This window comes from Pseudomonas sp. EA_65y_Pfl2_P78, assembly GCF_963970495.1.
Lineage (GTDB): Bacteria > Pseudomonadota > Gammaproteobacteria > Pseudomonadales > Pseudomonadaceae > Aquipseudomonas > Aquipseudomonas baetica_A.
Window position 1 is genome coordinate 1 of record NZ_CAXAON010000017.1, and the last position, 57,671, is coordinate 57,671.

At 59.4% G+C, this 57,671-nt stretch carries 53 protein-coding genes and 1 pseudogene (1 of these 54 running past the window's edge); 2 read left to right on the top strand and 52 right to left on the bottom strand.

From position 1 onward, the window contains the following. Window positions 1-1,953, top strand: a 1,953-nt coding sequence (locus AACY02_RS14760) for an Ig-like domain-containing protein (protein ID WP_339432594.1), incomplete at its 5' end; no start/stop codon positions are given. A gap of 617 nt (window positions 1,954-2,570) precedes the next feature. Further along, the gene (locus AACY02_RS14765) at window positions 2,571-2,930 is read left to right on the top strand and encodes a DUF6124 family protein (RefSeq protein ID WP_339432595.1); all 360 of its coding nucleotides are present in this window, start codon (window positions 2,571-2,573) and stop codon (window positions 2,928-2,930) included. Window positions 2,931-3,383: 453 nt separating this feature from the next. Here the strand turns inward: AACY02_RS14765 and AACY02_RS14770 are convergent, their stop codons facing one another. The 52 genes and pseudogenes from AACY02_RS14770 to AACY02_RS15020 form a co-directional block, all read right to left on the bottom strand. Then, window positions 3,384-4,052: a hypothetical protein gene (locus AACY02_RS14770; protein WP_339432596.1), complete on the bottom strand. Its 669-nt coding sequence runs from the start codon at window positions 4,050-4,052 to the stop codon at window positions 3,384-3,386. Window positions 4,053-4,185: 133 nt separating this feature from the next. Beyond that, complete coding sequence (locus AACY02_RS14775) at window positions 4,186-4,437, bottom strand: hypothetical protein (protein WP_339432597.1); 252 nt, start codon at window positions 4,435-4,437, stop codon at window positions 4,186-4,188. Window positions 4,438-4,572: 135 nt separating this feature from the next. Further along, window positions 4,573-5,712: a flagellar biosynthesis protein FlhB gene (gene flhB, locus AACY02_RS14780; RefSeq protein WP_339432598.1), complete on the bottom strand. Its 1,140-nt coding sequence runs from the start codon at window positions 5,710-5,712 to the stop codon at window positions 4,573-4,575. Window positions 5,713-5,715: 3 nt separating this feature from the next. Then, complete coding sequence (fliR, locus tag AACY02_RS14785; protein ID WP_122593412.1) at window positions 5,716-6,501, bottom strand: flagellar biosynthetic protein FliR; 786 nt, start codon at window positions 6,499-6,501, stop codon at window positions 5,716-5,718. Between the two features lie 3 nt (window positions 6,502-6,504). Further along, window positions 6,505-6,774 carry a flagellar biosynthesis protein FliQ gene (gene fliQ, locus AACY02_RS14790; protein WP_339432599.1) on the bottom strand — a complete coding sequence of 90 codons (270 nt, stop codon included), beginning with the start codon at window positions 6,772-6,774 and terminating at the stop codon, window positions 6,505-6,507. Then, complete coding sequence (fliP, locus tag AACY02_RS14795) at window positions 6,771-7,529, bottom strand: flagellar type III secretion system pore protein FliP (RefSeq protein ID WP_339432600.1); 759 nt, start codon at window positions 7,527-7,529, stop codon at window positions 6,771-6,773. The genes fliQ and fliP overlap by 4 nt, the downstream gene beginning before the upstream one ends. Next, entirely contained in the window at window positions 7,529-7,981 is a 453-nt protein-coding gene (gene fliO, locus AACY02_RS14800; protein ID WP_339432601.1) for a flagellar biosynthetic protein FliO, read from the bottom strand. The genes fliP and fliO overlap by 1 nt, the downstream gene beginning before the upstream one ends. After that, complete coding sequence (gene fliN / locus AACY02_RS14805; RefSeq protein WP_401138226.1) at window positions 7,982-8,437, bottom strand: flagellar motor switch protein FliN; 456 nt, start codon at window positions 8,435-8,437, stop codon at window positions 7,982-7,984. Between the two features lie 56 nt (window positions 8,438-8,493). Further along, the gene (gene fliM, locus AACY02_RS14810; RefSeq protein WP_003222890.1) at window positions 8,494-9,462 is read right to left on the bottom strand and encodes a flagellar motor switch protein FliM; all 969 of its coding nucleotides are present in this window, start codon (window positions 9,460-9,462) and stop codon (window positions 8,494-8,496) included. 9 nt (window positions 9,463-9,471) lie between these two features. Then, window positions 9,472-9,975, bottom strand: a complete 504-nt coding sequence (gene fliL, locus AACY02_RS14815; RefSeq protein WP_221731974.1) for a flagellar basal body-associated protein FliL — start codon at window positions 9,973-9,975, stop codon at window positions 9,472-9,474. Window positions 9,976-10,186: 211 nt separating this feature from the next. Next, window positions 10,187-11,545 (bottom strand): flagellar hook-length control protein FliK, encoded by a 1,359-nt coding sequence (locus AACY02_RS14820; protein WP_339432602.1) that lies wholly within the window; start codon window positions 11,543-11,545, stop codon window positions 10,187-10,189. 106 nt (window positions 11,546-11,651) lie between these two features. After that, window positions 11,652-11,999, bottom strand: coding sequence for an Hpt domain-containing protein (locus AACY02_RS14825; RefSeq protein ID WP_339432603.1), 348 nt, complete (start codon window positions 11,997-11,999; stop codon window positions 11,652-11,654). A gap of 31 nt (window positions 12,000-12,030) precedes the next feature. Then, window positions 12,031-13,734 carry an ATP-binding SpoIIE family protein phosphatase gene (locus AACY02_RS14830; protein WP_339432604.1) on the bottom strand — a complete coding sequence of 568 codons (1,704 nt, stop codon included), beginning with the start codon at window positions 13,732-13,734 and terminating at the stop codon, window positions 12,031-12,033. A 5-nt stretch (window positions 13,735-13,739) separates the two neighbouring features. Next, window positions 13,740-14,045, bottom strand: coding sequence for an STAS domain-containing protein (locus AACY02_RS14835; RefSeq protein WP_339432605.1), 306 nt, complete (start codon window positions 14,043-14,045; stop codon window positions 13,740-13,742). A 110-nt stretch (window positions 14,046-14,155) separates the two neighbouring features. Continuing rightward, window positions 14,156-14,605, bottom strand: a complete 450-nt coding sequence (gene fliJ, locus AACY02_RS14840) for a flagellar export protein FliJ (protein ID WP_339432606.1) — start codon at window positions 14,603-14,605, stop codon at window positions 14,156-14,158. A 6-nt stretch (window positions 14,606-14,611) separates the two neighbouring features. Continuing rightward, window positions 14,612-15,970 (bottom strand): flagellar protein export ATPase FliI, encoded by a 1,359-nt coding sequence (gene fliI, locus AACY02_RS14845; RefSeq protein ID WP_339432607.1) that lies wholly within the window; start codon window positions 15,968-15,970, stop codon window positions 14,612-14,614. Beyond that, the gene (gene fliH, locus AACY02_RS14850; protein WP_339432608.1) at window positions 15,960-16,763 is read right to left on the bottom strand and encodes a flagellar assembly protein FliH; all 804 of its coding nucleotides are present in this window, start codon (window positions 16,761-16,763) and stop codon (window positions 15,960-15,962) included. Before fliH ends, fliI begins: the two co-directional genes overlap by 11 nt. A gap of 4 nt (window positions 16,764-16,767) precedes the next feature. Continuing rightward, on the bottom strand, window positions 16,768-17,787 hold the full coding sequence (fliG, locus tag AACY02_RS14855; RefSeq protein ID WP_007920042.1) for a flagellar motor switch protein FliG: 1,020 nt from the start codon (window positions 17,785-17,787) through the stop codon (window positions 16,768-16,770). Then, window positions 17,780-19,567: a flagellar basal-body MS-ring/collar protein FliF gene (fliF, locus tag AACY02_RS14860; protein ID WP_339432609.1), complete on the bottom strand. Its 1,788-nt coding sequence runs from the start codon at window positions 19,565-19,567 to the stop codon at window positions 17,780-17,782. Before fliF ends, fliG begins: the two co-directional genes overlap by 8 nt. 15 nt (window positions 19,568-19,582) lie before the next feature. Continuing rightward, entirely contained in the window at window positions 19,583-19,912 is a 330-nt protein-coding gene (fliE, locus tag AACY02_RS14865; RefSeq protein ID WP_221731982.1) for a flagellar hook-basal body complex protein FliE, read from the bottom strand. A 128-nt stretch (window positions 19,913-20,040) separates the two neighbouring features. Beyond that, window positions 20,041-21,432: a sigma-54-dependent transcriptional regulator gene (locus tag AACY02_RS14870; protein WP_339432670.1), complete on the bottom strand. Its 1,392-nt coding sequence runs from the start codon at window positions 21,430-21,432 to the stop codon at window positions 20,041-20,043. 5 nt (window positions 21,433-21,437) lie between these two features. Next, a complete protein-coding gene (locus AACY02_RS14875; protein ID WP_339432671.1) occupies window positions 21,438-22,631 on the bottom strand; it encodes a sensor histidine kinase in 1,194 nt (397 codons plus the stop codon). A gap of 128 nt (window positions 22,632-22,759) precedes the next feature. Then, a complete protein-coding gene (locus AACY02_RS14880; protein ID WP_221731983.1) occupies window positions 22,760-24,235 on the bottom strand; it encodes a sigma-54 dependent transcriptional regulator in 1,476 nt (491 codons plus the stop codon). A gap of 172 nt (window positions 24,236-24,407) precedes the next feature. Next, window positions 24,408-24,704: a flagellar protein FliT gene (locus AACY02_RS14885; RefSeq protein ID WP_339432610.1), complete on the bottom strand. Its 297-nt coding sequence runs from the start codon at window positions 24,702-24,704 to the stop codon at window positions 24,408-24,410. Window positions 24,705-24,715: 11 nt separating this feature from the next. Further along, window positions 24,716-25,114, bottom strand: coding sequence for a flagellar export chaperone FliS (gene fliS, locus AACY02_RS14890; protein ID WP_141128979.1), 399 nt, complete (start codon window positions 25,112-25,114; stop codon window positions 24,716-24,718). Between the two features lie 129 nt (window positions 25,115-25,243). Continuing rightward, window positions 25,244-26,692 (bottom strand): flagellar filament capping protein FliD, encoded by a 1,449-nt coding sequence (gene fliD / locus AACY02_RS14895; protein ID WP_339432611.1) that lies wholly within the window; start codon window positions 26,690-26,692, stop codon window positions 25,244-25,246. Window positions 26,693-26,774: 82 nt separating this feature from the next. Next, the gene (locus AACY02_RS14900) at window positions 26,775-27,131 is read right to left on the bottom strand and encodes a flagellar protein FlaG (protein WP_339432612.1); all 357 of its coding nucleotides are present in this window, start codon (window positions 27,129-27,131) and stop codon (window positions 26,775-26,777) included. 73 nt (window positions 27,132-27,204) lie between these two features. Continuing rightward, window positions 27,205-28,065, bottom strand: coding sequence for a flagellin domain-containing protein (locus tag AACY02_RS14905; RefSeq protein WP_339432613.1), 861 nt, complete (start codon window positions 28,063-28,065; stop codon window positions 27,205-27,207). Window positions 28,066-28,307: 242 nt separating this feature from the next. Then, a complete protein-coding gene (locus AACY02_RS14910; RefSeq protein ID WP_339432614.1) occupies window positions 28,308-28,574 on the bottom strand; it encodes a hypothetical protein in 267 nt (88 codons plus the stop codon). Then, window positions 28,571-29,860 carry a motility associated factor glycosyltransferase family protein gene (locus AACY02_RS14915; protein WP_339432615.1) on the bottom strand — a complete coding sequence of 430 codons (1,290 nt, stop codon included), beginning with the start codon at window positions 29,858-29,860 and terminating at the stop codon, window positions 28,571-28,573. Before AACY02_RS14915 ends, AACY02_RS14910 begins: the two co-directional genes overlap by 4 nt. Before the next feature lie 87 nt (window positions 29,861-29,947). Beyond that, window positions 29,948-30,874, bottom strand: coding sequence for a ketoacyl-ACP synthase III (locus AACY02_RS14920; protein ID WP_339432616.1), 927 nt, complete (start codon window positions 30,872-30,874; stop codon window positions 29,948-29,950). 226 nt (window positions 30,875-31,100) lie between these two features. Then, on the bottom strand, window positions 31,101-32,153 hold the full coding sequence (pseI, locus tag AACY02_RS14925) for a pseudaminic acid synthase (protein WP_339432617.1): 1,053 nt from the start codon (window positions 32,151-32,153) through the stop codon (window positions 31,101-31,103). Next, the gene (gene pseG / locus AACY02_RS14930; RefSeq protein ID WP_339432618.1) at window positions 32,146-33,651 is read right to left on the bottom strand and encodes a UDP-2,4-diacetamido-2,4,6-trideoxy-beta-L-altropyranose hydrolase; all 1,506 of its coding nucleotides are present in this window, start codon (window positions 33,649-33,651) and stop codon (window positions 32,146-32,148) included. The genes pseI and pseG overlap by 8 nt, the downstream gene beginning before the upstream one ends. After that, on the bottom strand, window positions 33,648-34,343 hold the full coding sequence (gene pseF, locus AACY02_RS14935) for a pseudaminic acid cytidylyltransferase (protein WP_339432619.1): 696 nt from the start codon (window positions 34,341-34,343) through the stop codon (window positions 33,648-33,650). The genes pseG and pseF overlap by 4 nt, the downstream gene beginning before the upstream one ends. Further along, window positions 34,340-34,960, bottom strand: a complete 621-nt coding sequence (locus tag AACY02_RS14940; protein ID WP_339432620.1) for a pseudaminic acid biosynthesis-associated methylase — start codon at window positions 34,958-34,960, stop codon at window positions 34,340-34,342. The genes pseF and AACY02_RS14940 overlap by 4 nt, the downstream gene beginning before the upstream one ends. Before the next feature lie 31 nt (window positions 34,961-34,991). After that, a complete protein-coding gene (gene pseC / locus AACY02_RS14945; RefSeq protein WP_339432621.1) occupies window positions 34,992-36,149 on the bottom strand; it encodes a UDP-4-amino-4,6-dideoxy-N-acetyl-beta-L-altrosamine transaminase in 1,158 nt (385 codons plus the stop codon). Beyond that, the gene (gene pseB, locus AACY02_RS14950; protein ID WP_339432622.1) at window positions 36,146-37,147 is read right to left on the bottom strand and encodes a UDP-N-acetylglucosamine 4,6-dehydratase (inverting); all 1,002 of its coding nucleotides are present in this window, start codon (window positions 37,145-37,147) and stop codon (window positions 36,146-36,148) included. The genes pseC and pseB overlap by 4 nt, the downstream gene beginning before the upstream one ends. Window positions 37,148-37,177: 30 nt before the next feature. Beyond that, a complete protein-coding gene (locus tag AACY02_RS14955) occupies window positions 37,178-40,093 on the bottom strand; it encodes a TIGR00180 family glycosyltransferase (RefSeq protein WP_339432623.1) in 2,916 nt (971 codons plus the stop codon). Window positions 40,094-40,148: 55 nt separating this feature from the next. Then, window positions 40,149-40,886, bottom strand: coding sequence for a cephalosporin hydroxylase family protein (locus AACY02_RS14960; protein ID WP_339432624.1), 738 nt, complete (start codon window positions 40,884-40,886; stop codon window positions 40,149-40,151). 17 nt (window positions 40,887-40,903) lie between these two features. Continuing rightward, window positions 40,904-41,974, bottom strand: a complete 1,071-nt coding sequence (locus AACY02_RS14965) for a class I SAM-dependent methyltransferase (protein ID WP_339432625.1) — start codon at window positions 41,972-41,974, stop codon at window positions 40,904-40,906. Beyond that, entirely contained in the window at window positions 41,971-42,822 is an 852-nt protein-coding gene (locus AACY02_RS14970) for an NAD-dependent epimerase/dehydratase family protein (RefSeq protein ID WP_339432626.1), read from the bottom strand. Before AACY02_RS14970 ends, AACY02_RS14965 begins: the two co-directional genes overlap by 4 nt. After that, window positions 42,819-44,045 carry a class I SAM-dependent methyltransferase gene (locus tag AACY02_RS14975; protein WP_339432627.1) on the bottom strand — a complete coding sequence of 409 codons (1,227 nt, stop codon included), beginning with the start codon at window positions 44,043-44,045 and terminating at the stop codon, window positions 42,819-42,821. Before AACY02_RS14975 ends, AACY02_RS14970 begins: the two co-directional genes overlap by 4 nt. Further along, window positions 44,042-44,602, bottom strand: a complete 561-nt coding sequence (rfbC, locus tag AACY02_RS14980; protein WP_339432628.1) for a dTDP-4-dehydrorhamnose 3,5-epimerase — start codon at window positions 44,600-44,602, stop codon at window positions 44,042-44,044. Before rfbC ends, AACY02_RS14975 begins: the two co-directional genes overlap by 4 nt. Further along, entirely contained in the window at window positions 44,599-45,681 is a 1,083-nt protein-coding gene (rfbG, locus tag AACY02_RS14985) for a CDP-glucose 4,6-dehydratase (RefSeq protein WP_339432629.1), read from the bottom strand. Before rfbG ends, rfbC begins: the two co-directional genes overlap by 4 nt. Then, a complete protein-coding gene (gene rfbF / locus AACY02_RS14990) occupies window positions 45,663-46,436 on the bottom strand; it encodes a glucose-1-phosphate cytidylyltransferase (protein WP_339432630.1) in 774 nt (257 codons plus the stop codon). Before rfbF ends, rfbG begins: the two co-directional genes overlap by 19 nt. Before the next feature lie 248 nt (window positions 46,437-46,684). Beyond that, complete coding sequence (locus AACY02_RS14995) at window positions 46,685-48,673, bottom strand: calcium-binding protein (RefSeq protein WP_339432631.1); 1,989 nt, start codon at window positions 48,671-48,673, stop codon at window positions 46,685-46,687. A 236-nt stretch (window positions 48,674-48,909) separates the two neighbouring features. Beyond that, window positions 48,910-51,477: a glycosyltransferase gene (locus tag AACY02_RS15000; protein WP_445261475.1), complete on the bottom strand. Its 2,568-nt coding sequence runs from the start codon at window positions 51,475-51,477 to the stop codon at window positions 48,910-48,912. 504 nt (window positions 51,478-51,981) lie between these two features. Then, a pseudogene (locus tag AACY02_RS26035) lies at window positions 51,982-52,503 on the bottom strand (glycosyltransferase family 2 protein); the annotation flags it as partial. Between the two features lie 107 nt (window positions 52,504-52,610). Beyond that, window positions 52,611-54,179 carry a flagellar hook-associated protein 3 gene (locus AACY02_RS15005; RefSeq protein WP_339432633.1) on the bottom strand — a complete coding sequence of 523 codons (1,569 nt, stop codon included), beginning with the start codon at window positions 54,177-54,179 and terminating at the stop codon, window positions 52,611-52,613. A 13-nt stretch (window positions 54,180-54,192) separates the two neighbouring features. After that, complete coding sequence (gene flgK / locus AACY02_RS15010; RefSeq protein ID WP_339432634.1) at window positions 54,193-56,238, bottom strand: flagellar hook-associated protein FlgK; 2,046 nt, start codon at window positions 56,236-56,238, stop codon at window positions 54,193-54,195. Window positions 56,239-56,262: 24 nt separating this feature from the next. Then, entirely contained in the window at window positions 56,263-57,558 is a 1,296-nt protein-coding gene (flgJ, locus tag AACY02_RS15015; RefSeq protein ID WP_339432635.1) for a flagellar assembly peptidoglycan hydrolase FlgJ, read from the bottom strand. Between the two features lie 11 nt (window positions 57,559-57,569). Further along, a protein-coding gene (locus tag AACY02_RS15020) for a flagellar basal body P-ring protein FlgI (protein ID WP_221732045.1) crosses the window boundary here: on the bottom strand, window positions 57,570-57,671 show its 3' end. The gene runs 987 nt beyond the window's last position; 102 of the gene's 1,089 nt are visible here — the last part of the coding sequence; its start codon lies beyond the right edge, outside the window — the gene reads right to left on this strand; the stop codon is at window positions 57,570-57,572.

A 57,671-nucleotide genomic window follows, 5' to 3' on the forward strand; every position in this document is an offset into this window, starting at 1 on the left:
AAGAACGGCGTCGGCCCGGACTTCGTCAGCGCCGAAGTGTGCGTGGCCTACCCGTATTGCCGGGCGTATGACCTCATCACCCTCAAGTGCAACGGCGAACTGCTGGAACCCAAGCCCAAGGTCAATCCGAATCAGGCGCCGCAACCGCCGAACCCCGGTGACGAAACCCCCATCACCATTTGCTTCACCGTCACCCGCGCCTTTCTGGACCAGGCGAAACGGCTGGATAAAAAACTGCATTTCTCCTACACCGTCACCGACCAGCTCGGCAACGGCCCGGACACGCCGTGGTCGCCGGTGCAGAGCGTGGATGAGGATCTGGATGGCGTCCTGCTGCCGATGCCAATTCTGCTGGAGCGCAAAGAAGACTATCCCGGTGATGACGCGAGCATCATTGACCTGGAAAAACTGGCGGGCGGGCCATTGCTGCTGGTCGTGATGACCAAAGACAACCGCTTTGTGGTGGGAGACGAGATTGTGGCGACCTATACCACTACCGGGCAAACCGCCCCCGTGGTCGTCAGGGGTAAAGTCGAAGAGGATCCGTTCCTTGGGAAATTGCCCAGTTTTCTTGAAGTGTCCAATGACAAGGTCTTCGCTGGCAGCAAGGTGACTGCGATTTATGAATTGCACAGGCCCAATGTGGGGTTGGTGGGGAGTTCCAATACGGCCACCGCAACGGTGACGGGAACAATCCCGGTCGATCTGAAGCCGCCAACCTTGGTGGCACCGGCGACCAACCCGGTTGATGTGTTGGCCTACGAAGAAGGTGTCACTGTGCGCGTCGAACACCTCTTGGCCTTGCCGGGGGACCAGGCTCGGTTGCTGGAAGTTGACCCCAAGCCCGACGCAAAGCCCTTTCCGTTACTGACGCTCAACCAGAATAAACGCGCCAACTTCAAACTTGATCCCGCGTTTCTCGTCGAACGGCGCGGAACAACCATCAAATTGCGTTGGGAATTGATTCGCGGAGGAAAATCCGAAGGTGAGTCCCCGGATCTGGTGCTGACTATCCAACCTATCGCCGAGAATGACCGGCGGTTACCGACACCGAACATTGCCGGCAACACTGGTAAGGAACTGGACGTTCAAGACCTCACGGCAGACGCGCGGATTCTCGCGGTGAAATGGCCGTTGTTCAAGCTGGGGCAACCGATCTGGGTCACGTCTGCAGGCTTTGACAAGAATGGTGATCCCGTCAGCAAGGACGTCAGGTCGGGAGAGCTCAATGATTCGACGGCTGGATTGTCGGTGGAGGCGCCGGCTGAGTGGCTTAAAGGCCTCAAGGACGGGTCTGAACTGACGACTACCGTAAAAATAAATCTGGATGAAGTCGTCGATGCCGCTAGGGCAGTGGCCTTGCCGTTGCGCACTTATACTGTCAAGGCGTTGCATCCTTTCACCATAGAACCCGCCCTCATGGAGATTAATGGCCTAAACGTCAATGCGGACTTTCTTGCCCTGACCGGCACCCCTGCACCCGAAACGACACAAACACGGGTTCCAACTTCTGGAGATGGCAGCTACTCCTATTTTTCTAGTGCTACCGACGTAGCGACCGTTAATAGTAACGGGCTGGTCAGCGGCCACAAAAACGCAAGTGCGACTATTACTGTGCGAGAAAACAGCACTCAACGTGAAGTCTCATTCCCCGTAAAAGTGCAAAATGTTGTACGCCTTGTCATGACCCCTACACATACATACAGCATCAGCGCAGCTATTAACTGGATGAATTCAATTGGCGGATCACCTGTTTCAAATGCAGCTATTGAAGTACTGAAAGTCAAATACAGGCCACTGGCATCCAGCGCAGGCGGCTGGCTATGTCGTAATGATGGATGTGGCGCCGGACAATACCTTTCGGTCATAACCAATAACCCAAACGCATGGTACATCGCCTGTTTCACCGGTAATAACTCACAGGCACACGGCTGGTGCCTTCTGCCTGGCTGAGTTTGACGCACAACAGACGGCACACGTGCTCGATGCTAAGCAAAATGGTGACAGTTTGCGGGACACTTTTAGGAGCTGCCGCCGGGTGCGATCTCTTGTCTTTTAAACTCTAAGTAATTTGGTGACGGATTATTTAACCAATGATTTAAACAGCGGCGCTTGATCGAGATTTTTCTACTGACCGGTATCGCCCTTTCGCGGGCAAGCTCGCTCCCACAGGGAAACGCATTTCAAATGTGGGAGTGAGCTTGCTCGCGAACGGGCCAGTGAAGTCAGCGCAAATCGCCTTTTAAACTCAGGCGTTTAAAAGACACCTTCAGACACGCCTTTCAGGCTACAAATTCTTGCGCCATTGCCTACAGCTACGACAGAATCCGCCGGCTTGTGCGCCTTGGGGGCGGGTTCTATTGTGGTCCGGTCGCTGACGAATCAGCGATCGGGTCTCGCAGCCCGTCGATCTCTGGACGCACAACACCCGTTTTTTTTATGGCGGCTGTACGTGGGAGACCTTCGGGTCTGCCGGTTCTAGAGTCCCGGTCTGCGACCCGCGTATAGCTGCCACCCTCATTCGTCTCGCAGCGAACGCTGGCAGCTCCAATGACTCTAGGAGCTTCACCATGATCAAACCAACACCCAACCCACCCGAAATCGACCTCGCCTCCCCCTACGAATCCCTCGATTCAAAAAAACTCAACGATGCCGCCGAACGCGCCCTCGATCACTACCTCTGCCCACCCGGCTCCACGCCACCACCGCGTAAAACCCGCCGGATGTACGCCGTTACCGCTGACTTCAAAAATGAGGAACTGCTGGCCGATGCCAGCGAAACACTCGCCTCAGCCAGAACCATCGCTCATGACTTCGCCCATCTCATACCCGCATCGCAGCGCAGGACGCTGCTGGGGATCGCGCAACTGATCATGCTCGGCGAGCTGGCGGTGAATCGGGTGATGGATAATCTGGAGTTGCCGAATTAGCAGGTTGCTGACGCTTTCGGGAGCAAGCCCCCTCCCACAGGTTCAGCGTTGTGAACCCAGACTTGTGATCGACACCACCCCCTGTGGGAGCGGGTTTGCTCGCGAAGGCTGCTTCACAGCCAACACCTGTATTCAGGCATAAAAAAACCGCCGCCCGACTCAATCCGGACAGCGGTTTTTTGTTTCATGGCTCAACGGGGACAGGGCACCGTTTTGTATGAATGTGGTTCGTCCTTGCTTCACCCAGTAGTGCCCAAGCCCATAGAGTAGGGGGAGTGCGTCTGTTCACGACTTAGGTGCGTCAGGCGACAAAACCTATAGGAAGACTTTTTCATACCTGAATAAGCCTGGATTACACATAGATCAAAAGATCGCAGCCTTCGGAAGCTACCACTGAGGTTCATCTCAACGGTAGGAGTTGCCGTGGCTGCGATCTTTTGGTTTGAGCGCTGGTTACTGCGCGGTCAGAATCTGCTTGGGCGAAATATTACCGAAGGCGAGTTGTTTGCTATCAATGTACTGCGTACCCCGGAATATTGCCTGCCCGTCGACCTCAACGAAATCCTCATCCATGTACATGAGCACGACCTTGGTTTCTGGCACCTTGATCTGTGGAACCGCCGAATGGCCCTGCAGCAGATTGAGGGCCCAATGAAACTGAATAATTGGCAAATCACCTATTTCAATCTGGCTCGTGCCGTCCAGTGACCGAAAGTCTTGCCGTGCCGTCATGCGTAGCTTGCGGCCGATCAGCTCGAACACCGGCTTGCCATAACGCGCCTCCAAATCACGCCCCGTCGCCCATTGATCCATGTAATAGCCTGGCGAGGTGAACAGCTCGAACAACGCCTGGTTGTCGTGGATTTTCCCCGCAGCGTCAAACAAATAGTTGTAGGAGTAGTGATAAGCCAGACCGTAGAGCTCGGGCCTGATGGCGTTGATCGGATTATCGAGATAATCCGGGACATAAATATTGGCCATCTGCACAAAGTGGATGAAGTCCAGATCCAGATCGAAGCTGACCGTGTACCGGATAGACCTTTCCTTCGGATTCGCCTCCAACCTCCCTGAAACATATTCCAGCGTCATGCCTTCGAGTTTTTTGTAGATTCGTTCTGTCATGATCGTGCTCTCTGCGCCGAGGGATTATTCCCGAATGTATGGCAGCGCAGCTGGAGGGTGGCGTCTACTGTCAGATCTGACAGGCAGACAGGGTTTTCAGACAGACGGTAACCCTCCGTCGTACAGCCGCAGACTACTTCAGCGGGCGATCTGGATTAATTCGTAGATTTGTTGCTTCTCCTCCCGCCGTTTTCGGTTCGTCAAACTCGACCGGATCGCCCACTTTGATTTTTTCACGATGTTCGTCCATCAACGCAATACTGAACTTGTAACCTTTGTCCGCCAGAAAAAAACCTGTTGCGGCAGCAAAAGAACTTCCCGAGCGCGTCGGGGTGATGATGCCTTTACCGGTTTTGGGGTCATAGCTGCTGAACGTACCTTTCATTGTCGTGCTCCCTTGCGTCTGCTCGAAGTACCCGTATCGGGTACTGGGTGTTAACAAGCATCAAACTGCAAAAGCTCAACAAGCGCACCTGTCAGAGTTGACAGGTGCAAACCGAATTCAGACAGACGGCAACTGTCAGGAATCGCGGCGCAGATCCGGCGGAATCGGCAAATCATCCTTGAGCGGATCCGGGCGCTTGCCCTTGCCGGCGCGGTATTGGCGAATCTGGTAGACGTAGGCCAACACCTGAGCAACCGCCAGATACAACCCACCCGGGATTTCCTGATCCAGTTCAGTGGAGTAGTAGATCGAGCGCGCCAACCCCGGCGATTCGAGGAGCATGACGTTGTTGGCTACGGCGATTTCGCGGATCTTCAGCGCCAGGAAGTCGCTGCCCTTGGCCAGCAGCACCGGCGCCCCGCCCTTTTCCGAATCGTATTTGAGCGCGACGGCGTAGTGAGTCGGGTTGGTGATGACCACGTCGGCGTCGGGAATCGCCGCCATCATCCGCCGCTGGGACATTTCGCGCTGGGTCTGGCGAATGCGCTGCTTGACCTCCGGCCGCCCCTCCTGATCCTTGTGCTCGTCGCGCACTTCCTGCTTGGTCATCAGCAGTTTCTTGTGGGCTTCCCAGAGCTGCACCGGCACGTCGACGGCGGCGATGATGATCAGGCCACAGGCCAGCCACAACGCACTCCAGCCGACCAGCGTGACGCTGTGAATGATGGCCATTTCAAGCGGCTCGTGGGCGATCCGCAAAAAGTCGTCGACGTCCGCCGACAACACCGCCAACGCCACGCCCAAGGTAATCAGAAACTTGGCCAGCGCCTTGAGCAGTTCGACCACCGCCTTGAACGAAAACATCCGCTTCAGGCCCGACGCCGGGTTCATCCGACTGAACTTGGGCGCCATGGAGCCCGCCGCAAACAGCCAGCCCCCGAGGGAAATCGGCCCGATCAGCGCCGCCAGCAGCAGGGTGATCATGATCGGCTGGATCGCCAACAGCGCCATCTGGCCCGACTGCAACAGAAACGCGCCCATGGAGCCCTGATCCATGATTACCTCACGGGACAGCGTGAAGTTCAGGCGCATCAGCTCCATCAAGTCTTCAGCCAACATGCCGCCGAACACCAGCAGCGCGCCGGCACCGGCCATCATCACGGCAAGGGTGTTGAGTTCTTTGGAACGAGCGATCTCACCCTTCTCGCGGGAGTCCTTTTTACGTTTTTCCGTGGGGTCTTCTGTTTTGTCCTGACCACTTTCGCTCTCCGCCATGACTCAGCGCGCCCGTGCCAGTTCGCGTAACAACTGCAAGGCCTCGGTGGCCAGCGGTTGATACTGATTGAGAATATCCGCCAGACCAACCCAGACGATGAACAGCCCGAGCACCAGAGTCAGCGGGAAACCGATGGAGAAAATGTTCAATTGAGGCGCCGCACGGGTCATCACGCCAAACGCGATGTTGACCACCAGCAGCGCAGTGACCGCCGGCAATACCAGCAATAATGCAGCCCCCAGCACCCAGCCGAGTTTGCCGGCCAGCTCCCAGTACTGCGCGGTCATCAAACCGCCGCCGACGGGCAGCGTGGTGAAGCTTTCGGTGAGGACTTCGAACACTACCAAATGGCCGTTCATCGACAGGAACAACAGGGTCACGAGCATGGTAAAGAACTGCCCGATCACCGCCACCGAGACGCCGTTGGCCGGGTCGACCATCGAGGCGAAGCCCATACCCATCTGTATCGCGACGATCTGTCCGGCCACGGCAAACGCCTGAAAGAACAACTGCAGGGAAAACCCCAGAACGGCGCCGACCAGGATCTGCTCGGCAATCAGCAACAAACCGCTGAGATCCAATGGGCTGACCGCCGGCATCGGCGGCAGGCTCGGCGCAATGCACACGGTGATGGCCACGGCGAAATACAAGCGTATCCGGCGCGACACCAGGGTCGTGCCGAACACTGGCATCACCATGAGCATTGAGGCGACGCGAAACAGCGGCAACATGAACGAGGCCACCCAGGTACTGATCTGGGTATCGGTCAGCTGAAGCAGCGATTGCATGGCTTAGCCGATGACCATCGGTATGTTTTTGTACAACTGGATGATGTATTCCATGAACGTCTGCACGATCCAGGGGCCTGCGACGATCAGGGTCACCAGCATCACCAGCAGACGCGGCAGGAAGCTCAGGGTCTGTTCGTTGATCTGGGTCGCGGCCTGGAACATCGCCACCATCAAACCGACCAACAGGCTCGGCACCACCAGAATCGCAACCATCAATGTAGTCAGCCACAGTGCTTCACGAAAGATATCGACGGCGACTTCTGGCGTCATGGCGAGACACCTCCGAAACTGCTGGCCAGGGTGCCGATGATCAGCGCCCAGCCATCGACCAGCACGAACAGCATGATCTTGAACGGCAGCGAAATGATCAGCGGCGAAAGCATCATCATACCCATCGCCATCAGCACACTGGCCACGACCAGGTCGATGATCAGGAACGGGATGAAGATCATGAAACCGATCTGGAACGCGGTTTTAAGCTCCGAAGTGACAAACGCCGGTACCAGAATCGTCAGCGGCGCCTGATCAGGCGTGGCGATGTCGGTACGTTTGGACAGACGCATGAACAGCTCAAGGTCGCTGGAACGAGTCTGCGCGAGCATGAAGTCCTTGATCGGCACCTGCGCCTTTTCCACCGCTTGCTGAGCGGTGAGTTTTTCCGCCAGATACGGCTGCAAGGCATCGTTGTTCACCCGGTCGAACACTGGCGCCATGATGAACATCGTCAAAAACAGCGCCATACCTGTGAGGATCTGGTTCGACGGTGTCTGTTGCAGGCCAAGGGCCTGACGCAGAATCGAGAAGACGATGATGATCCGGGTGAAACTGGTCATCAGGATGACCGCCGCCGGGATAAAGCTCAGCGCGGTCATGATCAGCAGAATCTGCAGACTGACCGAATACTCCTGCGCGCCGTCGGCGTTGGTGCCCAGCGTGATTGCCGGGATCGACAACGGATCGGCGGCGAACGCCAGTGGCGCGGCCAGCAACAGGGCCAGCGTCAAGACGATGCGTAGCGCACCCATTACTTCGTATCCTTCTGATCCTTGCCGAGAATCTTCAGCAGATGCTGAGCAAATTCAGGGGTCGCTTTTTCACGGGTCGCAGGCACTTCGACCGGTTCCTTGAGCACATGCAGCGCGGTGATGGTGCCGGGGCTGAGCCCAAGCAAAATCTGCTCGTTGCCGACCCGCACCAGCAGCAAGCGGTCACGCGGACCGAGTGCGCGTGAACCGATCAGTTCGATCACTTGCCCCTTGCCGGCAGGTCCGGCCTGCTGGACCCGGCGCAACAGCCAGGCAAGGAAGAAGATCACGCCCAGCACCAGCAACAGGCCAAACACCAGTTGCGTCAACTGCCCGGCCACGCCGCTGTTGACCATTGGCGCTGTGGCGGCAGGCACCGTGGTGGCTGTCGACGGTTCGGCGGCCAGCACGCTCAGCGGCAATGCCAGCAAAGCCCAGAGAAACCGTTTCACTCAGCGCAGCTTCTTGATGCGTTCGCTTGGGCTGATCACGTCGGTCAGGCGGATGCCGAACTTCTCGTTGACCACGACCACTTCACCGTGAGCGATCAGGGTGCCGTTGACCAGCACATCCAGCGGCTCACCCGCCAGACGATCGAGCTCGATCACCGACCCCTGGTTCAGTTGCAGCAGGTTGCGAATGTTGATGTCGGTACTGCCCACTTCCATCGAGATGGACACCGGGATATCCAGGATCACGTCCAGGTTCGGACCGTCCAGTGTGACCGGGTCGTTATTCTTCGGCACGCTGCCAAACTCTTCCATCGTCAGACGGTCGGAGCTCGATGCGCCGGCATCAGCGGCCAGCAAGGCGTCGATGTCAGCCTGGCCGTCGCCAGTCTCTTCCAGTGCAGCAGCCCATTCATCGGCCAGTGCCTGATCGTCCTGGGCGTTCATATCGTCGTTCATCATTTGTCCTCGGCGGGCAAAAATTCAGCTAAATGTGTGGGGGTGAGAGCGCCGCTTCAGCGACGCTCGATGGGCTCGATTACCTGCAACGCGAGGTTGCCTTTGTGCGAACCCATCTTGACCTTGAAGGCTGGCACGCCGTTGGCGCGCATGATCATGTCTTCCGGCATTTCAACCGGGATCACATCGCCCGGCTGCATGTGCAGGATGTCGCGCAGCTTCAACTGACGGCGAGCAACGGTGGCGCCGATCGGTACGTCGACATCGAGCACGTCCTGGCGCAGGGCGTTGACCCAGCGTTCGTCCTGATCGTCGAGATCGGACTGGAAACCGGCGTCGAGCATTTCGCGCACCGGCTCGATCATCGAGTACGGCATGGTCACGTGCAGATCGCCGCCACCGCCATCGAGTTCGATGTGGAACGTGGAGACCACAATCGCTTCGCTCGGGCCGACGATGTTGGCCATGGCCGGGTTCACTTCCGAGTTGATGTACTCGAAATTGACTTCCATGATCGCCTGCCAGGCTTCTTTCAGATCGACGAACGCCTGCTCCAGCACCATGCGCACCACGCGCAGTTCGGTCGGGGTGAACTCACGCCCTTCGATCTTGGCGTGACGGCCGTCGCCGCCGAAGAAGTTGTCCACCAGTTTGAACACCAGTTTGGCGTCGAGGATGAACAGCGCGGTGCCGCGTAAAGGTTTGATCTTGACCAGGTTGAGACTGGTCGGCACGTACAGCGAGTGCACGTATTCGCCGAACTTCATCACCTGCACGCCACCGACGGCAACGTCCGCCGAGCGGCGCAGCATGTTGAACATGCTGATACGTGTGTAGCGGGCAAAACGCTCGTTGATCATTTCCAGGGTCGGCATACGCCCGCGGACGATGCGATCCTGACTGGTCAGGTCGTAGCTTTTGACACTGCCGGGTTCGGCAGCGTTATCGGTCTGTACCAGACCATCGTCGACGCCATGCAACAACGCGTCGATTTCATCCTGGGACAGCAGATCCTGCACGGCCATGTCGTGTTCCTACTGCAGTACGAAATTAGTGAAAAGCAACTGTTCGATCACCACTTTGCCCAGCTCTTTCTGCGCCACTTCCTGGACGCTGGCTGTGGCCTTCTGGCGCAACATCTCTTGCCCGACCGGGGTCGCCAGAGTGGCAAAATCCTGACCGGAGAAGAGCATCACCAGGTTATTGCGGATCACCGGCATGTGCACTTTGAGCGCTTCCAGATCGGCCTGATTACGCGCCAGCATGGTGATACTCACCTGCATGTAGCGCTGACGGCCGTTCTGGTTGTAGTTGGCGACGAATGCCGGCGCCATCGGCTCGAAAATCGCCGGTTGCTTACCAACCGGAACAGTCTCGGCCGCCTCGGCAGATTTGCTCTGGGCACTGTGCATGAAGAACCAGGTCGCCCCCACAGACGCGCCGATGGCCAGCAGCAATGCCAGCACGATCACAATGATCAGCTTGAGTTTGCCTTTGGTTGCAGGGTCTTTTACTGCTGCTGTTTCGCTCTTCGCCATGCCAATAATCCGTCACTATTCGGGTTTTCACAGTCGCACGGCAAGGCAAGAGCAAGTGTTATGCCAGAAGTGTCGGAGCAAATTGGGAGAACACACAAAACCAATGTGGGAGCGGGCTTGCTCGCGAATGCAGTGTGTCAGCCAACATTAATGTTGAATGTCATTGCGCATTCGCGAGCAAGCCCGCTCCCACAGGGGGTACTGGGTTGTGTCAGGCGTAGTAGTCGACGGCGCTGGAGCCAATCACGCTGGTGGTCTGCGCGACAGCTTCGGCCACGCTGACAGGCGCCAATTCTTCATCCGCCGAATCCAGTCGGCCACCGGCAGCACTGGTGCGACCGCTTTGGCCCTGCTGCGCCTGATCCTGACCTTGCTGCCCCTGCCAGCCACGGTTCTGGTCAGACACATTGACGTCGACCTGCCCCATACCCTGCTGGGCGAACATCTCGCGCAGACGATGCATCTGCCCGTCCAGCGCTTCACGCACACTCGGGTGCGCACTCATGAACGTCACCTGAGTCTGCTGGTCCGGAACCATATTGACCCGGATATCCAGACGCCCCAGTTCAGCGGGCTGCAACTGAATATCCGCCGCCTTCAGATTGGCGCTCGACAGATACATGACGCGGTTGACCACTTCTTCAGTCCAGCCGCTTTGATGCATGGCGATTGGCTGGCTTACCGGTACGACGTTGGCGGTCTTAGGCGTGGCTGCCTGGGTCAGTGCCGCCAGACGGTTGGCGAAGTCGTCGACCCGAGTGTCACTGGTGGCGGATTTGAGGTCTTTGAGCCCGTCATCGATCAGGCCGCTGAAAGCCTTCTCCCCACCCTGACTGGTACTGTCCTTGTCGGCCTGCACATCGAGCATGCTGGCCATGCCCGCGGCGAAGTTCTGCGCCGAGGTCAATTCACCGTCGGCCTGAGCCTGTGCGGGAGCAGCTTTGGGTTGCGCCTGACTGGCAGAGGAAATGTGTCCGCCCTGCTCCATCGCCATGCGCACCACCGGGAGCGAGTCGAGGGGATCGGCTGCCGGGTCGAAATCACTGTCGGCGGTGGCCGAAGGGTCCTTGACCGCACTGGGCTGCAAGGCTACTGCCGGGGTATCGGTTTTGGTGGAAGGTGTCGCTTCGACAACCGGGGCCGGCCCCACAGGAGCCGTGACGACCGGTTGCACGCTTTCTGCCAGTGCCGGATCGACCGGTGTAGCGTCCGCCACTGGGGCCTGAGCGGTGTCCGGGCTGTCGTCGCTGTTGTTTGTCTTGTCGTCGGCTGCCGGTGTTTTGTCGGCAGGCAAGTCATTGCCGCTATCGGCAACCGTCGGTTGTGCGGCGGCAGCCGAATCCTTGCCAACGTCCGTTTTACCGCTGTTGTCAGCAACCTTGTCACGCGCCGGTTTAATCGCCATGTCGGGGGTTGCGGCAGATTTTCTCGGGCCTTGATCGGCAAACACTTCAGCGAAGCTTGAGGCCTTGCCCCCGGCGTCCAGGGCCATTGCCGACGACTTGGCAGAGGCAGCTTGAGCCTTCGCCTGAGCGGCGCTCTGAAGAAGAATGTTGGGGGTCGCAGGCATAAAACGGTCTCCGCTGCACTGGGATCGTAGGTACAGTTGACCGAGATATCTGCAAGTGCCGGGCCAGTTTTGTCCGGCGCCGAAGAAAAGCGCCGGACGGTGGGAGTCAGTGAGTCAGCGCTTGCTGTCGCTCTTTTTCGTAGACAGCGCTTATAAACTCAAACTCGCCAATGATATCGGCGATCAGTTGGGCAATTTGCGTCGCACTCTTGTCCTTGGCTTCGGCTTCCAGTTCACGACACAGTTCAGCCAATCGAATGGCTCCCATGTTACTGGCACTGCCCTTGAAACTATGGGCAACGTCCGACAGCGCTTTGGCGTCGACGGTGACTTGAAGATCGTCCAGACGCAGCCTGGAGTCGGCCAGAAAGGTATCCAGCAGTTCCGGGTAACCTTCCTCCATGACTTCGCGCAGGACGCTCAGCGTTTCGTGATCCACATGTTCGTCAGTCACTTGCTCACTCCTTGATCAAGAATTGCGCGGATTATGCACCAACCCCCCAGGAAAATTCCACGCGGGCACTACGGCCCTGGTCCGACCAGCTCGCGTTGCGCCCCAATTGGCGGATCAAGCTGACACCACGCCCCGACAGACGGACATCTTCGATTGGCCGATCCATCACCCGGGCAACATCAAAGCCCTTGCCACTGTCTTCAACCCGAATGACCAGACAGCCACCTGAACCTTGCGGCTGCACCTGTAGATGTACGCGGACATAACCGTCCTGCAATGCTTCCAGACGCGCATTGCGCTGTTCATAGTAGCGGGCGAATCCGGCAGCATCGCGTTTGAGACTGGAATCCAGCCCCAACACTCCGTGCTCCAGTGCATTGGAATACAACTCGGCGAGCACGCTGTACAACGCGCCGCTTTGCGCTCGCAACCCATGCACTTCGAGCAGCAACTGCAACAGGTATGGCAATGGATTGAAACGCTTGAGCGTAGCGCCGCGAAACTCGAAGCTCACCGACCAGTCCAGCGGGCACGACTGGCCGCTGTCCGAATACATCGGCTGCGAAGGATTGGCCTGCACTGGCTCCAGCAGGCTGATCTCGACCATGCTCACGTCATCACGCGCCTCACCACGAAAATCGCACAGCGCCCGCTCGATATCCTCGAACAACCGATCAGGCTCGCGATTGGCAGCAAACACCTGCTGCAAACGCTCGACACCGAACAGTTGATCATGGGCATTGCTGGTGTCGATCACCCCGTCGGACAACAGGAAAACCCGATCACCGACAGCCATCGGATAGACTTGCGTACTGTCATCGAACGCTTGCGGACTCAGAACGCCCAGCGGCAGATGCTGCGCGGCCAACGGAATACGCTCGCCGCTGGCAATCCGGTGCAGATAGCCGTCAGGCATGCCGCCGTTCCAGACCTCCACCGAACGCCTCTGGAAACTCAGGCACAGCAGCGTTGCGCAGCAAAACATGTCCACCGGCAAAATACGCTTGAGCTTGGCATTCATCTCTCGCAGGGTTTCGGCCAGGCCGTAGCCCTTGGCCGTCATGCCGTAAAACACTTCGGCCAACGGCATGGCACCCACCGCGGCCGGCAAACCGTGGCCGGTAAAATCGCCTAACAGCAAATACATGTCGCCCGCGGGGGTGTGCGCCGCCAGCAGCAGGTCACCATTGAACAGCGCATAGGGCGATTGCAAATAGCGGATATTCGGCGCACTCAGACAACCGGAATGCGCGACCTTATCAAACACCGCTTTGGCGACACGTTGCTCGTTGAGCAAATAATGGTGATGTTTGGCAATCAGGTCGCGCTGTTGCAGCACAGTGGCCTGCAAACGGCGCAACCGATCCATCGCCTTGATTTTGGCGGCGAGGATGACCTGGTTGTAGGGCTTCGCCAGAAAGTCGTCACCTCCTGCCTCAAGGCAACGCGCCAGGGCTTCACTTTCGGTCAGCGACGTGAGGAAGATGATCGGCACCAGGGTTTCCCCTGCCAGCGCCTTGATCTGTCGCGCGGCCTCGAAACCGTCCATCACCGGCATCATCGCGTCCATCAGGACAAGACTGGGTTGCTGACGGCGGAAAATATCGACGGCTTCGGCACCGTTGGCCGCCGTGAGCACTTCATGGCCCTGACGACGAACGATGGTCGACAGCAGCAAACGGTCAGCGGCGCTGTCTTCGGCGATCAGGATCGTCAGCGGCTCTTGCGCCTGCATGGTCGTCAACTGATGTGGAAGAGCTTGTCGAAGTTGGAAATGGCGAGAATTTTGCGTACGTCGGAGCTGCTGTTGACCACCCGTACGTCCGATTCATCACCGCCAGCATGATCGCGCAGCAGGAGCAGCATACCCAGCGCAGAGCTGTCGAGATAGGTCGCGTCTTTAAGGTCGACCACGATGGACTCAGGCTTACGGCTGAGCCCCTCATAAGACTCGCGAAACTCCTGATGGCGACCGAAATCGAAACGCCCCTTGACCGAGATCGTCAGTTTTTGACCATCCGGAGATACTTCTCTAACGACTGACATTGACTGGCTTCCTTGTCATTGCGAACGTGTACAAGGTTTAGCACTTGGCATGCGCAGGAGCAAGGCGCAATACACGATCAAATACATGTACGAGCTTGAGGTACTTATTTTTAGTAAGGATCATGTCGGGGTAGACGTTGGGACAACTCGTCGAGCAACTTCTGCTCGCGTTTGTCTTCAAGGCGCTGCGCCTCCTCGCGATAGCGCTGCACCAGTTTGCGCAGGCCTTCAACTTTGGCGAAGGCCTGCTGCCAAGCCTCACGCGCCTTGTCCAAATTATTCTGATGCCAGACCAGGCTCTGGCGCTGCTGATCAACGGCGGTGTCGAGTTGCGCCAGAAACCCCTGAAACCCTAGCAGCCATTGCCCGCTAACACCGGTGCTGCCGCGCACGATCCATTGCTGCGAGTAATCGAGACGAAAGGCATGCAGGTCGGCGAGCTTGCTTTCGGCTACCTTCACTTGCCCCTGGAAATAGCCCAAACGCTGCACGGCGGTTTTCTCGGCTTGCTCGGCCATGTCCACTACCGGCGCCAGGCGCGCTGCTCGGCTGACAGCCATGGCCGGTTATCCGCCCGCCGCTGGCGCGAAGAGGGTTTCAAGATAGGCTTGGCTCTCCCCCATGTTGATGCTGTCGTTCAGCCCCTGACGCTGATACCTGACCAATTGTGGTTGCAGGGAAATCGCCAGATCGGTCTCGCGGTCACCACCTGCAACATAAGCGCCGACGCTGATCAGATCGCGACTCTGCTGATAACGCGACCATAGCTGTTTGAAATACTGCGCGCGCTGCATGTGTTCCGACGACACCACCGCTGGCATTACCCGACTGATCGACGCTTCGATATCGATGGCCGGGTAGTGCCCTTCCTCGGCCAGGCGCCGGGACAGCACGATGTGGCCGTCAAGTACGCCTCGGGCCGAGTCGGCAATCGGGTCCTGCTGGTCATCGCCTTCGGACAACACGGTATAGAACGCGGTAATCGACCCCCCGCCCTTCTCCGCATTACCGGCGCGCTCCACCAACTTGGGCAACTTGGCAAACACCGACGGCGGATACCCCTTGGTCGCGGGCGGCTCGCCGATGGCCAGGGCGATTTCCCGCTGGGCCTGGGCAAAACGGGTCAACGAATCCATCAGCAACAGAACGTTCTTGCCCTTGTCGCGAAAATACTCGGCGATCCGCGTGCAGTACATGGCTGCGCGCAGACGCATCAACGGCGCATCGTCCGCTGGCGAGGCCACCACCACCGAACGCTTGAGGCCTTCTTCACCGAGAATGTGCTCGATGAACTCCTTGACTTCACGACCCCGCTCACCGATCAGACCCACGACGATAATGTCGGCCTCAGTGAAGCGAGTCATCATGCCCAGCAATACGGATTTACCGACACCGGTACCGGCGAACAGGCCCAGTCGCTGCCCCCGGCCGACCGTCAACAAACCGTTGATGCAACGAATGCCCACATCCAGTGGAACACTGATCGGGTCACGGTTGAGCGGGTTGATCGTCGGGCCGTCCATCGGCACCCAGTCTTCGGCTTTCATGCCGCCCTTGCCGTCCAGCGCGCGACCGGCGCCGTCGAGCACACGACCGAGCATGCTCATGCCCATCGGCAAGCGACCGGTATCGGCCAGCGGCACCACACGGGCGCCCGGGGCGATACCGGCGACGCTGCCGACCGGCATCAAAAAGACTTTGCTACCGGAGAAGCCCATGACTTCCGCTTCAACCTGCGAAGGGTGATAGCTGTCGTCGTTGATCACCAGGCAGCGCGTGCCCATGGCTGCGCGCAGGCCTTCGGCTTCCAGCGTGAGGCCGACCATCCGCAGCAGGCGACCTTCGAGAATGGGCGCACCGGCCATTTCAGTGGCCTCGGCATAAGTGCTCAGGCGCTTGGCGAAACTGGTGCGTTCAAGGCGCATCGGTGGCGTCCGCGAGCGGCTCGTCTGGGGCCGCCACCGGTTTGGCGTCCTCAGGGATATCCAGACTCAAGTCCGGCGCGGCCGGGTGCAGAGCCTGTTCGTGCAACTGATCGAACAGCTTGTCCATGATCTGAGTGACGCGGGTTTCAATGCTCGCGTCGATTCGGCTTTGCTCGGTTTCAACGCGGCACCCACCCGGCATCAAGGATTCGTCCTCGACGATGCGCCAGGTTTCCTCATGACGCTCGCGCAGGGCTTTGGCCTGTTCGAAGTCCTGAGGGTTGATGTACAAGCGCACATTATCGACGCCCAGCGGCAGCAGCTTGAGGGCGTCGCGCATGACGTGTTCGATCTGGCTCGAGTCGATGGCCAACTCGCGCTTGATCACCTGTTTGGTGATGTGCTGTACGAGGTCGACCAACGACTTTTCGATCTGCGTGTCTTGTTCGGCGATGGGCTCGAACAGATGCCCCATCAATTGCTCAAGGCTGACAAGTTTAGCCTCCAAGGCCACTTCGGCCTCTTGACGCACCTTGAGCGTGGCACTGTGAAAACCCTCTTTTTCGCCGATGGCGAAACCCTCGTTGTAGGCCTCCTGACGGATGCTTTCGAGTTCTTCCAGGGTCAGTGGCTGGACTTCTTCCAGCGGCACTTCTTCCATTTCCGGCGGTTCGGGCTCCGGCTCCGGCTCGGGTTCCGGTTTCGGCGGATCGAAACTGGGCAGTGCCCAGGACTCGAAACTGCGAACATCCCGGGCACGGATCAGATCCGTCACATCGTCATGCTTGTCCATGGGCTTAGATCATTTCCTCGCCGCCCTTGCCACCGAGCACAATCTCGCCGGCTTCGGCCATACGACGGGCAATGGTGAGGATTTCTTTCTGTGCCGTTTCCACGTCGCTGACACGCACCGGACCTTTGGCCTCGAGGTCGTCGCGCAACAGTTCGGCCGCACGTTTGGACATGTTCTTGAAGATCTTCTCTTTGACGCCTTCGTCCGAACCCTTGAGGGCCAGCACCAGCACGTCGGAAGACACTTCGCGCAGCAGCGCCTGAATGCCGCGGTCGTCGACATCGGCCAGGTTGTTGAACACGAACATGAGGTCTTCGATCTGACCGGACAGGTCTTCGTCGACTTCGCGGATCGAGTCCATGAGCTGCCCTTCGATCGAGCTGTCGAGGAAGTTCATGATGTCCGCCGCACGCTTGATGCCACCCAGGGTGGTGCGCGAGGCGTTCGAGTTGCCGGAGAACTGCTTCTCGAGAATCTGGTTCAGTTCTTTCAGTGCCGCTGGCTGCACGGTGTTCAACGACGAGACGCGCAGGATGATGTCCAGACGCACCTTGTGGTCGAAGTTGCCAAGCACCTCACCGGCCTGATCCGGATCGAGGTACGCGACCACGATGGCCTGGATCTGCGGGTGCTCGTAACGAATGACGTCGGCAACGGCACGCGGCTCCATCCATTTCAGGCTGTCCAGGCCGCTGGTGTTGCCACCGAGCAGGATGCGGTCGATCAGGCCGTTGGCCTTGTCTTCACCCAGGGCCTGGGTGAGCATTTTGCGCACATAGTCGTCGGAACCGACGCCCAGGCTGGTCTGGTCGCCGACGATGTCGACGAACTCGCTCATGACCTGCTCGACCTGCTCGCGATGGACGTTGCCCATCTGCGCCATGGCCACACCCACACGCTGAACCTCTTTGGGCCCCATGTGGCGCAGCACTTGCGCAGCATCGGTCGAACCCAGGGACAGCAGCAGAATCGCGGCTTTGTCGACCTTGTTCAGTTTGACGGTAGCGGCTCGGTTATCACTCATCTGCGTTAATCCACTCTTTCACGACCTGAGCCACGCGACCCGGGTCTTCAGCCACCAGACTCTTGATTGCATTCAGCTGCGCGTCATAACCCTCGCTCGGGCTCGGCAACAGAATGCTCTGCGGACCACCGAGGCTTACGCGGTCGTTGGAAAGTTCGCCGTCCAGGCCGCCCATGCCACCGAGTTCCACGTCGCTGCCCAAACCGGCCAGCTCCTTGCCTTTGCCGCCGCCGGTGATGTTGTTGAGCACCGGACGCAGCACACCAAACACCAGCACCAGGATGAACAACACACCCAGCACCTGTTTGACGATGTCCCAGAACCATGGCTGGGAGTAGAACGGAATATCGGCAATCACTTCGCCGCGCTCGGCGGAGAACGGCATGTTGATCACGCTGACGCTGTCGCCACGGCTGGCGTCGAAACCGACGGCGTCCTGCACCAGACGGGTGAAGCGCGCCAATTCATCGGCGCTCCACGGCGCGCGGGTGATTTCCCCGTTGGCCGCATTGACCTTGACCTGATCGTCGACCACCACCGACACCGACAGCCGATTCAGGCGACCCTGCTGCTGCTTGGTGTGGCTGATGGAGCGATCGAGTTCGAAGTTCTTGGTGGATTGTTGACGCTTGTCAGCCGGGTACGGCGCGAGCATCGGCTGGCCGGTGGCCGGGTCCATGATCTGCTGACCGTTGGCATCAACCAATGGTTGACCTGGCTGGATCATGCCAGCCGCAGTGGCAGCACCACCGGTGGTTTGCGGCGCCGAAGCTGGCGACGGCGGCTGGTTGCTCAGCGCCCCTGGCACACCTTGCGGGCCGTTGCTGGCGGTACGCTGCTCGTTGACCGACTGCTCGCTGCGCAACGCCGGTTGATCCGGGTTGAACTGTTCGGCAGTGGATTCGACGGCGTTGAAATCGATATCGGCCGAGACTTCGGCCTTGTAGCGGTCGTTGCCCAGTACCGGTTGCAGAATGTTGTGCACGCGCTGGGTGAGCATGCTTTCCATGCGGCGGCTGTAATCGAACTGCTTGCCGGCCATGGTCATTTCGGAGTTTTCCGCCTGATCAGAGAGCAGGTTGCCCTTCTGGTCAACGACAGTGATCTGCGATTTGCTCAGCTCGGGAACGGAAGTCGCCACCAGGTTGATGATCGCCACCACCTGACCTGGCTCCAGCGAACGACCGGAGTACAGTTCAACCAGAACCGAGGCACTCGGCTTGCGCTCATCACGCACGAATACCGAACTCTTCGGAATCGCCAGGTGCACACGAGCACCCTTGACGTTGTTCAGGCTGGAAATGGTGCGCGCCAGTTCACCTTCCAGGCCACGACGATAACGGGTCGCTTCCATGAACTGGCTGGTGCCCAGCCCCTGTTCCTTGTCGAGGATCTCGAAACCGATATTGCCGTCGCTGGGAGTGACACCAGCGGCAGCGAGTTTCATCCGCGCACGGGACAGGTCATCGGCCTTGACCAGCAAGGCGCCGGAATTCGGCTCGACGGTATAAGGGATGTCGGCGGAGGCCAGGGTGTCCATGACCTGTTTGGCGTCCATGCCGGCAAGGCTGCCGTACAACGGACGGTAATCCGGCTGCTGCGACCACAACACCACGGCAAAGCCAATCGCCACACTCGCAGCCAGGCCGACCAACAGGCCTACCTGACGCAGCATGGTCATCTCGGAGAGGTTTTCCAGGAAGGATAGACCGAACAGCGGCGGTTTGCCGTCTATCGGGGTGGCCTTGGCCGGAACATTATCGGCGACTGCTTCTGCCATGACTCAATCTCGTCCTTAAACCGGCATCTGCATGATGTCTTGATATGCCTGAACCAGTTTGTTGCGTACCTGGGTCAGAGCCTGGAACGACACGCTGGCTTTTTGCGAAGCGATCATCACGTCCGTCAGATCGACGCCGCTTTTACCGATTTCAAAAGCGTTAGCCAACTGATTCGACGCCTGCTGGGTATCGCTGACTTTGTTGATCGCCTGACCGAGCATGTCGGAAAAGCTGCTGCCAGCCAGTTCAGGGACAGCGGCTGTCGATTTCGGCGCAGACATGGCATCCATTTTCATGGCCTTCATGTCCATCATCAACCGATTAAATTCAATACCTTGGCTCATGGTCTACTCTCTTTGGCGGCCCGCAATTTTTTGACACTCACTCGGCGGGTACACAGGTGTTAGCAACAAGGGTGCCAGCTCAGGGGCAGCCTTTTGAGAAAAGCGTTTTCAAAGCGTTGCGGTTCAGATCAAGTGGCGAACAGATAGCCTTCGACATCCATCCCCGCATCGCGCATTTGCGCCAGCTTGTAACGCAAGGTGCGCGGACTGATGCCGAGTTTTTCCGCCGCTTCCTTGCGTCGCCCACGCTCAGTGCGCAGGGTATCGATGATCATCTGAAACTCCCGGCGACGCAGGTCATCGCCCAAGGCGCCGGCCGAATCCGCGTCGATTTCAACTTCACGAATCATTTGTGGCGCTGGCGCTGCCACCGGCAAAGCGGCGAACGTCACGGCACCGGCCAGGCAGAAATCCTGCGGTTGAATCAAACCGCCCTGCTGCAAAATAAGTGCACGCTGAATGGCGTTATCCAGTTCACGCACGTTGCCCGGCCATGGATATCCGGTCAGGCATGCTTGCGCCTCGGGCGAGAGTTTCGCCGCGGCATGCTTCATTTTATTGACGTGCTTGGCCAGCAACCGCTCAGCCAGCGGCAAGATATCGGCAGTGCGCTCGCGAAGTGGACGCCAGGCCAGGGGGAAAACCGACAGGCGGTAGAAAAGATCCTCACGGAATCGCCCCGCCGCCACCTCACCTGCCAGATCGCGGTTAGTGGTGGCCACCACCCGGATATCCAGGCTGATCGGCTTGCGCGCACCGACTCGCTCGACTTCGCGCTCTTGCAGCACACGCAACAGCTTGGCCTGCAGACCGAGGGGCATCTCGGAGATTTCGTCGAGCAGGATCGTGCCGCCGTCGGCCTGTTCGAATTTGCCAGCCTGCGCCGCAATTGCCCCCGTGAATGAGCCCTTCTCGTGACCGAACAACGTTGCTTCAAGCATGTTGTCGGGAATCGCGGCGCAATTGATCGCAATAAACGGTTGATTGGCGCGGTGGGATTGCTGATGAATGTAGCGTGCCAGCACCTCTTTGCCAGTGCCGGACTCGCCGGAGATCAACACGGTTGAATCGCTGCGCGCGACCCGCGCGGCCAATTCGAGCAACTGCGCGCTGGCCGGTTCGACAGCAATCGGGCCTTCGACGTCGCCGGTAACGAGGCTGCCCAGCGCATGGCGCGACACCAGATCGAGTAACGCTTTAGGCTCAAACGGCTTGACCAGATAATCAGCGGCGCCTTGGCGCATCGCATCGACGGCACGCTCCACGGCGCCATGCGCCGTCATCAGCAACACCGGCAATTGCGGCTGGCGGGCGCGCAGCAGCGAAAGCAATTGATGACCGTCCATGCCTGGCATGTTGACGTCACTGACCACCAGACTGAACGCTTCGCGCGCCACCGCCGTCAACGCCTCTTCAGCACTGCCGACTGCGTGGTAATCATGACCGGCCAACAGCAGTGTATCGGCCAGCGCCTCACGCAACGAACGGTCATCCTCGACCAGCAGAACCTTGATACCCATGATGCTCACTCAGCTCCCTGTACAGCGGAAAACAGCGGCAGGATCACCTGCGCGCACGTGCCGCGCCCGACACGCGAACGCAGCTGCAATTCTCCCTGATGCGCCCGGGCCACAGCCTTGACCACGGTCAGACCGAGGCCTGTGCCGGTGACTTTGGTGGTAAAAAACGGTTCACCGAGGCGTTCCAGCACCGACGGTTCGATGCCGCTGCCGCTGTCGCTGATGCACAACCGCAGCGTGTTGTCGCGGGTGTAGCAATGCACTTTCAAGCGCACAACGGCGGCGCTGGCCTGAATCGCGTTTTCGATCAGATTCAAAAGGGCCCCGACCAGCGTGTCGCGATTGCACAGCAACTCGCCGACATGACTGTCGCACTGCCAGCGAATGGGCAAATCCTGCACATGGGTCAACGCGGCCGCTTGCAACGATTGCATCAAGGCATTGGGCGTAAGGCGATCAGTCAGCGGCAATTCACCACGAGCGAACACCAGCATGTCGCGCACCTGATGCTCCAGCTCATGCAGACGCTCTTTCAGGCGCCCGGCAAAACGCTGCTGGGTGGCGACCGGCAGCTCCTGCTCGGTCAAATGACTGGCATAGAGCAATGCAGCCGACAGCGGCGTGCGGATCTGGTGAGCCAGCGAGGCCACCATGCGCCCCAGCGAAGACAAGCGCTCATGGCGCGCCAGTTGATCCTGCAGGTGACGGGTTTCGGTCAGGTCGTTGAGCAGCACCAATTGCCCCGGCTCGGCATCCAGCGAGCGCGTGGCAATCGACAGGCGCCGACCGTTTTTCAGAGATATTTCGTGACCGTCGTCTTCACGCGGGGCGAAGCAACGCGCGATGACATGGCGCCACAGTTCGCCCTCCAGTGGCAAACCGAGCAACTCGATGGCCGCCGGGTTGGCTTCGACCACAATGCCGTGGCCATCGATCACGATGACGCCGCCGGGCAACAGATCCAGGAGGTTTTGCAGACGATTGGCCAGACGCTCTTTTTCCGCCAGCTCCTGCATGCGCTGAGCGCTGACCACGGCCAGCTCACCCTTGAGCTCGGTAACCCGCGCTTCAAGCATGCTGTAGGAGTCAGTCAACTGACTGGACATCTGACTGAACAGCGCGAAGGCCTGCTCAAGACCCTGCCGGCTTGCCTGCTCTACGGAGGACGGTTGCCCCTCGGGACTGGAGGCAGAAGACATCTGGGCGGCTTGGGGCATTGTGATCTCTCGCTTTGCTGACCGTCAGTGAAACGGAACGTTGCGAGGGATGTAGCAATACCCGTGCCTAAAAAAAACTGTTTATAAATGAAGAGGTTGAAAAACAGGCGTCAATCATCCGCCTGTTCGTCTCCATCGCGCCGGCTCATACCGTATTTGCGCATCTTTTCCACCAGCGTGGTACGCCGAATGCGCAGGCGCTCGGCAGCCCGCGCCACGATGCCGTTGGCGTCGTCGAGCGCCTGCTGGATCAGGCCCTGCTCGAGACCACCAAGGTAGTCCTTCAGGTCCAGGCCTTCTGGCGGCAGCATGGCGTTCGCGGTGAAGTCTGGCGTATGGCCGTTGATTGCCACGCGCTCTTCGAGATCGCTGCGCAAGCTGTCGACCATTTGCTCGTCTTCATCATCGACGTAGCGGAATTTTTTCGGCAATTCGACCACACCAATCACCCCGTACGGATGCATGATCGCCATGCGCTCCACCAGGTTGGCCAGCTCACGGACGTTGCCCGGCCAGGCGTGACGGCACAGCGACATGATCGCCGCCGAGTTGAAACGGATCGAACCGCGTTTTTCGTGCTCCATGCGCGAAATCAGTTCGTTCATCAGCAGCGGAATGTCTTCGACGCGCTCGCGCAACGGCGCCATCTCGATCGGGAACACGTTCAGGCGATAGTAGAGGTCTTCGCGGAAAGTACCGATCTCGATCATGCTTTCGAGGTTCTTGTGGGTCGCGGCGATGATGCGCACGTCAACGCTCTGGGTCTTGTTGCTGCCCACGCGCTCAAACGTACGCTCTTGCAACACGCGCAGCAGCTTGACCTGCATCGGCAGCGGCATGTCGCCGATTTCGTCGAGGAAGAGCGTGCCGCCATTGGCCAGTTCGAAACGGCCGGCTCGGCTGGTGATGGCACCTGTGAAGGCGCCCTTCTCGTGACCGAACAGTTCGCTTTCCAGCAACTCTGCCGGGATCGCCCCGCAGTTGACCGGTACGAACGGCGCGTCACGACGTTTGGAATGGTAATGCAGGTTACGCGCGACCACTTCCTTGCCGGTGCCGGACTCGCCGAGGATCAGCACGCTGGCGTCGGTGTCGGCCACTTGCTGCATCATCTGACGCACGTGCTGGATCGCACGGCTGGTGCCGACGAGACTGCGGAACAGATTGGGTTCTCGATGACGACCGCGCTCTCGGGCCTGGTCATACATTTCGCGATAGACCTGGGCGCGGTGCAGCGAGTCAAGCAACTTGCTGTAGCTCGGCGGCATTTCGAGGGTCGAAAGCACGCGGCGACGCTGGTCTTCAGGCAAGTCGACGGAAGAATTATCGCCCATCAGCAAAACCGGAAGGAACTCATCCCAGGTTGCGAGTGTCTTTAGCAAGCCAAAAAGCGCACCAGGAGCATTGACCGTCCCGATCAGTACGCAAATGACCTCACGACTAGACGACAAAGAGCCGACCGCCTGCTGCCAGTCATGGCTGCCGCAGGGTAAATTTTCTTCGCCGAGAAAATTCAAGATCACCGCCAGGTCGCGGCGGCGGACGCTATCGTCATCGATCAGCAGAATTTTGGTTTCACGCCACATGCAATAGCAACTTCCCTAGTCAACTCAATGCCCAAAATAAGGGGCAAGCGAGACGCTTGCAGGACACCATGTGCCTGTAGACGCCTGAAATCTGAAAACAGCCACTAGTTAAGTCAAAAAACCGTGCACAGTCAAATTTATGGCGCACATGCCTGGATTAACTGGGGGTCAATTAACCAAACAGATGGTAAACCTTTGCCGCCTTTTGCGCTTGGGTGATCTGCGACATTTCGCTGGCTATCGCCTGCCGCTCACCCATCGCCGCCTCAAGAAGCGCCTTGTAGACATGGAGCAACTCCTCAAGATTGTTGCGCAACGCGTCTTCATCCAGAGCAGCTTCAGCCATGACGTCTTCCATGCAGGAACGGCACGCCAGATCCAGCTCGCCAATGGCTTCCCAGTTGCGTTCGGCCAGCGCAGTGACCAACGCTTCACGGGTATCGGCGATTCGCTGCAATACTAGACTCATGACGATCTCCTTCAGAACTGCGGTGCCGGCACAGGAGCAATGGCATCCCAGCCTTCTTTCACCGTACCCAGCAAGCCTGCAACCTCATCGAGAATGCGCGGATCGCTGCTGATGTTCGCCTCGGCGAGGCGCTTCATCATGTAGATATACAGCCCATCCAGATCAGCCAGGGTGTCTGCGCTATTCTCCAGATCGAGGCCTTCGCGCAGGCCGCTGACAATGCCAATCGCCTTGCTGATCGAAGTGCACTTGCCAGGAATGTCCTTGCGCTCGATGGCGCCTTTGGCCTGAGCGATACGGGCCAGTCCACCTTCCATCAACATTTGCACCAGGCGGTGCGGGCTCGCTTCGGATGTCTGAGCGTGTGCGCCGACTTTCTGGTACTGCCGAAGGGCTAACATCGGATTCATGTTCTACCTCATTGCCACAATGACTCGTATAACCAGTTTATCGCCAACGAATCACAGAACTTTAGATCAAAAGACAAAAACCCGGCGCACGCCGATAAAGCGTAGCCGGGTTTTTGTCGTTACCGCCTGTTACTTCGCGGACTGCTGAGCGTTCAGGGAGCTGAAGAACGACGTGATATTACTTGCCGTTGCTTTCATCTGCCCGACCAGCAGGTCCATTGCGTTGTACTTGGCCGTCAACGTCTTCGTCAGGTTATCGACGCGCAAGTCCAGGGCCGTCTGCTGCTTTTGCAGGGCAGTGGTGAGGTTCGTCAGGTTGGAACTGCGCTGATCGAGCAGGCCACCGGTCTTGACGTACGGATCAACCGCCGCGTTCATGCGTGCCAACAGACCGTTTTTGGCGTCGGTACCACTGAACAGCTGTTGAACCTGACCGGCCATGCCCGGGAGTTCCATACGCTTGTTGAACACCGCCGTGTCGAGCGCCAGCAAACCGGTTTTGCTGTCAGTCAGAACACCCATCTGCGACAGTACGGACAATTGCCCCTGACCACCAGCCCCCGGATCAGTCAGTTGAGCACGCACATCTGCCATCAACGAGCGCGGCAACGCGTCACCGGTGAAAGCCGATGAAACGGTCAGCTTGCCATCGGCGTCCGGCGTCGCCTTGGACAGCGTGTCGACGGTTTTCCTCAGGGTGTTATAGGCATCGATGAACGTCTGCAGCGACGCCTGGATACCGGCGGTATTGGTCGCAACCGAAACCGTCGCCGGGGTTGCCGTGCCGTTGACGACAGGGCTCGCAGCAACCAGATTCAGCGTCATACCGCTGATTGCGCCCGTCACCGTGTTGGTCTTGCTGCTGACCGCCAGCCCGTCAATGGTGAGGTTGGCATCTTTGGCCACCTTACCAACCGCCCCGGAAGCGCCTGCCGCCGGATTGTCACCCATTTCCTGGGTGCCATCGATCTCAAGACCAGCGATACCGCTGACCTGCAGGTCCATGCCGGCGCCAGTCTTGTTCGAGCTCAGCACCAGGCGCGAAGAACCGCTACTGTCGGTCACTATGTTGGCGGAAATACCGTTGCTGGCCTGCGCCGTGTTGATCGCGTCCCGCGTGGACTGCAAGGTGGCATTGGCCGGAACCGCAACATTGTAATCAATGCCATTCTGACTGATTTTCAGAGTACCACTCGGAATGGCACTGGCGGCACCGCCGGCAAATGCGGCACTGGCCACTTTCGAGCCGGTGGCCAGGTTCTTCACAACAACGCTGTAAGTACCCGGTACAGCCGTTTTGTCCGATGTCGCACCAACAATCGTTGGTGTGTCCGACGTTGCGGTAAAACCGGCAAATGCCGGGCTCGACGCTTTATTAAGGTCGGTCATCGCCTTTTGATACGCCGCCAGTGCGCTTTTCAGCGAACCGACACCGGAAATCTTCAGCGAGTTAGTTTTCGTCTGAGTGTCGATCTGCGTCTGCTTGGCAGACTTGTCGGCGTTGACCAGCGCGGTCACGATCGCGCCGATGTCCAGGCCGGAACCCAGTCCGGAACCCGGTAGAATTGGACTTGCCATGTGCATCTCCCTTCAGATTGTTGCCATTCTTTTGACCGTTACACGCGTCCTGAGAACGTACAAACATTATTCATGCCAGCTATCAGACTTTGGCATCGAACAGAACGTGGCTCGCATTGGCAAGACTGTCTGCCAGCTTGAGGGCTTCTGCGGAGGGAATCTGTCGAACGACCTCACCCGTCTCGCTTGCGATCACCTTGACGATGACCTTTCCGGAGTGTTCATCGATGGAAAACTCCAGATTGCGCTTGATCGACTGTACAAACTTTTCGATCTCCTGCACCGCCAGTTTCAACTTGGCGTCGTCCGAACCCTGACTCTTCGCAACGACCGGCGCTTCAGTCTTGGCAACTTCAGGCGTCTCTGACGGTTTGTCAGCGACCGGCGTTACTGGCTTGGGAACCGGATAAGACACGTTAAGCTTTAAGCTCATGTCCATACCCATCACCTCTTGACGTAAAAAGGCGAGAGAGCACGACCAGCGCACCCCCCCGCCCAAACTCTATCCGAAATTACTGAAGCAGCTTCAGTACAGCGGAAGGCAGTTGGTTGGCTTGAGCCAGAACAGAGGTCGAAGCCTGTTGCAGGGTTTGCTGCTTGGTCAGGTTAGCAGTCTCTGCGGCGAAGTCGGTATCTTGTACGCGACCTTGTGCAGCAGTGGTGTTCTCGGTGATGTTCTGCAAGTTCTGGATGGTGCTGGTCAGACGGTTTTGCGAAGCACCCAGGCTGGCACGAGTTGCACCGATTGCAGCGATAGCGGCGTCGATTGCAGTGATCGCGTTATCGATGTTGTCCGAAGCAGAACCAGCACCAGTACCCGAAGTACCGGTCAGAACTACAGTACCGCTACCTACGGACAGGCTGACGGCGTCGAACTTGGAGCTCAGTACCAGGTCGATGTGGTTAGCCGAACCGGTGTTTGCACCCACTTGCAGGGTCACAGTACCAGCCGAACCGTCCAGCAGGTTTTTGCCGTTCAGGTTGGTAGCAGCGGAGATACGGGTGATTTCGTCAGACATCTGAGCGAATTCAGCGTTGGTAGCGGTCTGGTCAGCAGTGCCGTTGGTACCGTTACGTGCTTTAACAGCCAGTTCACGCATACGCTGCAGAATGTCGGTCGAAGCTTGCAGAGCGCCTTCAGCGGTCTGAGCAACGGAGATACCGTCGTTGGCGTTCTGGATAGCTTGGGTGTTACCACGGATCTGCGAAGACATACGGTTCGAGATCTGCAGGCCAGCAGCGTCGTCTTTAGCGCTGTTGATTTTCAGGCCGGAAGACAGGCGCTGCATCGAAGTCGACAGAGCGTCGGAAGCGCGGTTCAGGTTTTTCTGAACGTTCAACGATGTGGTGTTGGTGTTTACTGTTAAAGCCATGACGAATTCCTCGTTGGTTGGGTACTGCGGCTTCCGGCCCTGGCAACCGCCGGGTATGGCCTAGAGAACCTTCGTAATAGTTATCGTCGGGATTGCAGGTTGCTTGAGGGCTTTTTGAAAAAAATTTGCCATCACCCTGCCACCCCCGAGAAAACAAAGACTTAGCAGTAATTGAGCCGCGAAAAAATGACGTCATAAAACCGACTTCGGCGCAAACCTGCGGGCCAGCGCAGTCGCCGGGCTCAGACCAAGACACTTTCCAGCAAGTCGAGCAGTTCGTACTCCATATAGTCGGCCAGTCCCAACCAGTCCTGGCGCTCCTGACAATCGAGCATTTGCGTGAGCACCTGCGCCCACATTTGCTGGACATCGGCAGGCGCCGAGAGCAGCAACTGCTGCGCACCTTCGAAGACATCGACCATGCTCAACCCCGCCTCGACATCCCGCCCCAGCCGAAACAGACCAGCACACTGACGGCATTCGCCGATACACTTTTGCATCGCCGTCATTGCACGAACTCCTGATTGAATTGCGTTCCGGCGATCAGCGCACCCGCCCTGCTGCTATTGAAAAACTCAACGTGCGGATGCGCAGCGATGTAACGCTCCAGCACGCACAGGTAACCGCGGAAGTTGAGCTGGGTGCTGACTCGCTGGCCATACCCGTCGCGCACCCAGTGCCGCGCCTGACTGACCCCAGGCCCCAGATCGCCATCGCTCCAGCCAGCGTGGGTCTTGTTCATCGGAAAGGCGAAATCGGCGCCAAATAGCGTGAGACGAGACGCGCCCATTTTCACCGCCAGATCAACGGCCGGGTGAATCACGCTTCCACCGACATGCAGCAATGCCCGCGGATGCTGCTCCCGCAGCCCGGCATACACCGGGCTGGCCGAGTAACTGCCATAGCGCTTACCCTTCCAGGCCCGCAAAACCTCGGGGTCGCTCATGGGCAAATACACCAGCGCGATACCGTCGGACGCCTCGAACGGCAAATGACGCAAGCTGATCCGCTGATCAATGGTCACCACCAGATCCGGCACGATCCCGCGCTCAATCAACGGCCGATAAGCCGTGTCGACACAAATGAACAGCGGGCGCTGAGCCTGAGCCCGCAGCGCAGCCAATCGTTCAAAGTGCCCTTCCAGGGTCGGTCCGGTGCCGATCACGTAGATCTCGCGATCGGTGCAGGTACCGAATAACTGCGCCACATCGTCATCACCCAGCAGCACTGGCAGGCAATCCTGCAGACGCTGTTGAATGAACGGCGACTGCGCGTCGAACTCGCGATTGTTGAACCTCAGATGGACTTCGTTCACCAACCGATCGCGGATCTTGGCGTTGTAATCATCGGCCAGCAGCATCTCGGCAGGCAGCGCGAAGAACGGCGTGAAAAAGTCCAGATGATCAGCGGCGTAAAATAACTCGACGCGTGGATCTTCCAGCCATCCGCGCTGATCGAGCAATTGCACCACCAGTGCGAACAACGCTCCATTGAGGATATGCACGTACAAACGTTGCAATCGGTCACGCTCAAGCAGCACAGCAGGTAAATCACCGAGACCGGTGCCGTAGACGTGTAATTGCGCCTTGTCCGGCAGACTGGCCGCCTGAGTATGCGCCTCCTGGAGGCGATCGTGACGGCTAGTGAGTTGAACGCCATTAATGCTGAGCGTCGAGCCCAGCCCCTCAATCAACTGAGCTGCAAGGGCCGCACTGTCTTCAGCCAGCAGTCGCTCGAACAGCGCCGGCCAGCGCCGCTGCAACACCTCGGCATTGGCTTGAAAAAACTCCTTCATGGCGCCTCGCGCTCCCTTTCAGGCAAAAAAATAGCGTTCAAGGGTAACCTTGAACGCTATTTTTGTATCCGCCGTTTTTTGCTTGGCTCATGGACGATAGATGATCGCCGACCCCCACGACAGACCGACCCCGAAACCGCTCAGCGCAACGCGCTGCCACTGCGAGTCGAGGGCATGTTTTTCCAGCAGCAACGGAATGCTCGACGACACGGTGTTGCCGGTCTCGACCATGTCCTTGATGAACTTCTCAGGCTCACCTTCGAAACGCCGGGCCACCGCATCGACAATCGCCGCACTGCCCTGGTGAATGCAGAAGGCGTCGATGTCGTCCGCCTTGAGGCCGGAATCGTCGAGCAGTTCATGCAAGTGCGCCGGGACTTTGAGCAGCGCGAAGTTGAACACCTGACGCCCGTTCATGAAGAACACGCCATCGGTCACTTTCAGGTGCGGCGCACCGGAACCGTCGGTGCCGAACTTCGCCTTGCCCAGCGCCCAGGCAGGGTCTTCGCCCATCCAGGTGGCGGTGGCGGCATCGCCGAACAGCATGGTGGTGTTGCGGTCTTCCGGGTCGACGATTTTCGAATACGGGTCAGCGGTGATCAGCAGGCCGTTCTTCAGGCCGGCGGCTTCCATGAAGCCCTTGATCGCATAGATGCCGTAGACGTAACCGGAGCAGCCCAGGGAAATATCGAACGCCGCGACATTAGTCGGCAGACCGAGTTTGTCCTGGACGATTGCAGCAGTATGCGGCAGGCCTTCTTCGTCACCGTTCTGAGTGACGACGATCAGTGCGTCGATCGATTCACGCTTCAGTTCAGGGTTGCTGGCAAACAGCGCATTGGCCGCTTCCACACACAGATCGGAGGTTTCCTGTTCAGCATCTTTGCGCGGCAGGAAGGCCGAACCGATTTTACCGAGGATGAATTCTTCATCCTTCTCGAATTTTGCACCTTGTGCGTAATTGTCCACGCCGGCTACAGGAACGTAGCTCGCAATGCTTTTTATGCCAATCATTACGGCTTCCCAATATAAAACAGCCCAAAACCACCGCTCGCAAGGATTCGAGGGGCGCCGACAAACAGAAAATGGCTGCCACAACGGGCAGCCACGGGGAGCGCATAGGGCTGTCACTGAAACCGATACACGGCCAGGCGCCATCTCCCCGCTCAATACAATACAGTGAAGATGCGCGTTATGACTCGCAGGTCACGCTATTTTGCCGAATCGGATGCAGATTGGGTTATTCGACCAACGACCAATCCAGCGGCGTACCACGCTTGATCGGTGCGCGAGCGCGACGCCCGAGGACAGCATCGGCGTGCTTGGGCGCCAGGCCAAGGCCGGGCCGAATGGCGCGCAGATTGTCACCGGAAAAGGCTTCGCCGGCAGCCATGTCGGCAGTCACATATAGAGAGCGCCGATAGACCAGTGACTTGCGTTCGACTTCGGTGACGCCGTAATGCACCTGCCCCATGGCCTGCCAGGCACGCTCGGTTTCGATGACCAGACTGGCCAGCTCTGCGGGCTCCAGCGAGAAACTGGCATCCACACCACCTGCCGAACGGTCGAGGGTGAAGTGCTTTTCCACCACTGTCGCCCCGAGGGCCACGGCGGCCACCGATACGCCCAACCCCATGGAGTGATCGGAAAGCCCCACTTCACAATCAAACAATTCCCGCAGATGCGGGATCGTACGCACATTGCTGTTGAGCGGGGTCGCCGGGTAAGTGCTGGTGCATTTGAGCAGCACCAGATCCTTGCACCCGGCCTCGCGGGCGGCGCGCACGGTTTCATCCAGCTCAGCGATGCTGGCCATGCCGGTGGAGATGATCAGCGGTTTGCCGGTCGCAGCCACACGGCGGATCAACGGCAGATCGGTGTTTTCGAAACTGGCGATCTTGTACGCCGGCACATCGAGGCTTTCGAGAAAGTCCACCGCCGTGGCATCGAACGGCGTCGAGAACGCGAGCATGCCCAACTCTTTGGCCCGGGCAAAAATCGGCGCGTGCCACTCCCACGGGGTGTGGGCCTTCTCGTACAGATCGTACAGCGAAGTACCGGCCCACAAGCTGTTTGGTTCCTTGATGAAAAACTCACCCTCGGCCAGATCCAGAGTCATGGTCTGCGCCGTGTAGGTCTGTAACTTCAAGGCATGGGCGCCTGCCTTGGCGGCGGCCTCGACAATCTGCAGAGCCACCGCCAGCGACTGGTTATGGTTGCCGCTCATTTCGGCAATGATGAATGGCGGCGCATCGGCACTGATCAGACGCTCGCCAATTTTGAAACTACTCATCGCGGTGATCCTTCAAAACCTTGGTGAACGCGCAGGCACTTTGGGTGAATCCGGCGTCACTAAACACATTCAAAGAGGGACGATTGTCCGGCAGGACCTGCGCCGTAATGGCTCTCAACTGCGGCCAGTGTGCAAGGACGAACACCTCACCTCGCGCCAGCAGCGCCCTGCCCCAGCCAAGACCGAACCGTCCCTCCAGCAGGTAGAGCGAAACTTCGGCCTCAAAGCCACGCAGGTCATAACGCAAGACGCCGACCGGACCGTCATCGGCCTCGGCGATCAATAGCAAGCGATGCGGATTGCGCAGGCTCCCATTCAGCCAGTGCAAATGCTGCGGCCACGCGATCGCGCCGCTGTCCAGCGACCAGCACTGCACAGTCTCGGCATTGCGCCCGTCGAACAGCAAGTGCGCATCATCGAGCGTCGCCGTGCGCAGCTTGAGCACCGCACCGGCCAACGCCGCCGCCACCCGCAACGCACCGCGCCCATCCACCAGTTGCCGCGAACGTTCCGACAAGCTCTGGCGCAGATAAAAATTGTCGACGACAAAACCGATGGCGTCGCGCAGTTGTTCGACGCTGACCTGCTCACGGGCGCCCATGAACACATGCGCCCCCGCCGCCGCCATCACTTCGCCGTTGGCCTGCTGATTGTTCGACACTGCGATGCACAGGGTTGGCAGGCCCAGGGCCGCACGCTCCCAACTGGTGCCGCCACCGGCGCCGATGAACAGATCGGCGCCGATCATGCGCTGCTGGAAATCGCTGACGAAACTGTGCAGGCGCCAGTGCGGCCGTGTTTCGGCCAGTGCCTGCATTTGCTCCCAGGCCGGATTGTCTGCACCGGCGACGAAATCCACTTCCAGATCAGTGAAATCCTGCAGCGCGAGCATCGCGTGATGAGTCTGCATCGCCACATCGAAACCACCAAAATTCACCAGCACCCGACGGGCCTTGGGTTTGATCTCGATGGCCGGACACACGAACTCTTCACGCAACATGGCGTAGCGTGGACCGAGCAAAATGCGGCAATCGGCGGGCAGCCGCGGCGCGTAGTTCTCGGTGACTCCGGACAGATTCTGATTGAGCAGCAGATCGACGCTGTAATGACGGGTGGCGAGATCGTCCACCGCCGCGATCCGTGGCGCCCAGCGACGGGCCGCGGTTTGCCAGTGATGATCGAGGCCGTAATGGTCGGCGATGATCCAGTCGAACCCGGTATGCCCCTCCAGCAACGATGCCAATGCATCGATATCGGCCTGCCACGGCAGCATCGATTCGATGGCCTGCTGGGGGTCTTCGTCGGGGTAAAAGTCCGGTAACGCGAAGGTTTCAAAACCCTCATCGCTCAGCGAATTGAGCCGATGCCCCGACAACCGCCGGCAGGCAAACGCGACATGACTACCCTGCTTGCGCAGCACCCGCGCCAGCGTCAGACAACGGGCAATATGGCCACTGCCGATGGTCGGCGAGGCGTCAGCGCGGATCAGCACTCTCATTGAAGTTCTCCGCCGGCCTTGAGCGCGGCGTAGAGGTATTCGGCGCGTTTCCAGTCTTCCAGCGTATCGATGTCCTGCACCAGATGCCGCGGCACAATTACCGGCAGGCTCGCGGGGGAATACAGCACCTCACCGCGCAGCCAAGCCTCGCTAAGGCCCCAGTAGAACTGGCCGGCGTCCTGAAACGCTTCGGGCAGATCCTGCGAGCGGGTATCGCGAAATTCCGGGTACAACGCAGTGAGCGCACCCTGCCCGTCCACCGTCAGCGCCCGCTGCACGGGGAAACCAAAGCTGCACACGGAAAACGCAAACGACTTCTGCGGATGCTGCTGCAGCAACCCTAAGCCCTGACGCAGAAAGCGCGCCTGCAACAAGGGCGCGGTGGCGTACACGCAGCAGGCGTAATCGAAGGCCGGGAGCTGCTGCAAGGCATGCGTGATCACCGCAGCGGTGCCGGTGAAATCATTCGCCAGTTCAGCCGGACGCAAGAACGGCACTTGCGCGCCATGGGCCAGCGCCAGTTCGGCAATTTCGGCGTCGTCGGTACTGACCACGACCTGTTCGAACAGGCCACTGTCGAGCGCCGTACGGATCGAACGGACAATCATCGGCACGCCGTCGAACGGCAACAGGTTCTTGCGCGGGATGCGTTTGCTGCCCCCGCGCGCCGGGATGATTGCGACGTTGCTCAAGGGCGTTTTTCCAGCAGGAACCAGGTGACATCGTCCGCCGGGAACTGCGGATCGCGGTGGTAGACGAAACCGTAATCGAGCAGTTGCAGATCCGGATAGCGATCAAGTATTTCCCCGGCGAAATCGCGCTTGAACAGTTTGCCGCTGTTGCCGCGATAAGACACTTCCACCGGCGCCGGGTTGTAGTACTCGGCGATCAGAATGTAGCGCTGACTCAACGCGTACAGCTGCGCATAGGCAGTCGGCAGCAACTCCGGCGCCAGATGGATCAACACGCCTTTGCTCAGGGTCAGGTCGTAACTGCGCTCGCGGGGAAAGTCGAACAGCGAGCCGTGCCAGATCTGCGCGATACCCAGTGCCCGCGCCTGAGCGCAGGCGCTTTCGTTGATCTCGACCCCGAACAGTTCACTTTGCGGCAGCAGTTGATGCAGCGCCTGCAGGTTGTTGCCGGCATTGGTGCCCAGTTCCACCACGCTGTCGATGCGCCCTGCGCGGCTCAGGGCCTTGGCGAACAACGCCAGGTTGGCCGCTACCAGTGGCTGACCGACGTTGCGATCGACGTACTGATTGCCGAAATCGCCCTGCCAGAATTTTTCCTGCTCACTCAGATCACGCATTACACAGTCTCACTCGCCGCCGTAGCGGGATTTATTCGGTCAGCCGGCGCAATTGCTCGACCACATGATCCTGCTGCTCATCACTGAGCAACGGATACAGCGGCAGGCTGATCGCCTCGGCGTAATAACGCTCGGCTTCGGGGAAGTCACCTTCGGCAAAACCCAGGTCGCGATAGTACGGCTGCAAATGCACAGGAATATAGTGCAGGTTCACGCCGATGCCGGCGGCACGCAAGCCTTCGAACACCTGACGGTGGGGCAGACCGATGCGCTCGGTCTGCAAGCGCACCACGTACAGGTGCCACGCCGACTCCGCCTCCGGCTGCGCGCTAGGCAAGGTCAGCGGCAGATACGCCAGCAAACGGTCGTAGCGCGCCGCCAGTTCGCGGCGACGGGCGATGAACCCATTCAGCCTGTTCAGTTGCGACAGGCCCAGCGCCGCCTGCAAATCGGTGATCCGGTAATTGAAGCCCAGCTCGATCTGCTGGTAATACCACGGGCCGTGACTGGGTTCGCTCATCTGTTGCGGGTCACGGGTCATGCCGTGGCTGCGCAGGCGTTGCAAGCGCTCGGCCAGTTGCGGACGATTGGTCAGCACCATGCCGCCTTCGCCACTGGTGATGATCTTCACCGGGTGGAAACTGAATACGGTCATCGCCGCAAACTCCCCGCAACCCACCGGACGCCCGGCATAGCGGGCGCCCACGGCGTGCGAGGCATCTTCGATCACGGTGAAGTTATAGCGCTCGGCCAGTTCGGCAATCTTGCGCATATCGCAGCTCTGCCCGGAAAACGCTACCGCCACCAGCACTTTGGGCAACGTGCCGTCCTGCTCGGCCTGATCGAGCTTCGCTTCGAGGGCGAAGGCATCGAGGTTCCACGTCAGCGGATCGATATCGACGAAATCCACGTCGGCGCCGCAATAGCGCCCGCAGTTGGCCGAGGCCAGAAAGGTGTTCGGCGTGGTCCACAAGCGATCGCCCGGACCAAGGCCGGCAGCGAGGCAGGCGATGTGCAGCGCCGCCGTGGCGTTACTCACCGCTACCGCGAAGTCGGCTTGGCAACGTTCGGCCATCGCCTGCTCGAAGCGCTCGATGCTCGGACCCTGGGTCAGCCAGTCCGATTGCAGCACCTCGACCACCGCATCGATGTCCGCCTGATCAACGCTCTGGCGACCGTAGGGAATCATGCCGACAACTTCGCGTGCAGCTCGGCGATTTGCCCGACCGAGAGGTAGTGCGGATTGGTGTCGGAGCGGTATTCGAAATCTTCACTCACTGGCCGGCCACGTTCGCCGAGCTTGTCGATGGAGAAATCGACATCGACGCTGGTAAAGCGGATCGACGGCTGGATGGTGTAGTGGTCTTCGAACTCCAGGGTCATCCGCGCATCGTCCAGCGGCACCATCAACTCATGGAGCTTTTCGCCGGGGCGAATGCCGACGTTCTTGTGCGGCAAGTGTTCAGCCATGCCCCGCGCCAGATCGACGATGCGAATCGACGGGATCTTTGGCACGAACACCTCACCGCCGTGCATGCGCGCAAAGCTATCGAGGACAAACTGCACGCCGTGGTCGAGAGTAATCCAGAACCGCGTCATGCGTTCGTCGGTAATCGGCAACTGCTGCGCACCGTCGGCAATCAGCTTGCTGAAGAACGGCACCACCGACCCCCGCGAGCCCGCCACGTTGCCGTAGCGCACCACGGCAAAACGGGTTTGTTGTTCGCCGGCAATGTTGTTGGCGGCGACGAACAGCTTGTCCGAGAGCAACTTGGTCGCACCGTACAGGTTGATCGGGCTGGCGGCCTTGTCGGTGGACAGCGCCACAACCCTTTTCACGCCGTTGTCGATGGCGGCGGCGATGATGTTCTCCGCGCCATTGACGTTAGTGCGGATGCATTCGGTCGGATTGTACTCCGCCGCCGGCACCTGCTTGAGCGCCGCCGCGTGCACCACGTAGTCGATGCCGCGCATGGCCTGACGCAGGCGGTCGGCGTCGCGCACGTCACCGAGAAAGTAACGCATGCATGGTGCGTTGAACGTCTGCTGCATTTCGTATTGCTTCAACTCGTCACGGGAGAACACCACCACGCGCTTGGGCTGGTATTGCTCAAGCAGACGGGCGATGAATTTGCGCCCGAACGAGCCGGTGCCGCCGGAGATGAAGATCGATTTTCCGTTGAACATGTATTGATTCCTCTTCCCTGTCCGGCAGGCTTAAGCGAGCAACTGTGCCCAATCCAGCGCAGGGCTGTCAGTGAGCACGTAACCTTTGCCGTGCAGGCTCAGGTTGGCGTTGTAGGCCTGATCCTGGGCGAAAGCGGCTGCCCATTTTTCCATCAGAGCCGCGAGCGCTTTCGGTGCCTGCGGCAACTCGCCCTGATGGATGACCTGCACCGCGGGTGTCCAGACGGTCAGATAACCGGCCTGCCCCGCGCTCAGGCACAGATCGACATCGCTGAAACCATCAACAAAGGCGCTGTCGTCCAGCCCCCCCAAAGCGTCGAACAGTTCTTTGCGGACCATCAGGCACACGCTCGATACCGCCGAATAGTTCTGTTCCACCGTCAGGCGATGCAGGTACCCGTCAGCGTCGTGTTTCTCACCGACGAAAGCCGAACCGACGCCACCGTTCATGCCGAGGATCAGACCGGCCTGACTGATCTTGCGATCACGGTCGATCAGTTTCGGACCGACCACGCCGACCTCCGGACGCAGGGCGTGGTTGAGCAGTGAGTCGAGCCAGTTCGGGTTGACCACTTCTGCATCAGCAGCCAGCAACACCAGATACTCGCCCCGCGCCTGACGACTGGCCGCGTTGAACAACGCCGTTTCGCTGAACGCCCGATCGGTGCGCAGCACCTGGACTTTGGAGTGCTGATAGGTGCCGAGCCAGTCATTGAGCTCTGCCGTTTGATCCGCCGCGGCGGCGATCAGCACTTCATATTGGTGATAACGGGTGCGCAACAACACGCCTTCGAGGCAACGTTGCAGCACCGCCAGATTGTTACCGGCCGGAATAATGATCGACACCAGCGGGCGATCACTGTGGTGGTAGTCGATCTGGTAAACCCCGGGTACCGCAGAAGTGACCTTGGCCTTGTAGCCGCGATTGCCCAAATGACGCAGCAACGCCAGACGCTCGTCAGGATTCTCTGCCAGTTCTGGGGCTTGGGTAATCAGCAGCGGCTCATCAAGGTGCGCCAGGCTGTTGAGGCCATGCTCTTCGATCAGGCGCAACAGCACATCAAGCTCCAGCGCCTTGCTGAAGTCGGCGCGGTAACCTCCGATTTCCACCAGCGCATCGCGGCGGACCAACCAGTGCCGCGCCATCAGGGTTGGCAGGCTCAGCAACAGGTCGAGGTTGAAACCTGGTCGGAACACGTCCACCAGTACACCGTTTTCCTGGCGCTGGATTTCGTCCGTGGACACTGCACGGCAATCGCCGGCGTTCATCAGTTCCAGACTGGCACGCAGCAGGCCACTGGCGGTGAACTCATCACCAGCCTCTGCCAGCAGCAACCAGTCGCACGGCGACTGACGCGCACTCTGATTGAGCTTGTCGACCAGATTGCCCGGTGTCACCCGGACAAAGTGCAGGGTGTTCTGTGAGGTGGTTGCGGCCGGTGCTTCGCCGGTGGTGAACACGACAATCCGGAAGGCCTTGCACTGCCCTTCCAGCAAGCTGTCGAGAGAGACCTGAATCTTGTCAATGTCGCCATCCAGATCCAGCAGAAAAATGCCGAACTGCGGGCCACCGCCATTCTCCGCCAGATGTTGGCTGATTGCCGCGACCTGCTGCTCGTCTGGTGCGCGTGCGGCCAGCCATTTGAGCAGGCGACCGGACTGCATCTTTTCCATGACTGCATGATGATCTTCGATGGTCAAAGCTTCGAGGCGCTCGATCCATGCCTGCATATCCCGGGCTTCTTCTGCTTCGCCCATCGACACCAGTTGCGTCGCCAGACGCTTGACCACGGTACGGTTGAACGCATTCAGGTCATGGGCCTGCCAGAGACGGTCGAGCACACTCTCCGGCGTGTCGTTGTTGCGTGCTTGCAGCAAGTGCGCCTGACGGGTCCAGACGCCCTCAAGCCCTTCCAGTTGGATGCGCCCCGCCGGCATGGCGTGCAGCATGAATTCGAACTGCGCCAGGCGGTCGAAGAACGCCTCGTTGTAGAACGGCATTTCGACGTACTGCAATGGCCCGAACCGGCGATCCGGCTGCTTGAGTTCCTGATTCCAGGTGGACTGGATGATCAGTTCCGCCGTCAGTGCCCGGCCCGATTGCAGGCTGTCGACCATCGCTTCGAAACTTCGCAGGGCGAACGCCTTGCCCTGCTCGGCGTCGAGATTCTTGACGTCGGTCGGCAGCGCGGCGAGGAACTCGGCAAACGCTTCACGCTCGGCTACTGACTTGGCATCGACGTAGGTCAGCGAGTGATACACCTCGGTACTGTGTTCGGACGCACCATAGTTGATCTCCCGTACCACATAAGGCATTGGCAGAATCCGCGCCTTGGCACTGGCCAGCAGGTAGTAGACATGGCCGATTTCCTGCCATTGAAAACTGGTGCCCGGCGGTAGCGCCGAGTGCCATTTCTTCATCAGGTCAGTACGGGTCACCGCGTAAAACGGCGGGATGTACTGACGCATGTAATCGATGACCCGATCCTCAGCCTTTTCAGCGCAGTAGTCTTCCTGGACCTTCTTGTCGCGGCGGTAGTAGCTGACGCCACCGGCCAACGTCAGGTACATCAGGCAATAGCCGTGGCACATGCCGTAATCCGGATTGGCATGCAGGAAGCCAACGGACTCAGCCAGGGAGTCGTGCAGGATGAAGTCATCGTCAGCCGCCAGCACCATGTAAGGCGTGGTCAGTTGCTCCACACCATAAGCCAGTTTGGCCTGCATGCCCCAGTAGGCAAATTGCGGCACATGATGGTAATCGACAGCGGAAAAATCCCCTTCCGGCCGCTCGGGTGTGGAGTCCAGCACCATGATCCGGCAGGGCAAGCTGCTGTAATACTTCACCGCCCGGCGCAGAAACGCCGGCCGATTGTGAGTAATCAGCACCACGGTCAACAGCTCGTTGAGCGGTAGCGCCAGTTCAGAACTGTACTTGCCTTGCATAACTTCTCTCCACAACCGGCGACTCGCCGAGATAACGCTTTGGTGATGTTGCGAATTAACGAACGCGACGCAGATAGCCGTCCGGCGCCACGGTGATCAACAGTTTGTTTTGCAACTGCTGGTCGATCTCGAAATCCTTGTTCTCTTCCAGGTATTTCCATACCGCGGTTTTCGGATTGTCGCCCGGACCCCATGGACGATCCGGGAAGAAATCGGCGGGCATGTCTTCGACCACGGTGTCCATGACCACACAGTAGCTGTCGACCGACACCAGCGGTGCGTACAGGCGCAGCTCTTCGAGGACGTGATCGTGGGTGTGGTTGGAGTCCAGTACCAGAATGACCTTCTTGCCTTTGGCGGCGGCTTGCACCTGGGCAGCGATGGCCGCGTCGATGCTCGAGCCTTCGATCATTTTGATGCGCTTGGCCATCGGGTGGCTTTCAATCGCTTCACGGTTGTGTGGGCGAATGTCGAGATCGATGCCCAGTACTTCGCCGTGACCCTGCAGCTCCAGCAATGAGGCGTAGTAGATGATCGAACCGCCGTGGGCGATGCCGCATTCGATGACCAGATCCGGCTTGACCTGCCAAATGATCTCCTGCATTGCCATCATGTCCTGAGGCAACTGGATGATCGGGCGGCCCATCCACGAGAAGTGGTAGCTGTACTTGTGTTTGGCCGATTCGTTGAAGAAATCACGGGCCAGGCCAGTGAGTTTCTGGTCGTCACCCTGCTGGGCGATCTGCTCACGGCATTCGGCTTCGAAGGCTTGATTGATGCTGTTGTCGGTCATATTCAAAGTCTCAATGGTCACTGGAACGAAGCGCTGTCAACGGCGTGATAGACGTAGCGTCCACCGGTCATCCGCTTGATCTCTTCGAGGTAATTGGAGTTCATCACAAACAGGTTGGCGCCTTCGGGCAAGGCGTCCATGGCTTCTTGCGGCGAGGACACACGTGCGCCGCTAAGCGGCAGATAACGCCCCTGCTTGGCCGGGTTGATATCCACCACACGATCCACCGCCACACCGGCGCGCTGCAGGAAAAGCGAATAGATCACGCCTTTGGACGAGGCGCCCCAGATTGCCGAGCCCTGCTCGGGGGCGGACTGGATGATCTGCACCGCGCGTTCAAGGCTCGCGGTGAAATCGTCCGGCAACATCAGGCGTGGCACCGGTTGCTGCGGAGTCAGGCGCAACGTCGAAAGGTCGGCGACGATGTACAGGTATTGGCCGCCAAACAGGTGGCCGGCCTCGTGCACCGTGTCGAACATCCGGCGCAGGTCATCGAGGCGGAAATAATTGACGTGTTCGTAGAACAGGTCGAACCAGGCCTTGTGCTCGAGGATCCAGTCGAAGCACGGCACCTCGATGTAGATCTGCCCGCCCTGATTGGCTTCGGCGATCACCGACAGAAAGCTCACCGGGTCTTCGATGTGTTCAAGCACATGGCGCAGCACGATGGCGTCCGCCGCCAGACCGAGGCCACGGGTGAACGGCGCCTTGATCACGTCTGCATTCTCGCCTTCGTAGGCCGGATCGATCCCGGTGATCGAATAACCGAGGCCCTTGAGCAGCTCAAGGAAGTAGCCCTTGCCGCAGCCGACTTCGATCAGTTCCTGGCCCTTGAAGTGCCTGGCGATGATGCTTTCGACGTCGCTCAGGTGCTTCTGAAACTGGCCGGAATGCGCCTGCTCGTTCTGGTAGTCGGCGTCATAGCTGAGCTTGTCGGCATCGAACGCCGCGTTGAAGATCAGACCGCTGCGCTCATCCTGTACCAACAGCATGTCGGCACTGGCCGAGGCTTTCGCCGACTCCGGGTCAGCGAAGGTGCGGTTCTGCAGCACCGGCAAATCGGTGACCCGATACAACTCGTGCCTCATTGCGACTCTCCCAGTAGCTGTTGCAAACGCTCGGTCACGGCCCAGAACGCCATCGGCTCATGGCTCGGATAAGGGTAATGGCCCAGGTTCAGATTCAGTCGCGCACCGCGCTCGCGCAGACGTTGTTCAACCAGTGCACGCACCGATACCGGTTGGCCGCTGGCGCAATTGATCACGCCGTTGAAATCGCGCTGATGCACGATCGTGGCGAGGTAATCGGCGGCGCTGGCGATCGGCAAAAAGTCACGCAGTTGCTCGCCACCAGACATGTTGAACGACGCGTCCCCGGCATCGATCGCCCGGTCCAGCGCCGCCAGCAGACTGTTGGCGTTCTGCCCTTCGCCATGCAGGTAAAACAGCCGCGCCCACTGCAAGGTCAATGGCTGTTCCTGCTGCAGGTTTTGCAAAAACAGGTGCAACGTGTGCTTGGCCAGCCCGTAGGGATTGCTCGGCCGTGGCTCGGTGGTTTCGCTGAGCGGGCCGCTTTGCATGCCGTACTCGAAGCAGGTGCCGGTGACCAGCACTTGTTTCACGCCCGCCTCGACCGCACCTTTGATAAAGCGGTAGTCGGCCATCAGGTTGTGCTCGAAATGGAACAGTGCGCGATAGTTCGGCAAGCCCGGCCAGGCCAGATGCGCCAGCGCATCGACACCTTCGGTCAACGCGATTACGTCGAGATCGGCGGCGTGAATATCCGCTGCGACGAATTCAACGTCATTGATCCACGGCATGCCCTGCGCGGTTTCTGCGTTGCGTGCCACTGCACGAACGGTGCAACCACGCGCCAGCAATGCCGAGACCAAATGTCGGCCAACGAAACCGGTAGCGCCTGTGACGAGGACTTTCACAGCACTTTCAACTCAGGCACGGCAATCACGAAGTGGCCATCCCACTGGCGCACTTGCGCCAGTTGCTGACTGACTTCACGCAACAGGTTCCATGGCAGCACCAGCACGTAGTCCGGTTTCTCGATATCAATCTGCGCCGGCGCGACAATCGGGATGCGGCTGCCCGGCAGAAACTTGCCCTGCTTGTGCGGATTGGCATCGGCCACCCACGCCAGCAAGTCAGGTTTGACTCCGGCGTAGTTGAGCAAGGTGTTGCCCTTGGCTGCCGCGCCATAGCCGACCACGCGTTTACCGTCAGCCTTGGCCTGCAACAAAAAGCGCAGCAGTTCATGCTTGATGCGTTCGGCGGCAGGCGCCAGGGTCGCGTAGTACTCGGCGGTTTTCACGCCCGCATCCAGTTCAGCCTGCAGTTGTTGCTGCACCGCCGGTTGTACTGCGCGACGCTCGCCGTCCTTGCACTGGACGAAGACGCGCAGCGATCCGCCGTGAGTGCTCAACTGGCTGACGTCGAAGACTTCCAGACCGTTGCGCTCGCACAGAGTCTGCACGGCAGTCAGCGACAGATAGGAATAGTGCTCGTGATACAGCGTGTCGAACTGCGCGCCGGCCATCAGCGTCAGCAGTTGCGGGAATTCGAACGTGGCCACGCCAGTCGGTTTGAGCAGCGTGGCGAAGCCACCGAGGAAATCGTTGATGTCCGGCACATGCGCAAGCACGTTGTTGGCGGCCATCAGGTCGGCGCCCCAGCCTTCGCTTTTCAACTGCGCGGCAGTGTCGCGACCGAAGAACAGCTCACGAATCTCCAGGCCTTTTTCCCGCGCCGCTTGTGCGGTGCTGCGGGTTGGCTCGACGCCCAGGCACGGAATGCCGCGACCCGCGACGTATTGCAGCAGGTAGCCGTCATTGGCGGCGACTTCAACCACGCGGCTGTCAGCCGTCAGGCCAAAGCGCTCGACCATCTCGGCGACATAGCGCTCGGCATGCGCTAGCCAGGTGCTGGAAAACGAACTGAAGTAGGCGTATTCAGCGTCGAAAAGGCTGTCGGCACTGGTGTAATCCTCGGTCTGCACCAGCCAGCATTGCTGGCACACGGCGACCTTCAATGGCACCCATTGCTCGGCCTGCTCCAGGCGATCGGCGTGCACGTAGGCATTGGACGGTGGCGAGGTGCCGAGGTCGATCAGCGGCAGGCTCAGCGGTGCGGCGCACCCACGGCAGTTCATAGACGCACTCCAGCAAAGTGTTGATCGAGCGCGGGATGGCTGGAATCACGCGCTGACAAATTATTGACAGGCAACGGCCAGGCAATCGCTAGCCGTGGATCGTTCACCGACAAGCCGCCCTCATGCTCCGGCGCGTAATCGGCGCTGTGCAGGTAAAGCAGCTCGGCGTCCTCGGTCAGGGTCTGAAAGCCGTGAGCGAAGCCGGCCGGAATCAGCAGGCTGCGACCGTCGCCAGCCTTCAGATGCTCGGCATGCCAGTGCAGAAAAGTCTCGGAGTCCGGGCGCAGATCCACCGCCACGTCCCACACCTCACCGCGCAGGCAGGTGATCAGTTTGGCTTCCGGGGCATTCGCGTTCTGGTAATGCAGACCGCGCACACTGCCCTTTTCACGGGTGCAGGAATGATTGATCTGGCGGATGTGAAACTCACGGCCGAACGCACTCAAACTGCCTTCACAGAACAGTCGGGCGAAGTGCCCGCGCTGATCTTCGAAACGCTTGTGCTCGACGCTGAACAATCCGGCCAGCGGCAACGCCTTCAAGGAAAACTCGCTCACAGCGCGCCTCGGTACAGGTTCAGTTGGCCGAGGGTCACGGCGCGCATGTCATCGCCGCTCTGCCACGCCAGGTGCCAGTCGAGGGTCTGAGCCAAACATTGCTGCAAGGTCCAACGCGGTTGCCAGCCCAACACCTGACGGGCGCGACTGCTGTCCAGGCGCAACAGACCGGCCTCGTGCAATTCGCTTTTTTCGATGCGCAGACCGCGTGCCTGTGGCCAGCGGCTGGCGAGCAATTCGACCACTTCGCCGACGCTGCACATGTCCGCTTCGCTCGGGCCGAAGTTCCACGCTCCGGCATACTCCGGGCCTTGTTCGTAAAGGCCGGCGGCCAGTTGCAGGTAACCGGCCAGCGGCTCCAGCGCGTGCTGCCAGGGGCGTACGGCTTGCGGGTAACGCAGGGTCACCGGCTCGTCTGCCGTCCAGGCTTTGAGCACATCGGGAATCAGTCGCTCTGGGGCGAAATCACCGCCGCCCAACACATTGCCGGCACGCGCCGTGGCCAGGGCCAGACCGTGCTCGGCGTACTTGTCTGCCGCAAAGAAAGAGGCGGCGTAAGACTGCGCCAACAATTCACAGCAAGCCTTGCTGCTGCTGTAAGGATCATGTCCGCCGAGGGCTTCGTCTTCGCGGTACGGCCACAGCCATTCCTTGTTGGCGTAGACCTTGTCGGTGGTCACCAGTACGCAGGCGCGCACGCAACCGACCTGACGAATCGCTTCGAGCAGATTGAGCGTGCCCATCACGTTGCTGGAATAAGTGCCCAGCGGATCGCGATAGCCTTCGCGCACCAGCGGTTGAGCCGCCAGATGCAAGACGATTTCCGGCTCGGTGTCGGCGATGATTTCGAGCAAGGCGCCGAGATCACGCAGATCGCCGCGCTGATCGTTGATGCCTTCGTGGACTCGCGCCAGTTCGAACAGGCTCGGCTCAGTCGAAGGATCGAGGGAAAAACCGCTGACTTGCGCGCCGAGGCTTTGTAGCCACAGGGTCAGCCAACTGCCCTTGAAACCGGTATGCCCGGTAACCAGCACACGCTTGCCACGCCAGAAGTCTGCACTCAGGCCCATTGCTTCCATGGGGCCTCCCCGCTCTGCCACAGCGCTTCGAGGTGGTTCTTGTCGCGCAGGGTGTCCATCGGATGCCAGAAGCCTTCGTGTTCGAAGGCGTTCAGTTGTTCATCCTCTGCCAGACGCGCCAGCGGTTCGGCTTCCCAGGTGGTTTCATCGCCAGCGATATAGGACAGGACTTTGGGCGACAGCACGAAAAAGCCGCCGTTGATCCAGCCACCGTCGCCACGAGGTTTTTCGGTGAAACCGAGCACCTGATCGCCTTGACGCTCAAGGGCACCGTAGCGGCCGGGTGGCTGCACGGCGGTGACGGTCGCCAGACGACCGTGGGCTTTGTGGTAATCGACGAGCTGAGCAATGTTGATGTCGGAAACGCCGTCGCCGTAAGTGAAGCAGAACGCCTCTTCATCTTGCAGATAACGCGCGGCACGCAGCAGACGACCACCGGTCATGGTTTCCTCGCCGGTGTCGATCAGGGTGACGCTCCACGGCTCGCTGTAGTTCTGGTGCACGTCCATGCGGTTCTCGCGCATGTTGAAGGTGACGTCGGAGGTGTGCAGGAAGTAGTTGGCGAAGAAGTCCTTGATCGCATAGCCCTTGTAGCCCAGGCAGATCACGAAGTCGTGAATTCCGTGGGCGGAATACTGCTTCATGATGTGCCAGAGAATTGGCTTGCCGCCGATCTCGATCATGGGCTTGGGCTTGAGGTGCGACTCTTCACTGATGCGCGTGCCGAGGCCACCCGCCAAAATAACTGCCTTCATCGTCTCCCCTCTTGTTCTTCACCGGGCTGCGCATGGCTTCGTTGAGCGATGCGGGCCATCTGGCTAACCCTTTTGCCGCCTACGGCGCCGCTGCGATGACCGCGAGCGCTCGTTTTATGGCGATTTGAGGAGGACTTGCAGGAAACGCGCCAGCTCCGCTGCGTCAGGTGCGCCGCGAGGCATGAAAAAGGGATGAATCCAGCAGCGGATTCATCCCTTTCATTGCGCTGCATCAACAGATTGAGCGATCAGCCAAACAGGGCGAAGCCATCGACAGTCGCCGGCAGGTCGTAGACTTGGCCGTCGGCAGTCTGCAGGTGCTCGATGTTGTTGAACCCGGCATACCACCCCGCCAGTTTCACGCCGTTGTCCGGCACACTGGTGCTGCCGTCGTTGGCGCTGTGCAGGTAGGCGTCGTCACCGATACGGGTGACGTTCAACTGGCTGGCGTTGGTGATGGTGTTGAGGATGAGCGTGTCGTTGATGTCCAGCCCGTAATCCTGAATCGTCACCAGGCCGCTGGTGTTGACCACGTAGGTGTCATCACCCTGGCCACCGTAGGCGCTGCCGCCGGAATTCGACTGGCCGGCCAGGTTGAGAATCAGCAGATCATTCCCGCCGTCGCCATTGAGCACATAGTTGCTGCCCGTAGCCGTCAGCACATCGTTGCCTTCACCGCCAAAGGCCATGCCCCGACCCAGCGTGATGGTGTCGTTGCCGTCATCGCCACTGGCCCAAGTGAACAGACCATTGCGGGCACCGACGATGACATCATCCCCCGCGCCACCCGACAGAGCGTCGGACTGCCCGGCCTTGTCCAGACCGGACGCCAGGCCGCCATAGATATGGTCATTGCCATCGCCACCGGTAATCTGGTCGTCGCCGGCCCCGCCCTCGAGGATGTTGTCGTCCGAATTGCCTTGCAGCGAATCGTTGTACTGGCTGCCGCGCAGGCCTTCGATATCGATGTAGATATCGTAGAGCGCAATTCCGCTCTGCGGCCCCCAGTTCAGAGAGGCGCTCAGGCCTTCAGCGCTGTCGTCGTAACTGACGATGTCGATACCGGCGCCGCCTTCAAAACGGTCGCCACCTGCACCGCCCAGCAACACGTCATTGCCGGCACCGGAGATGATGGTGTTGGCTTCGTCGTTACCGTAGCCGGTGAAGTCTGCAGTGCCGGTGTACGTCAGGTTTTCAATGAAGGGGTCCATGTGCATCGATGACAGGCTGGTGTACAGCTGATCGGTACCGCCCATGTAGCCCTCGACTTCCTTGATGGACACACCGACGCTGTTGATGGTGTACACATCGTCACCCGAACCACCTTCCAGCGTCACGCCGCCGACATTGGCGGTGAAATGATCAGCGAACGAAGAGCCGATAACGTGCTCCACATTCAGCAGCGTGACACCCGGCGCCCCGACACGCGGGCCGATGTCGATACTGACGCCATCCAAGGAGTGGCGATAGCTCACAGTGTCGTAGCCGTCGGCGCCATCAACGGTCATCGCGTTATCGAGCAGATACACCACGTCATCGAAGTTCGAACCCTGGATCGCTTCGATGCCGGTAAAGGTGTCTCCATCTGCAATGGTCAAGCCATCATAGTTGGTGAAGTCCTGGACGCGCACACCTTCAAGGCTGTCGGTGTAGCTGACGGTATCGTAACCATCGCCACCGACAAAGTGGTCGGCACCGGCGCCGCCCCACAGCCAGTCATTGCCCGCACCGCCGATGATCTCGTTGTCACTGGCGTTGCCGTAACCCTTGAAATCGCCGTTGCCGGTAAAGGTCAGTTTCTCGATGAACGGGTCCATCTTGATCGTGTTGAGGCTGGTGCGCAGCTCGTCGTAGCCACCGTTGTTTTCTTCAATGAGGGTCACGCCTTCGGCGTCGACGGTGTACAGATCATCACCGCCACTGCCGTCAAGCGTCACGCCACCCACGGAAGCGGTAAAGGTGTCGTTGTAGAAACTGCCAACCACCTTCTCCACCGAAACCAGCGTGTCGACCTTGCCATCAGCCCCTATGACCGTAACAACGCCAGCGCCAACCTCGACACCGACTCCCGTACTCATTCCATAATAGGTCGCCGCATCAAACCCTTCACCGCCGTCCAGCACGTCCGATCCTGCGCTGGCCAACAGTTGATCATCCGACTCCATTCCATAGAGCTCGTCATTGCCGTGGGTGCCAATCAGGACATCCGCTTCACTCGTTCCATTTACTACTGTCATTTGCTTCTTCCTTGCGTTGTTGTCGAATACGGAAATCTGTCACCTCAGATACCGGCCGGACAGGTCTTCACTGGCCGTGCCAATTGAGCACATGGAAAGGTATCGACAGAAAAATCCCGATGCTTGAGCCCGCTGCCAAAAAAGTATCCGACTTGATACAAAAACCTTTTTGCCACGCAAAAAAAAACAGGCGACTCGAAAGTCGCCTGTTTCTCATAGGGCCGTACGCGATTCGATCAATCCGCCAGCCAGCCACTCTCCCAGTAACGCAAGTTGTCGCCACGCAACACGTAGTCTCGCAGCACCACCTCACGCAACTCGTCCCCCATGCGGTAGCTGGCATCCGGGTCGGCCAGGTGCATGCGGATAGCCTGCAACCATTCATCGGTGCTGTTGGTCTTGACCCGGGTGCATGGCAGGTAACCGCGATAGGCCTCGGTGTCGGTGCAGATCACCGGGTAGCCGCAGGCGCCGTACTCCAGCAGACGCAGGTTGCTCTTGCAGTCGTTGAAGATGTGGAATTCCAGTGGCGCCAACGCCAGATCGAGATTCAGGCTTGCCAGTTTGGCCGGGTACACTTCCAACGGGATTACCCCGTGGAATTCATGCATGTACGGACGCAGATCATCCGGGCACATGCCGAAAAACACCCAGTCGACTTCGTTGGCCAGCTCACGCACGACATCGGCGATCACCGCCAGGTCGCCGTGGTGACTGGTGCCACCGCCCCAGCCGACCCGCGGTTTTTTCGAAGTGCGGCGCTGGCTGCGCAGGCCGGTCCAGAGATTCTGGGCAAGCATGTTGGGAACAACGCGAATGTCGTGGTGCATGTCCGACAGCGCATTGGCCAATGGCTGGGTCGATACCACCACGCGATCGCACAAGCCGATTGCCTGGCGCACCATGCGTTCCATCTCCTGCTTGTTGGGCATGTTGCGGATATGGGCATTGCGATGGGGAACGTCGATCACATAGTCATCGAGTTCAAAAATCCGCCGGGCATGGCAGAACTTCTTCAACGGCGGGATTTCATCGATCGCACCTTGCGAGTAGCGCCCTTGCAGAACGATGACGTCCGGTGACTGACGCTCGATTTCAATGATCGACGGCAAGCCGTAGCGAATGCAGCCTTCAGCGCGGTTGGCCGCTTCCAGCTCGATCAGCGGCTGACTCATGCGGTAGTGACCAATGGCAGATGCATTGATCGGCACGGCGAGTACGTTGGGCAATTGCGGTCGCGAAAAAGCCGTCCAGCCGGTGCGCAAACCCGGCTCAAGACTGAAACTCGTCGCACCGACACCCTGCAATGACAGGTTGACGTTGAAGGCTGGATCACGGGCAATACGCGACAACCAGCGCGTGTAGAAGGTCTCCTTCTCATGCATGTGCTGCTGGCCTTCTTCGGCTGTCGCATCGACAGTTGGCCGCACCCCCTGGGCCAGTAAGGCATATGGCGTCCACACCACCAGATAACCTTCCTGGCCAATGCGCAGACACAGGTCGACGACATTGAGCGCCTGCTTAAAATCCTGCTCATCGAGCCCTGCGACAGACTCGAAAACGGCCTTGCGCACCATCACGCAATCACCGCCGACGGCACTCAGGTCATGGGTCGCCTGCAGCCGGAACATGTAGCCGTCGGACTGCAGCGACTGCCCATAAAATGGCAACCCGACGGCTCCTTGCAGGCCGAGGATCATGCCGGCATGCAATACGTAACCGTCCGGGTTGAACAACTTGGCGCCGACCACGCCGACTTCCGGGCGTTGCGCCTGATTGAGCAGTTCGTCCAGCCAGTCAGTGTGGGTGATCACCGAGAAGGTATTGAGCAGCAGCACGTACTCGCCACGGGCCTGCGTCACCGCACAGTTATGCAGGGCCGCCATGTTGTCATGCTGCGGGTAGCTCAGGACGCGAATCCGCTCGCCCCCCAGCTGCGCCATGCCGTCCAGCCATGCCAGCGCCTCGGCGCTTTCACTGCCGTTGTCGACCAGCAACAACTCGTACTCGGAGTAAGCGGTTTTCTCCAGCACGGTCTCGACACAGCGCTGCAAGGCAGCGGTCTGATCGCGCGTGATGATGATGATCGACACACGCGGACGCCGGGCGTGCTGATAGTCGACTCGATTGAGCAACTCGCAACTGCCACGACGAATGCCGTGAGCAATCCCCATACGCTGCAGATGCGCTTCGAGCACCCGTGGATTCTGTTCGATCACCGCCGGCTCAGCCAGCCACCCAGACAGATCGAAAGGCGATTCAAGCAGGACTTCGGCAACGTGCCCGACCACCTGCGGACCTTCGCTCTCGACCATTCGCCACAGCATGTCGTGAGGCGCCAGCTCGGCGAACGTCGTATCGAATCCACCGAGCGCCAGGAAACGTTCGCGCTTGAACACCAAGGCACGCCCGACATACGGATAACTGCGCATGAGGTCGAGGTTGAAATCCGGTTTGAACGCGGGCTCTGCCGATTCGCCATCGCGCAGGCTGCCTTCATCGCTGTACATGCAGCTCAGCCATGGCGAATGCGCAATGCGGTCAGCCATGACCAGCAAGGCCGGCATTACCAGACGGTCCCCAGCCTGTAACAGGTAAAACCAGTCGGCACCTTCGAGTTGCGGCAACAGTGCGTTGATCTGCCCCAACCCGTCATCCTGCAACGGCATACGAAACACTCGCCCATCCAGCATGGGAACGGAGCAGGAGGCGGACAACAGCAGAATCAGCTCCGGCGGATAGTCCTGGGCTGCGAGTGCTTCCAGCGTCCGTTCGACGCCATCGCGACTGCCCTGGGCATCCATGATGATCGGCACAATTCGCGGCTGCTGCGGCCAGGCGGCCAGAGTTTCCGGGAGCAACTTGCGCTGCCCTTCGGTCAGACTGCGGCATTGCAGCCAGTGCGCATAAAGTTCGGCGAAGCTCCAGCTATCGATACCGACACACCACTCCTGGCGACTCTGTTTGGTGCCTAGCGTTCGGCTCAGCGGCAGCTCTTCCCAGACACGCGGTGATTCGTCAGCCTTGGTCAGCTGGATATAACGAACCCAGCCCGGGGCAGGTGCAGATTCACCGCTGCGAGCCTTGAGCATTTGCAGAATCCACTCGCGCTCGACCTCAACCGCGTCTTTCATCGGTTGCTGCGCACTCAGACGTTCCGGGTAGAGCCGTTCGGCGCTGAGCACATTATTGGACACCGCCAGATTGCCGCGCCGCAGCAGGCAAACGTACAGGGCGAAATCCAGGGTCGCGACAAAGCAGTGGCCCTCTTGAGTCAGCACCGGCAACAGCTCGACGAGATCCGCACGTCGAAACAAGGCATTGGTGAAACCGCCCAGCACATTGACCGGGAATTTTTCAAAAATGCCCAGCAGGTCGTCACCCTTGAACAGACCGCTGTGGGGTGACAAAGAAGTGTTTTCCAAGCGCGCCGGCAGGATGATGTCGTTGGCGTCCCAGAACAGACGCTGAGCCAGCACCAGGCTGACTTCCTCGCGCAACATCTCGTGCGCCTGCTGCTCGATGCAGGCAGCATAGAGATGGTCATCGTCACAGAGGAACTTGACGAATTCGCCCTGCGCCTGATCGAGGCACGCCTTGAGGTTGCCGACCATGCCCAGGGTGCGCGGGTTGCGCACATAACGCACGGCAACACCGGACTGCTCAGCCACGACGGTGACAATCCCTTCGATCTGCTGGCCCCGACTGTCGTCGCAGACAATGATCTCAAGGTGCGCGTATGTCTGACTGACAGCACTGTTCAATGCCCGCTCGAAGAAACGCGGATTGAAGGCGGGAATAACGAGGCTGACAAGAGGAAGTGAATTCACGGCGGGCTCACAGGCGGTACGAGCCCGCTCGGAAAAGCGAGCCCTTGATACCGCTAAAAAACAAAACTGAGGGACAAGGCAACCGGGCGCTTACGCGCCCGTTGGCGTCAGATCTTGTTGAACAGACCCAACTGACTGATCTTGCTGAACGCCAGTTGTGCAGCCTGCAGCATGGTTTGTTGCAAGGTCAGGCGCGTCATCACTTCAGCCGGATCCGAATCGCGGATCGAACCTTGAGTGGTGGTGTTCGCGGTACTCAAGCTGTCGTTCGTGGAGGCTTGCATATCCAGCGCCTGGCCGCGAGCACCAATTTCGGTGACCGCGGTGCCGATTTGATTGCTGGCCGCATCGATGTTGCCGATACCTGCCTCCATCGCGCCCTGGAATTGTTGCTTGGCCACCGGATCACCATCGATCGGTGTGTTCAGTGCTGTGATCATCTGACCCAGGGAATCAAGCACGTTCTGGGTCTGGTGATCGTTCGATCTGATCGAAAACTGATCGCCGGCGGCCGGCGCAGCGCCCAGCGCGAAAGTGACGCCCGCAGCAGTAGCATTGCTACCCACGACAGTCCCCGAGGACACGGGTTTGCTGTCGGCAGTGACCGGCGCTGCGTACAGATCGAAAGCGGTGGCGCTGGTGAACTTGAGGACTGCGCCACCCTGCGGGAAGGCTGCCGTGTACGCTGCCTCGTCGGTGATGCTGGACCCCGTGATCACCGCAGTCGACGAGTTGCCAGGGCTGCGCGTGGTGGAAAACGAATCCGGCGCAGTCGACAGCTGGAAGCTGTGGCCGGCAATGACCGCGTCCGGGTTGGTGTCACCGGTCTTCAGGTTGATGTTCAGCTTCATGTCGACGCCACGGAAGCTGACCGTCTGGTTGGCACCGCTACTGTTACTGACCAAGCCGTTCTGGCTTGCTTCAGCAGTCACATCGTTGCCCAAGGCATCAGTGATTTTCAGTTGGGTGCTGCTGAGGAAGCTGACGGTGTAAGGCTGGCCAGCGGTGAACTTGGAGTCATAGGTGGCGGCTGTGCCGACTGTACCGTTGGACAGCACGACGCGCCCGTCATCCACGGCTGGCGCGGTCATGGTGACGTTGGTACGCGCGGTATTGATGGTCTGCTGGAAAGCAGCCCAACCAGTGGTGTTGGTGCCGACCGTCATGCCATCACCGATGCCCAGGTTGATCGTGGTCTGATCACCGTTGTAGGAATAGGTGCCGTCAGCATTCTGCGAGTACGGCGCAGTATCAGTTTTCGAACCGGAGAACAGGTAGTTGCCGCCAGCATCCTTGGCGTTCATCAGGCCCAGCACTTGTTGCTGGATCTGGCCCAGTTCCGAAGCGTAAGCCTGGCGATCCTTGTCGGTGGCCGTGCCGTTGTTGGCGGCGAGAGCGAGTTCCTTGGCGCGCGCCAACGCGGTGGTGATTGAATCCAGCGTGGACTCTTGCACGTTCAATGCACTTTTGGTGGTGTCGACGTTGGTCTTGTACTGATCCAGCATTGCGGCCTGTTGACCCAGCTGCAGCAAGCGCCCGGCACCGACCGGATCATCGGCCGCGGTGTTGATGCGCTGCAGGCTGCTCGCCTCGCTGGCGGTGGCAACGGCCTTGTTGAAATTACGCTGATAGTCCGACGCTTGCGTGCCGTAATACTGGGCGGTGGAAATGCGCATGAATTACGACTCCTTAAAGGCTGTTAATCAGTGTGGCGAAAGTTTCCTGCGCAGCTTTGATGATCTGCGAAGACGCTGTGTAGTACTGCTGGTATTTGACCAGGTTGCCGGTTTCTTCGTCCAGGTTGACCCCGGACAACGAGTCGCGAGCACCTTTGGCGTTATCCAGAATCGCCGTGGTGGCCGCGCTGTCGGACTTGCCTTGGGCGGTCTTGGTACCGACGTTGGTGACCAGCTTGTTGTAGGCGTCTGTCAGGCTGATGCCCTTGCTCGCCGAACCGGTGTCGACGGTCTGTTGCGTTTGCAGGCCAACCAGGGCCTGCGCATTGCGATTGTCCGAGGACGCCGCACCGGTCAGGTTCATGGTGAAGGTTTCGCCGGACTTCGGCGTGCCGCCGACGGTAGTCTGCACCGTGAAGGTCTTCTGTACGTTCGGCGTGACGGTTGTGTCCATCACCGGGTTGCCGCTGGCATCGACGACGCCGACTTGCAGGTTCAGCGTGTTCGATTGGCCAGGAACGATCGTGCCGGTGCCAATGGTTGCCCCCTTGGCATCCACCAGGTTGTACGACTGGCTGCCACCGCTCGCCGCGCCGAACACCAGCTTGACCGGCGTCGAGTTCTTCAAAGCCGCCTGCATATCAGCCTGGGCAGTCGGGTTGTAGATATCAATCTTGTCGCTGAGCGTCGGCTGAGTGTAAGTCCCCAGGCCGGCAGCGCTGGCCACGCCGGTCAACGGACCTGCCGCAGCAATTTTCTTCGGATCGGTGAGCACCGTCTGGATGCTTGTGGCCGCATTACGGGTCGGAGTCACTTTAAAGGTGTCACCGGCGCTCAACGCACCACCATTGAGTGCGAGGGTGAAACCGTCGATCACTGGCGGCGGATTGGTCGTAGTGCTGAAGGCGCCCAGGTCGGTACCGTCAGAACGCTTGACGGTGTAGTCAGTGGCGCTGGTGAACGTTACCTGATAATCGCTGGTGGTCAGCTTGCCGGTGTCCTTGATGGTGACATCGAGGTTGCCCGAACCTGCACTGTTACCCGACTGCGCGATGCTGCGCTGACTGATCAGTGCGGCACTGTTGATGTTGTTGAAAATCGCCGCGCCGAAGTCACCGTTCTTGTCGATGCCTTGGGCTTGCTGGCTGTTGACTTGATCAGCGATCACCAGCGCCACTCGGCCCAACTCGTTGAGTGACGGGTCAAGGACTTCTTTGCGGTAAGTGAGCAGGCCGCCAATTTCGCCACCGCTCATCGCCGAAGTGATGTCGATGGTGCTCGAACCGCGATCCATCTGGATGGCCATGCGCGACGGATCGGTTTTGCTCGCGACCATGCTCAGCGTGTTGGTGGTGTTGCCGATCACCAGCGGCTGACCGCTGCCAATGTAGACGTCGAAACTGGTGCCACGCTCAACAACCTGTGCGCCCGTCAGTTCGGAGAGCTGGCGAACGGCTTCGTTACGGCTGTCCAGCAGATCGTTCGGCGCGCCCCCGCTGGTGGAGATCTCACCGATCTTCTGGTTCAGATTGGCAATCGAAGTGGCCAGTTTGTTCACCTGGCCCGTCATGTCGCCAAGGCTGCCGTTGATGGTGGTGTTCTGATCGTTGAGCTGTTTGGCGATGGTATTGAAACGACTGGTCAGCGCCTGAGCCCCCGTCAGCACCGATTGACGCGAGGTATCATCGGTCGCCGACGTCGAAACGCCCTGCATCGTCGTGAAGAATTTTTGCAGCACACCGGTCAGGCCGGTGTTGGTGTCCGACAGCATGGAGTCCAGCGGCGTAGCCTGGGCCAGAAAAGAGGCCGACTCGCTGTCGAGCGAGGTTGCTGTGTGCAGTTGGCTTTCCAGATATGAGTTATACACCCGGCGCACGTCAGCCAGGGTCGTGCCCGTACCAATGAAAACAGTGCCGAACTGCTGCGAGGATTTGGTGCCCTGCACGGTTTGCTGACGTGAATAACCGGCGGTGTCGACGTTGGCAATGTTGTTGCCTGTCGTAGCCAAAGAGGACTGGCTGGCCGACAGTCCCGACATCCCGATATTGAGCAAACTCATGGTTCAGACCTTATACCTTGTGCCTTATAAAGGCGTGGTGGATACACCCGCCGCAGCGTAGTTTTGGAAACTGTTCATCTGCTTGGCAATCTGCGAAATCTTGTTTGCGTAGTTCGGGTCGGTGGCGTAACCGGCCTTTTGCAACTCGCGTACAAACTGTTCTGGGTTATCGGCCGACTTCAGCACATCTTGATAGCGATTATTGCTCTGCAGCAAAGTCACCAGATCATGGAAGCTGTCCTTGTACGAGGCGTAGGAACGGAACTCGGCCGTCTCCTTGACCATCGCGCCATTACGGAACTCGCTGGTGATTGCCCGGGCCGAATCACCCTTCCAGTTACTGCTGGCCTTGATGCCGAACAGGTTGTGGCTGCTACTGCCATCCTGTGCGCGCATGACCGATTTGCCCCAACCGGTTTCCAGTGCCGCTTGCGCCACCAGATAACGTGGATCGACACCGATACGGTCAGCCGCTTCCTTGGCCATGGGCAGCATGGTGTTGACGAATTCGTCGGCGGAGCTGAAGGCTTTCTTCGCCGGGGCCAGCGGAATCTGTGCCACCGCACGGCCGTAAACCTGCATCTGCCCGCCGGAAGCCTTATCGGCCTCGGCGCGTGCCAGCCAGTCGCCGTTGTACAACGGACCTGCGCCAGTGGTGGCGGCCGTCGTAGCGCGCTGTGGCAATTGTGTCGCGGCGTTCGTCGCAGTGGCCGACGGCACCAGACCCGCGAGCAGGCGATCAGCCAGTTTCGGTGGCAAAGCCAAACGCCGCTGATTGATCAATGCCATGTCGTTGCGATGGTCCAGTTGCGTGTTCGGCGCATTGACTGAACGCGAGGCCCACAATGGACGTTCGCCATTGAGTCGCGACAACGGGCCATGGGTGGCGACCGTGCCAGCGGCAATCGGCGTTGCCACGGCAGCAGCCTTGGCTTTGGCTTCTTCCTGCTTGGCGGCGGACGCGGCCGCCGCCTCGCCGGACGCCAGGGGCTTGTTCTTCGACATCTGGCGCATCAGCACGTCGGCCAGACCGATACCACCGCCCTCGCGGGACAGCGACACGGCCAGTTGCTGGTCGTACATTTCCTGATACTGCTTGGCCGCCGGCGTGTTGAGCGGATTGTCCTGCCCCAGCGCCTCGGTGGCCGAACGCATCGACTTGAGCATCTCGCCGAGAAACAGCGACTCGAACTCCTGCGCCACTTTGCGCATGTTCGCATCGCTGTCCTTGTCGCCAACCTTGAGCTGGTTCAGGCGATTGAGGTCAGAGTAAGAACCCGAATCGCTGCTACTGACCAGCCCGCTCTTGCGCATGTCCATGGTCGTCGTCCTCAGATCACGATCAGGTCGGCTTGCAACGCGCCGGCCTGCTTCAGTGCTTCAAGGATCGCCATCAAGTCACCCGGCGCCGCGCCGACCTGGTTCACCGCCCG

What these genes read in the sequence shown, in the direction of transcription:
- fliE (WP_221731982.1), bottom strand. Translation starts at nt 19,912, where the DNA reads ATGAGCCAAGGTATTGAATTTAATCGGTTGATGATGGACATGAAGGCC.
- fliN (WP_401138226.1), bottom strand. Translation starts at nt 8,437, where the DNA reads ATGAACGACGATATGAACGCCCAGGACGATCAGGCACTGGCCGATGAA.
- fliP (WP_339432600.1), bottom strand. Translation starts at nt 7,529, where the DNA reads ATGGGTGCGCTACGCATCGTCTTGACGCTGGCCCTGTTGCTGGCCGCG.
- flgK (WP_339432634.1), bottom strand. Translation starts at nt 56,238, where the DNA reads ATGAGTTTGCTCAATATCGGGATGTCGGGACTGTCGGCCAGCCAGTCC.
- AACY02_RS14960 (WP_339432624.1), bottom strand. Translation starts at nt 40,886, where the DNA reads ATGACCGACAACAGCATCAATCAAGCCTTCGAAGCCGAATGCCGTGAG.
- flgJ (WP_339432635.1), bottom strand. Translation starts at nt 57,558, where the DNA reads ATGGACATGCGCAAGAGCGGGCTGGTCAGTAGCAGCGATTCGGGTTCT.
- AACY02_RS14830 (WP_339432604.1), bottom strand. Translation starts at nt 13,734, where the DNA reads ATGCAGGCGCAAGAGCCGCTGACGATCCTGATCGCCGAAGACAGCGCC.
- AACY02_RS14910 (WP_339432614.1), bottom strand. Translation starts at nt 28,574, where the DNA reads ATGACGGCGATGCAAAAGTGTATCGGCGAATGCCGTCAGTGTGCTGGT.
- AACY02_RS15000 (WP_445261475.1), bottom strand. Translation starts at nt 51,477, where the DNA reads ATGGATGCCCAGGGCAGTCGCGATGGCGTCGAACGGACGCTGGAAGCA.
- AACY02_RS14920 (WP_339432616.1), bottom strand. Translation starts at nt 30,874, where the DNA reads ATGATTGGCATAAAAAGCATTGCGAGCTACGTTCCTGTAGCCGGCGTG.
- AACY02_RS14870 (WP_339432670.1), bottom strand. Translation starts at nt 21,432, where the DNA reads ATGGGTATCAAGGTTCTGCTGGTCGAGGATGACCGTTCGTTGCGTGAG.
- AACY02_RS15005 (WP_339432633.1), bottom strand. Translation starts at nt 54,179, where the DNA reads ATGCGCATTTCCACCGCCCAGTATTACGGCACGCAAGCGTCGGACTAT.
- fliL (WP_221731974.1), bottom strand. Translation starts at nt 9,975, where the DNA reads ATGGCGAAGAGCGAAACAGCAGCAGTAAAAGACCCTGCAACCAAAGGC.
- AACY02_RS14835 (WP_339432605.1), bottom strand. Translation starts at nt 14,045, where the DNA reads ATGTCAGTCGTTAGAGAAGTATCTCCGGATGGTCAAAAACTGACGATC.
- AACY02_RS14995 (WP_339432631.1), bottom strand. Translation starts at nt 48,673, where the DNA reads ATGACAGTAGTAAATGGAACGAGTGAAGCGGATGTCCTGATTGGCACC.
- fliQ (WP_339432599.1), bottom strand. Translation starts at nt 6,774, where the DNA reads ATGACGCCAGAAGTCGCCGTCGATATCTTTCGTGAAGCACTGTGGCTG.
- fliG (WP_007920042.1), bottom strand. Translation starts at nt 17,787, where the DNA reads ATGAGTGATAACCGAGCCGCTACCGTCAAACTGAACAAGGTCGACAAA.
- fliD (WP_339432611.1), bottom strand. Translation starts at nt 26,692, where the DNA reads ATGGCAAGTCCAATTCTACCGGGTTCCGGACTGGGTTCCGGCCTGGAC.
- AACY02_RS14940 (WP_339432620.1), bottom strand. Translation starts at nt 34,960, where the DNA reads ATGCGTGATCTGAGTGAGCAGGAAAAATTCTGGCAGGGCGATTTCGGC.
- fliS (WP_141128979.1), bottom strand. Translation starts at nt 25,114, where the DNA reads ATGAATCCGATGTTAGCCCTTCGGCAGTACCAGAAAGTCGGCGCACAC.
- fliM (WP_003222890.1), bottom strand. Translation starts at nt 9,462, where the DNA reads ATGGCCGTGCAGGATCTGCTGTCCCAGGATGAAATCGACGCGTTGTTG.
- AACY02_RS14900 (WP_339432612.1), bottom strand. Translation starts at nt 27,131, where the DNA reads ATGGACATGAGCTTAAAGCTTAACGTGTCTTATCCGGTTCCCAAGCCA.
- flhB (WP_339432598.1), bottom strand. Translation starts at nt 5,712, where the DNA reads ATGGCGGAGAGCGAAAGTGGTCAGGACAAAACAGAAGACCCCACGGAA.
- AACY02_RS14770 (WP_339432596.1), bottom strand. Translation starts at nt 4,052, where the DNA reads ATGACAGAACGAATCTACAAAAAACTCGAAGGCATGACGCTGGAATAT.
- pseB (WP_339432622.1), bottom strand. Translation starts at nt 37,147, where the DNA reads ATGTTCAACGGAAAATCGATCTTCATCTCCGGCGGCACCGGCTCGTTC.
- AACY02_RS14965 (WP_339432625.1), bottom strand. Translation starts at nt 41,974, where the DNA reads ATGAGGCACGAGTTGTATCGGGTCACCGATTTGCCGGTGCTGCAGAAC.
- AACY02_RS14880 (WP_221731983.1), bottom strand. Translation starts at nt 24,235, where the DNA reads ATGTGGCGTGAAACCAAAATTCTGCTGATCGATGACGATAGCGTCCGC.
- AACY02_RS14905 (WP_339432613.1), bottom strand. Translation starts at nt 28,065, where the DNA reads ATGGCTTTAACAGTAAACACCAACACCACATCGTTGAACGTTCAGAAA.
- fliI (WP_339432607.1), bottom strand. Translation starts at nt 15,970, where the DNA reads ATGCGCCTTGAACGCACCAGTTTCGCCAAGCGCCTGAGCACTTATGCC.
- AACY02_RS14820 (WP_339432602.1), bottom strand. Translation starts at nt 11,545, where the DNA reads ATGCCTGCGACCCCCAACATTCTTCTTCAGAGCGCCGCTCAGGCGAAG.
- fliF (WP_339432609.1), bottom strand. Translation starts at nt 19,567, where the DNA reads ATGGCAGAAGCAGTCGCCGATAATGTTCCGGCCAAGGCCACCCCGATA.
- AACY02_RS14765 (WP_339432595.1), top strand. Translation starts at nt 2,571, where the DNA reads ATGATCAAACCAACACCCAACCCACCCGAAATCGACCTCGCCTCCCCC.
- pseC (WP_339432621.1), bottom strand. Translation starts at nt 36,149, where the DNA reads ATGATTCCCTACGGTCGCCAGAGCGTTGATCAGGCGGACATCGATGCG.
- rfbG (WP_339432629.1), bottom strand. Translation starts at nt 45,681, where the DNA reads ATGGAAGCAATGGGCCTGAGTGCAGACTTCTGGCGTGGCAAGCGTGTG.
- pseI (WP_339432617.1), bottom strand. Translation starts at nt 32,153, where the DNA reads ATGAGTAGTTTCAAAATTGGCGAGCGTCTGATCAGTGCCGATGCGCCG.
- fliH (WP_339432608.1), bottom strand. Translation starts at nt 16,763, where the DNA reads ATGGACAAGCATGACGATGTGACGGATCTGATCCGTGCCCGGGATGTT.
- fliJ (WP_339432606.1), bottom strand. Translation starts at nt 14,605, where the DNA reads ATGGCTGTCAGCCGAGCAGCGCGCCTGGCGCCGGTAGTGGACATGGCC.
- AACY02_RS14875 (WP_339432671.1), bottom strand. Translation starts at nt 22,631, where the DNA reads ATGTCTTCTGCCTCCAGTCCCGAGGGGCAACCGTCCTCCGTAGAGCAG.
- AACY02_RS14885 (WP_339432610.1), bottom strand. Translation starts at nt 24,704, where the DNA reads ATGAGTCTAGTATTGCAGCGAATCGCCGATACCCGTGAAGCGTTGGTC.
- AACY02_RS14915 (WP_339432615.1), bottom strand. Translation starts at nt 29,860, where the DNA reads ATGAAGGAGTTTTTTCAAGCCAATGCCGAGGTGTTGCAGCGGCGCTGG.
- AACY02_RS14975 (WP_339432627.1), bottom strand. Translation starts at nt 44,045, where the DNA reads ATGAACTGCCGTGGGTGCGCCGCACCGCTGAGCCTGCCGCTGATCGAC.
- fliR (WP_122593412.1), bottom strand. Translation starts at nt 6,501, where the DNA reads ATGCAATCGCTGCTTCAGCTGACCGATACCCAGATCAGTACCTGGGTG.
- AACY02_RS14955 (WP_339432623.1), bottom strand. Translation starts at nt 40,093, where the DNA reads ATGCAAGGCAAGTACAGTTCTGAACTGGCGCTACCGCTCAACGAGCTG.
- rfbF (WP_339432630.1), bottom strand. Translation starts at nt 46,436, where the DNA reads ATGAAGGCAGTTATTTTGGCGGGTGGCCTCGGCACGCGCATCAGTGAA.
- pseG (WP_339432618.1), bottom strand. Translation starts at nt 33,651, where the DNA reads ATGAGAGTGCTGATCCGCGCTGACGCCTCGCCGACCATCGGCAGTGGC.
- AACY02_RS14775 (WP_339432597.1), bottom strand. Translation starts at nt 4,437, where the DNA reads ATGAAAGGTACGTTCAGCAGCTATGACCCCAAAACCGGTAAAGGCATC.